The sequence below is a fragment of the Candidatus Omnitrophota bacterium genome (assembly GCA_028712255.1).
Classification (GTDB): Bacteria; Omnitrophota; Gorgyraeia; order Gygaellales; family Profunditerraquicolaceae; genus UBA6249.
Map to the genome: position 1 here is coordinate 1 of JAQTQJ010000001.1, position 57,671 is coordinate 57,671.

Consider the following 57,671-nt stretch of genomic DNA (forward strand, 5'->3'; position numbering starts at 1 on the left):
TCAGCATCTTAATAATATAGATTTATCCGGTATCGAGTTTATTAAATGCCAGGTTACCGGGCCTTTTACCTTTTGTTTTGGCATAACCGATTCAGACGGTAAGGCTATTTTTCATGATGAGGTATTAAAACAGGCAATGATTAAGGGGTTGGGTATGAAGGCTCTTTGGCAATTGGATTTATTCAAGAGGTTCGGAAAAAAAATGATTATGTTCTTTGATGAGCCATTTTTGACTGGAGTAGGCTCGGCATACACGCCAATTGACCGCAAGGATGTAATTGAAGTTTTCTCTGAACTTACTGATGGTCTAAAAGATAAGAATTGTTTTGTGGGAGTACATTGTTGCGGCAATACGGATTGGTCTATGCTTACGGATTGCCCGGGAATAGAGATAATCAATTTTGATGCTTTTGAATTCCAGGAGAGGTTTGTGCTCTATTCGAATGATCTAAAGGCTTTTTTAAAAAGAGGGGGGATTATCTGTTGGGGGGTTGCTCCTACTCAGGGGTATGACGGCAGTCAAACTCCTGATATTCTGGCTCAAAAGATAAAAACTGGCTTAGGCATATTGGTTAAGAAGGGAATTGACCGTGATCTTCTGCTGAAAAGACTACTTATTAGCCCGGCATGCGGTTTAGGAACCTTGGATACGCGCAAGGCTGAAGAGATTTTGAGCCTGCTTAATCAAACCAGCGCGTTTATCCGTAAAAACCTCTAAAACACGGGGACGGTTCTGTTTTTAACAGAACCGTCCCCTGATTTTAAGCCAACTAAATAAACCATTTGACAAAGTCAATCTTAAGCTATATAATTAAAAAACTTTTGTTTGGCTTTTTTTAGGAGCATTATGAAAGAAATCAGAATTCATGCCCGCGCAGGCCAGGGCGCAATCACTACAGCAGCATTATTGGGGTTTAGCTACTTTAACGAGGGTAAATACCCGTATGCTTTTCCAAACTTCGGAGCAGCCAGAATGGGCGCTCCGATGAACGCCTTTGTGCGCGTAGATACCGATCCGGTACGTTTGCGCAGCCAGATCTATGAACCTGACTATGTAATTATCGTTGATCCTACCCTTATGCGTGGGTTTAACTGTTTTTCCGGGCTAAAAGATGATGGGATAGCTATTATAAATGGTAAAGAAGACCTGGTATTGTCTAAGTTAAAAGCCAAACAGAAAGCTTTTATCGTTCCTGCTAATGATATTGCTTTAAAAAATATCGGGCGTCCCCTGGGCAATACCGCTTTGATCGGTGCATTTGCAGCTGCTACCGGAGAATTGAAATTAGATAATCTTATTGCGGTAGTTAAAAATCGCTTTAGCGGCAAGGCTCAAGAAGGCAATGTTGCGGCAGTTAAAGAAGGTTTTGAATTTGTTAAGAATAAATTAAAAGGATAAAATGTTCGGGCCATTAAACGTAAATCCATTAAAAAGTAAAGGCGCTAAGACCGGTACCTGGAGGACTTTAGTTCGTCCGCATTTTTTACATAAGAACTGTATTTCCTGTAAGTTGTGTTTACAGATTTGCCCTGAAGGCTGTATTTACGGAAAAGAAAAGAACACCTATTCCGTAGATTACAATTTTTGCAAGGGCTGCGGCTTATGCGCGGATATCTGCCCGAAAAAAGACATTGAGATGGTTGGCGAAGAATCAAAAGAAGAGGATAAATGAAAGAATTTATAGAAGGATCACACGCAATAGCAGAAATTATTAAGGCAACTAAGCCTGGTGTAATTTCTGCCTATCCGATAACTCCCCAGACGCATATTGTTGAAGATTTGGCGCAGATGGTGGCAAATAAAGAGCTTGATTCTCAGTTTGTTAATGTAGAGAGTGAGCATTCTGCAGCCTCTGTGGTTTTAGGGGGTTCAGCCACCGGTGTGCGCGTTTATACGGCGACTAGCTCCCAAGGTTTATTTTATATGCAGGAGGTGGTTTTTAATATCGCCGGAATGCGCCTACCTGTGGTTATGACTTGCGCTAACCGCGCAATAAGTGCACCCATTAATATCTGGAATGACCAGCAGGATTCTATATCGTTGCGCGATTCCGGATGGTTTCAGATTTATGCCGAAGATAACCAGGAGGCAGTCGATTTCCATCTTATTGCTTATCGGCTGGCTGAAGATAAGAGAGTAATGCTTCCGGTAATGGTCTGCATGGACGGATTTATTCTTACTCACGGCATGGAAACAGTGGATATGCCGCAACAGGATAAAGTAAATAAGTTTTTACCAGCGTATAAACCTTTATATAAATTAGATACGGCCAACCCCGTCTCTATGGGGCTTTTAGCTGATCCGGATTATTATATGGAAGCGCGTTTTGCTATCCAGGAAACAATGAGAGAGTCAATCGGATATTTATCCGAGATAAGTGGCGAGTTTAATGCTGTTTTTGGACGAGATTATAAAGATTTGCTGGTTGAGGAATATCAGACTAAGGATGCCGAAAAAGTGATTGTGGCTATGGGTTCGGTTTGCGGCACGATCAAGGAAGTAGTTGATGAGCAGCGGGCAAAAGGCAAAAAAGTCGGGCTCCTACGTATTATCACCTACCGGCCTTTTCCTTATGCAAGAGTTTATGAAGCTTTAAAGGATGTGGCAAAAGTTGCGGTTTTAGATAAGGCCGTTTCTTTGGGGGCTTATGCACCGATTGCCGTTGAGATAAAAGCGGCATTTTATGGCAAGAAAAAGGGTCCGAAAGTGGTTAGTAGCTTTGTTGCAGGTTTAGGCGGGAGAGATATAACATTGGAATCTGTTCATGAAGTATTTAGAAGGCTCAATGCCAAGGAAGTTAATTCTGATTTTATAGATTTAAAACCAGAGTTACTCAAGGAAGAATATGGAGAATAGCCCTTTATTTAGATCAGGACATACCGCTTGCGCCGGATGCGGCCAGGCAATTGCTGCGCGCCTTGTCATTGAAGCCGCCGGAGCTAATACCATTGTCGTCAATAACACCGGCTGCCTAGAAGTTTTTACGACTAAATATCCGGATACTGCTTGGGGAGTGCCGTGGATCCATTCATTATTTGAAAATTCCGCGGCCGTTGCCTCAGGTGTCGAAGCAGCGCTGATATATTTAGGAAAAAAGAATGCCACTAATGTTATTGCCCAGGGCGGAGATGGTTCGACCGGCGATATTGGCCTTCAGGCATTAAGCGGCATGCTTGAGCGTGGCCATGATATTTTGTACGTTTGCTATGATAATGAAGCATATATGAATACCGGAGTACAACGTAGCGGGCTTACTCCTTTTAATACCAATACTACCACGAGTCCCGCAGGCGCGCAGTCCTCGGGAAATATTCGGCCCAAAAAACCGGTACCTGAGATTTGTGCTGCGCATGGGATTCCTTATGTAGCTTGCGCTTCTGTGGGTTTTCCGCAGGATTTATCGCGTAAAGTAAAAAAAGCATTCTCTATAAAAGGCCCAAAATATATTCAGATACATGCGTCTTGCCCCTTAGGTTGGCGTCATGAAGCAAATCAGATGCTGCCAGTGGCAAAATTAGCAGTAGAAACAGGGCTTTATCCTTTATTTGAATATGAATTTGGAGTATTAGCCGGCCGTAAACAAATTACTCCTAAACCGGTTGAAGAATATTTAAAGACCCAAGGCAGATTTAAACATCTCCTCAATAATCCTGAAGAGGTTAAAAAAATTCAGGAGATTGCGGATAATAATATAAAGAAGTACAATCTGAAGTTAGAATCTTAATAGGGGGAGGTAGACATGGGAAAGCAAGCAAGAGCGATTGTCGATGTAAGCTTAAAAGACCTGGTTAAAGATTTAAATAAAGCATATTGCGATGAGTGGTTGGCATTTTATCTTTATTGGTATATGGCCCAGATTGTTTCCGGGCGCGCCTATGAAGATATACAGGAGATGCTCCAGAAATTAGCCAAGGATGAATTAGAGCACGCCGGTGAATTGGCGGATTTAATCACAAAGTTAGGGGATGTTCCGCCAGCTAATCCGATGGATTTAGAAAAAGGAGCCAATTCCCCATATTTAATGCCTCCGAAAAATACTGCGGATATTAATCGTATTATCCGTATTGTGACTGAGGCAGAAGCTGGGGCAATCGAGGTTTATAATAAAATTGCCAAGAAGACACTTGGTAAAGATAATGTTACCTATCAGCTGGTTACTCATATATTGAGTGAAGAAGTTGATCATGAAGAGATGTTTGAAAATCTTTTGGAGAGATAGATACACCCGGCCGCTAATAAGCGCCTGACCCTTAATGGAATTGGGCCAGCGTTCGCCTGTGGCGAAGAATTGCGCCGGTGTTGTGTTCGTACACAAGGAGAGTTAACATGTCAAAGGTTACGGTTGATGCTTCCACATGTGTAGGGTGCGGTTTATGTGAACAATCATGCCCGGATGTTTTTGAGGTGCAGGGCGATGGGATTGCTCATGTTAAGGCGCAAACTTGCGCGACCTGTAATTTACAGGAAGTGGCTGATTCTTGTCCGGTTAATGCAATTAAAGTAAGTTAAAAATAAAGGGACCGTTTCTATTTTTTTATCAATTGTATCGTTAAAATAGAAACGGTCCCTTTATTTATTGAGCTTTTTTGACTAACCCTTCAGTGAAATTAACAAAAATCTCATTTTTCTTTTCGGATAATAACTTCTGGCCAAATTCCGCCTTTTCTTTAGCGAATTTAGCCTCATCGATTGGCTTAATTGAACCTAGCTTGATAATATAATAGCCTTTTTCATTAGAGAGGATACTGCTTATTTCTTTATCCTTTAGTTTTTTTGCGGCATCCCAAAAAATCCCCGCAGCAGCTAAGTTTTCAATCTGGCCGCTTGATTTAAAGAAGGCAGTTTTTATGGTTTTTAGGCCACAGGCGGCAGCTGCTTGTTTAAAATCTAACTTCTTTAATTTTTCTTCGCACTGCTTTATTTTATTATCTGCCATTTTTTTGGATTCTTCTTTAATCAGGGCCTCTTTAACCTTATCTTTGACTTCAGCTAATTCTGGAATACGTGTTGGTATATCTTTAGTGGGAGGCGTCTTAAACATTGCTTTATTCTTAGTAAAGTAATCGGAGATTTCTTGCTCAGTAGGTTTGATTTTTGCAGAAAAATCTGAAAATAAGCTCCTGATATACTCAATATTTAGTTCCTGGTTTACTTTTAAGTACTCCTGTTGAATTAATTCGTCACTTAATTTTATGCTTGCAGTGACCTGATCGTAAAGTTTAGCCAGGATTAAATCTTGGCGCATCTGTTCTTCGTAAATACGCGGTTGGAGCCTGAAGACATAGCGTAAGGTTTCGATGTAGGTTTTATTACTAAAACCGTTTTTATCCTGAAAAAAGGGCATTCCCTGGATCGTGCTGACAAGTTCTTTATCACTTACTATGATTTTACGTACTTTTGCTTCATGTAAAAGTACAAGTCTTTGCCAAGCCTGTGCTTCTAAGTTTAAGTATTTTTCAATATCAGGTAGATTATCTCCAAATCGCACTAGGGCTGCAGTCTTTACAGCAGACAGCGATTCTTTAAGTTCAAGATTTGAAACATTGCGGCCATAGATTTTTCCGACAACGGCAGTTTCTTCTTTATTGCGAAATGCGCCCCCAAAGCCCCAAAGAGAAAAGGCAGGGATAATAATTATAGCCAGGCCAATCCAGACTTTCTTTGCAGTTTTCTTATTACGTAAAATCCTTAACATTTTTGTCCTCCGGTTATTTATTAATTATAAAGCAAAATAAGCCGATTGCAACATTAGTTTTTAAACAAAGGGGACGTTTCCCTTCTTTATTGGAGGGAAACGTCCCCTTTGTTTTGCTCCTTTTTTATTTGCTAAAAAGGTTACTATTTGGTATAATTATTCTCTCAAACAACAAAGGAGAACCTCATAATGATTGAACGCTACAGCTTAGCGCAGATGAAGGGTATCTGGCAGGAGGAGTTTAAGTTTAAGACTATGCTTGCCATTGAGATACTTGTTTTGGAGGCCTACTCCACGAAGAAAATTGTTCCTACCCAAGCAGTAAAACGCATTAAACAAAAAGCCAGATTTAATTTATCAGAAATCAAAAAAATCGAAGCCAAGACTCAACATGATGTTGTGGCATTTGTTTCTAATGTAGCCCAATATATAGGCAAGGATGCTCAGTATTTACATATGGGCCTGACCTCTTCTGATATTTTAGATACTACGTTAGGCGTGCAGTTAAAAAGCGCATCCGATATATTAATTGAAGACTTGGAAAAGTTGCTTAAAGTTTTAGGGAAAAAGGCTAGAAATTATAAAGATACGGCTTGTGTTGGCCGTACACATGGAGTGCATGCGGAACCGACCACATTTGGTTTAAAACTTGCGCTTTGGTTTGATGAAACAAAACGTAATTTAGCCAGGTTAAAATTAGCCGGGGAGGGAATTTCTTTAGGGAAACTTTCCGGAGCCGTCGGTACATATTCTAATATCGAGCCCTATGTTGAAACTTATGTTTGTAAAAAGCTTGGGCTTAAACCGGTAAATATCGCCACACAGGTAATACAACGGGATGTATACGCACAATATATGGCAACGCTTGCGGTAATCGGCGCATCATTGGAAAAATTTGCTACAGAAATAAGGCATCTACAGAAAACAGAAGTTTTAGAAGTTGAAGAGCCATTTGGCCGCGGGCAGAAGGGCTCAAGCGCTATGCCGCATAAGCGCAATCCGGTAATTTGCGAGCGTATCTGTGGCTTGGCCCGCCTGTTGCGTGCAAATGCTCAGGTGGCGTTAGAGAATGTGGCGCTGTGGCATGAGCGTGATATCAGCCATTCTTCGGTTGAGCGTGTAATCTTTCCTGATTCTACTTTGGCATTAGATTATATGTTGAATAAATTTATTGAAGTAGTAAGCGGTATGAAGGTTTATCCGGATAATATGTTGGCTAACCTTGCTAAAACCCGCGGACTGATTTTTTCCCAGCGGGTTCTAATTGCATTAATGAATAAAGGATTGGAAAGAACCAAGGCTTATGATTTAGTGCAGAGGGCAGCTATGCAAACCTGGCAAGGCGGCGGTAATTTTAAGGATAATCTTTTGTCTTTACCTGAAGCAGCCGAATATTTAAGCGCTAAAGAACTCGATAAGATATTTGATTTAGATTTTTACTTGCGCAACGTAAATAAAATTTTCTCAAGGGTCGGATTATAATTTAACCCTGCCTTTTTAAACCTCGTTAATAGATATGCAGTATAAAATCGAAGTAGTGGATAAGCCCGGTATTTTTGACGCTGTCGGCCAGGGTGTAGCCAGGGATATTCTTGATCTTGGGATTGCTAGCGTAAAAGAAGTAAAGTTTATCCAGGCTTATATCCTAGAGGGTAATCTTGCAGAAGGCCAAATCATAAGTATTTGTCAGGAGCTTTTAACAGATAAGGTAGCGCAGGATTATAAAATTTTATCTGAAGTTTCAAAAAACCTATCCAGAACCAATCAACATATAGTAGAAGTAGCCTATAATCCGGGCGTAATGGATCCGGTTGAGGCATCAGTTTTAAAAGGTATCAAAGACTTAGGGATTACTTCTGTTGATTCGGTAAAGACCGCCAAAAAATATATCATCTTTGGTAAGCTTTCCTCTAGTCAGTTAAAAACTATTTCAGAAAAACTTCTTTATAATAAACTTATTCAGCATGTAGTTAGCCCCAGTATATCTGAAGGGGATACTAAGTATTTACCCGGATATCAGTTTAATCTTATTAAGGTGGATTTGTTAGGAATAAAAGATACTAAGCTCTTAGAGATAAGTAAAAGAGGCCAACTTTTTTTAAATTTAAACGAGATGCGTCAGATTCAGGATTATTTCCGTAAGATTAAACGCAATCCCACTGACTGTGAGTTAGAAACAATTGCCCAGACCTGGTCTGAACATTGTTATCACAAAACCTTCCGCGGCAATATTGCTTATAAAGAAAGTAAAGCTACGCCTGAACTTGGTAATCGAGCCATCAAAAGCCTGCTTAAGTCGACAATCATGAAAGTTACTCAAGAATTAAATAAGCCTTGGTGTGTTTCTGTGTTTAAGGATAACTCTGGAGTGATTAAGTTCGATAAAGAAAATAATATTTGTTTTAAGGTTGAGACGCATAACCATCCTTCGGCGCTGGAGCCCTTTGGCGGCGCCAATACCGGTATCGGCGGAGTAATCCGTGATTCTATGGGCACCGGGCTTGGAGCAAAACCGATTCTCAACAGTGATATCTTTTGTTTTGCGCCGCCGGACTTAGCGTTAAATAAGGTCCCGGTTGGTTCATTGCACCCTAAACGGGTAATGAAAGGGGTAGTTAGCGGGGTGCGTGATTATGGGAATAAAATGGGAATTCCCACAGTAAACGGGGCAATATTATTCCATGAAGATTTTGTGGGTAACCCGCTTGTTTATTGCGGCACAGTAGGGATAATTCCTAAAGATAAAACTTTTAAACAAACCAATAAGGGTGATTTGATTGTGGTTGTAGGTGGGGCAACCGGGCGCGACGGAATACACGGAGCAACTTTTTCATCAGGTGAATTGACTCATGAATCTGAAACTGTCTCAAGTGGCGCAGTGCAGATTGGCAATCCTATTGAAGAGAAAAAAGTTTTGGATACGATTTTACAGGCGCGCGATCAGAATTTATATACTGCCATTACCGATTGCGGAGCAGGAGGATTATCCAGCGCAGTAGGGGAAATGGGGTCTGAATTAGGAGCCAGGGTTAATTTAGATAAAGTTCCTTTAAAATATTCCGGCTTGTCCTACATGGAGATCTGGATCTCTGAATCGCAGGAAAGGATGGTTATTTCGGTACCACCTGAAAACATTGATAAATTAACCGCCATATTTGCTAATGAAAATGTAACTGCTACGGTAATCGGTGAATTTACCGGTAACAAAAGATTAGAACTCTATTATCAGGATAATTTAGTTTGTGATTTGGATATGCAATTTTTACATGAAGGCATACCACAGATTGCCAAAGACGCAGTTTATATTCAAAGCAAACACAAAGAGCCAAAGATTACTGGGAAGAAAAATTTTACCGGTGATTTATTAAAACTGCTGTCACATTATGATATTTGCTCTAAAGAGTGGGTGGTGCGCCAGTATGACCATGAAGTGCAGGGTGGTTCAATTATCAAACCTTTAGTCGGACTGCAAAATGATGGGCCAAGCGATGCCAGTGTAACCCGCCCGTTATTTGATTCTAATAAAGGAATTATTATTTCTAACGGCATAAATTTCCGTTTTGGTTTTATCGATCCTTATTGGATGGCAGCTAGCTGTATTGATGAAGCCTTGCGGCAGGTCATTAGTGTCGGTGGCTCGTTAAAAGAGGTAGCGATTTTGGATAATTTCTGTTGGGGTAATCCCGATAAGCCCGATCGCCTGGGTGGCTTGGTACGCGCAGCCTATGGTTGTTATGATACTGCTAAAGCATATGGGGTACCGTTTATTTCCGGCAAGGATAGTTTTTATAATGAATTCAGCGTGCATGGTAAATCTACCCCAATTCCGGGTACATTGCTGATTTCGGCAATCAGCGTAATGGATGATGTAAACAAAGCAGTGTCGATGTATGCCAAAGAAGCAGGTAATTTAATTTACATTGTCGGCAAAACCCGCGATGAATTAGGGGGTTCGCATTATTATGATTTATACAAGGCAGTGGGCAATAGCGTGCCAAAAGTTTATTATGAGGAGGCAAAAAAGTCTTTTGCAGCTTTAAGCATAGCAACCGAAAAAGGCCTGGTTAAAGCGATGCATGATTGCTCTGATGGAGGCTTAGCTGTGGCTTTGGCGGAGATGGCTTTTAGTGGTGGATTAGGGATGGAGATATTTCTATCGGAAGTACCTTTTGCTGAAACTATCCGTCATCCTGAGCCCTTGAGCGCAGCGAAAGGCGAAGGATCTCGTTTTAAGATTCTTCGCCCGCCACTGAATCAATGGCGGGCTCAAAATGACGTACTCTTATTTTCCGAATCTAATTCACGTTTTGTAGTGGAGGTAGAGAAGGCCAAGCAGAAAGAATTCGAAAAACTTCTTAAAGGTTCTTCTTTTGGCTTGGCAGGATGCCTAACTGCTAAAAATAATTTTAAAATATATGGTTTGGACGGAAAAGTTTGTGTGGATGCGGAAATACCTGAATTGAAAGAGGTTTGGAAGAAGCCGTTAAAATGGTAAAAGCTAAAGTTTGTGTTTTAAGAAGCGCCGGAACCAATTGCGATAATGAGACTGCGGCAGCCTTTTCGCTCGCCGGAGCCCAAACGCAATTATTGCACATTAATAGTTTAGTCGGCGGCGCAAGGATCCTCGATGATTTTCATATTCTGGCATTACCCGGAGGGTTTAGTTATGGCGATGATATCGCATCAGGAAAAATATTTGCCAATGAGTTAAGATTTAAGCTTGCTGATTCCCTGCGTAAGTTTATCCAGGATGGAAAATTGATTATCGGTATCTGCAATGGTTTTCAGATTTTGGTCAAAAGCGGATTATTACCGGGAGGTAAAGAATTAAAACAGGATACTAGCTTAATCATTAATGATTCCGGAAAGTTTGAAGACCGTTGGGTGTATTTGTTGCCGGCGGGTAGATGTATCTGGACAGAGGGATTAAAAAAAATTATTTATCTGCCAGTTGCCCACGGAGAAGGAAAATTTATAACCCAGGATAAGAATCTATTAAGTAGATTGAAGAAAAATAAGCAGATAGTTTTTCAGTATTGTAATGTCCAGGGTAAATTATCCGGCTATCCGGATAATCCCAATGGCTCAACAGAAAATATTGCCGGTATTTGTGATGAAACCGGTAGAATTTTAGGGTTCATGCCGCATCCGGAGAGGCACATATTTAGCAGGCAGCATCCGCGTAATTGGAATTTAAAATCTAAAATTGGCGATGGCTTACAAATTTTTAAGAATGGGGTGAAATATGCTAAAGAAAATTTATAATGATGAGCCTAAAGAGTATTGCGGTTTATTTGGCATAACCAATAATAAACAGGCGGTATGGCTTACCTATCTTGGACTTTTTGCCCAGCAGCATCGTGGACAGGAGGCTTGTGGTATTGTCGCCAATAATCAAGGCGCGCTCTCCATACATAAAGATATGGGCCTGGTTAGTGATGTATTTAGCGAACAGGTTTTGAGCCGTTTAAAAGGAAATATAGCAGTAGGGCATGTGCGCTATTCTACTACCGGCTCAAGCGTTTTAAAAAATGCCCAGCCGCTTTTAATTGATTATGCCAACGGTTCAATTTGTATTGCCCATAACGGAAATCTGGTGAATTCATTTGAACTGCGCCAAAAATTAGAGAGAAGCGGTTCTATTTTTCAAACCACAACTGATTCAGAGTTAATTATTCATCTTATGGCGCGCAGTAATAAGCGTAGTTTGGAAGATAGTTTGATTTATGCTTTAAAGAGAGTGAAGGGGGCGTATTCATTGGTAATGATGAACAGTGATTATCTGATGGGGATGCGTGATCCGCACGGTTATCGGCCATTATCTTTAGGAAAATTAGGGGGATCATGGTGTTTTGCTTCTGAAACCTGCGCCTTTGATTTAATCGGCGCAAAATTTGTGCGTGAAATTGAGCCTGGAGAAATCGTCTTTATTCATAAAGACGGCGCAATCAGATCAGTTAAGCCGAAAGAATTAGTTGCTAGTCACTGTGCGTTTTGCACATTTGAGCATGTTTATTTTTCGCGGCCTGATTCTTATGTGTTTGGCGAAGTTGTGCATACGGTGCGCAGGAAATTAGGCGCGCAATTAGCCAAAGAGCATCCGGTAGATGCTGATTTTGTCGTGCCGGTGCCGGATTCGGGGTTCTCGGCGGCATTAGGTTACTCGCAGGAATCCGGAATTCCTCTGGAAATGGGTATTATCCGCAACCATTATGTCGGCAGGACATTTATACAGCCAGCGCAGGATTCCCGTGATATGGGGGTGCGCGTAAAATTTAATATTTTAAAAGATATTTTAAAAGGTAAGCGCATTATTATTGTTGATGATTCAATTGTGCGCGGCACTACTTCTAAAATTCGTGTGCGTAATCTGCGCAAGGCCGGGGTTAAAGAAGTCCACTTGAGAATTTCCTGTCCGGCGCATCGTTTCCCGTGTTTTTACGGAATTGATTTTCACCGATCAAGTGAACTGATTGCCAATAAATATGAAACATTAGAGAAGATCAGTAAATACCTTGAGGTAGATAGTTTGGGGTATTTGAGTTTAGAAGGGATGCTGAGTTGTTTTAGGCATTCTAAAAATAACTACTGTGCTGCCTGCTGGACGGGAAAATACGCGGTACGGGCAGAAAAGAGGCACAGTAAATTTTCTTTAGAGAAACGCTGCTGCGGACAAGGGGAGCTGCAAACATGAAGATAACTTATAAAAATGCCGGAGTAGATATAAAAAGCGCAAGCAACTTTAAATCAAAACTAAAGCCTTTAGTGCGTAAATCATTCCGCAAAGAAGTATTAACGGATATTGGAGGTTTTGGTAGTTTTTTTAAATTTGATAAAAATAAATACAAGGATCCGGTTCTGGTTTCATCAAGCGATGGCGTGGGGACAAAGCTTGTAATTGCGAAATTAGCCAACAAGCATGATACCGTGGGCATTGACGCAGTGGCAATGAATGTGAATGATATCCTTTGTACCGGAGCAGAATCATTATTTTTCTTAGATTATGTTGCTTTTACTAAAGTTAAGGAAGGAGTTTTACTAGATGTAGTTAGAGGGATAAATGATGGTTGCGTTGAGGCGGGATGCTCTTTAATCGGCGGAGAGACAGCACAGATGCCCGGGATGTACCGGAAGGGTGAATATGATATTGCCGGTTTCTGTGTGGGGGTTGTAGAGCGGAATAAAATCATTAACGGTGATAATATTGAGGTCGGTGATATAGTAATTGGCATCGCTTCTAGCGGCCTGCATTCTAATGGTTATTCTTTGGTGAGAAAAGTTTTTGGGCCTCTTGAGCTTAAAAGGATGTCCGCCCAACTACTTAAGCCTACGCGAATTTATGTTAAACCCATCCTTGAGCTATTGCGTACGCATGGTAAGTCGGTACACGGAATCAGCCATATAACGGGTGGCGCATTTTACGATAAGATCAGCCGCATACTGCCAAAAAATATCAATGTGCATATTGAGAAAAATTCCTGGAGGGTACCGGAGATATTCCGCCTTATTCAAAGTAGAGGCAATATCGAAGATAAGGAGATGTATCATACTTTAAACATGGGTATTGGGTTAGTTCTAATTGTTAAACAGATTTCAGCCAGCGTGATAATGAAAAAATTATCCGAGCTAAACTTAAAATCTTGGATTATTGGCAAAGCAGTCAAAGGAAATAAATCCGTAGAAATAGTTTAATAGTAATTTCCTAGTGACAGTCACAAAAAACGTGACAGTCACTTGATCACAAAGGAGGAGAGAGATGGGTTTACTAGGAATGATAATTGTTGCTGTATTCGTAATTTTCTTAATGGGAATTAGAATTGTGCGCCCTACGCACCGCGGGTTAGTGGAAAGGTTTGGTAAGTACAATCGTTTTGCCAATCCCGGATTTAATTGGGTATTTCCGATAATTGAAGTTATCTATCAGATTAATATCACTGAGCAGATGGTTGATGCTGAGCCGCAGGAAATTATTACTAACGATAACTTAAACGCCAAAGTCGATGCTCAGGTATATTTCAAAGTCAAGGCGGATGAAGCCGATGTTAAGAATTGCCAGTATAGCGTAAATAACTATCAGTGGCAGATTGTAAATTTAGCGCGTACTACATTGAGAAATATTATCGGCACTTTGACTTTAAAATCCGCAAACAGCGAAAGAGGAAAAATTAACGCTGAATTGCATAAAACTCTTTGCGAAGAAACCGCTAGTTGGGGCTTGGAGATTGTAAGGACTGAATTAAAAGAAATTGATCCGCCTAAAGATGTTCAAGAAACAATGAATAAAGTGGTAAAGGCTGAAAACGAGAAAATCGCGGCAATCGATTACGCTACGGCCACTGAAACCGCTGCTGACGGACAGAAGAGGGCGGAGATTAAGAAAGCCGAAGGAATTAAGCAGGCGCGCATATTAGAGGCAGAAGGTGAAGCTGCAGCGATTAAGCTAGTTAACGAAGCAGCAGAGCATTATTTTGTAGGTAATGCGCAGGTGCTACGTAAGCTGGAAGCGGTTGAGAAGTCATTAGTGAATAATGCCAAAATTGTTATCCCGGCAAATACTGAGCTAGTCAACGTAATCGGCGAAATGGCCGGCTTTTTACCGATAAAGAATAAAGAAGAGAAGAAATAATCTGAATAAATTCCCCTCCCCTTGTGGGAGGGGCTAGGGGTGGGGAGATTGAAGAATTCCCCCTTCCTAACCCTCCCCACAAGGGGGAGGGAATAAAACAATGATGAATATTATCGAAGAAGTTGGGAGCCTAAATAATTTGGTAGATTATCAAGACGGCTCTGTTGTTAGTAAGGAAATTATCAGGAAGGACAAAGGGACAGTTTCGCTTTTTGCTTTTGATAAGGGGCAGGGGTTAAGCGAGCATACTGCGCCGTTTGACGCGTTAGTTTATATTTTTGATGGTCAGGCAGTAATTACTATTACTGGAAAGCAACATTCTTTAAAAGCAGGGCAGGTTATTATTATGCCTGCAAATAAACCGCATTCTTTAAAAGCTATCGAACGCTTCAAGATACTTTTAGTAATGATTAAGGCTTAATAAGAGCCTGGAAACAGTTTCCAAGCTAATCGGGAAATGGGGTAATCTGGTGAAAATTTTCAAGTTATGGGGGCCGGTAGTAGTTTGGGCGGGAGCTATTTTTTATTTCTCGAATATTCCTGACTTAAAGACAAATCTTGAGTATGATTTTTTCTTAAGAAAACTAGCGCATATTAGCGAATATTTTATTTTAACTTTTTTTCTGTATAGGGCATTTAAGGGTTCATTCAATATAGATAAACTTGGCCTTTTTATACATCCGGCTGCTTTTTCGTTGATTTATGCTATATTGGATGAGATCCATCAGTATTTTGTTGTGGGTAGATATTGTTCCTCGGTCGATGTTTTGATTGATAGCATTGGAATCATCGGCTTCTATATTTTTATTAAATTCAAGAAAGGATGCTCATGTTTGACAAAATGAAGGGTTTGTTTGAGATGCAGAAGAAGATGCAGGAGGTAAAGCGGGAATTGGATAACATGAGTTTTGATATTCAAAGCTCGGATGGTGTGGTTAAAATTACCATGAATGGCTCTCAGGAAGTAAAAGAGGTCATAATTAAAGATAATCTCGGAGAATCAGAAAAAGGGCGCCTGAATAGTTCATTAAAAGATACCTTTAACCGCGCAATCAAGCGTTCGCAGGAAGTGGCGGCACAGAAAATGAAGGATGTTACTGGTTTCAATATACCGGGGCTTACATAATGTTTATACTGTCTAATTTTATATCCGCAGCTGCCAACATCCTGGAAGTTTTGTTAACTATAATATACTGGTTAGTGATTATCCGGGCGTTGGTTAGTTGGGTAAATCCTGATCCGGGTAATGCTATTGTGCAGTTTCTTTATAAAGTAACCGAGCCGATTTTAGAACCGATAAGAAGGCGCCTGCCTTTAAATTTTAGGTTTGGAATCGACATTTCTCCCATAATTGTAATTCTTGCGATTATGTTCTTAAAATCATTTTTAATAAAATCACTTTTTGATTTAAGTATGTGGATAAGATTTAAATGATGAAGAAAGCATTCAAGAATATCTTTTGTGCCGCAGTAATGATTCTGTTTTCGACTGTATTGTTATGGGCAGGAAATTGGGAAAAGCAAGGGGATTACTATTTTCTTACCAAAGATAACCGCGATAATTTCAGCCTGCAGGGCGCAGGGCCGAATAAATTTGCCCATAAATATTTGCAATACGATGGAATAAAATTTCTTGTTGCTGGGCCTGGCGATTGGCAAGATTACGGAAGGCTTAATCTTGAATATGACAATATGTTTAGCCTACCGATACATAGTGGGATAAAGGTTGATGAGGTGCATCTTTTGGCGGGAGGTAATTATAGTAATAGTTATGAACACGATGCATCAATGCGTTTATATGGAGACAAATATTTTTATGCTGTGCTTATGATAATTTTTATTTACGAGGATGGTACTTATAAAGAACAATCTGTTCCGGTTTACTGGGATTGGTTTCACATTGGCCCTGGTACATGGCTTAAGGGTAATGCGCGAATTAAGTCTCTGGGTGAAAATCCGGTACGTAAAAATTGCAATATGTATCACATTAGTTTTATTAATCCTGCGCCTTCGGCACAGGTAAAGAATATATTGATTACAGATAGCTGGATAGGGGATCGGCCATTTTCTGATGTTTTTGCGCTGACTTTAAAGTCTTCTGATGAGATAGAAGTAGACAGTACCCCGCGTTTATAGCACCCGGCCCTTAATGGAATTGGGCCGGTGTCCCCTTGTAGGGAGATTTGCGCGGGTGTGCCCTCGTGGGCAAAGAGAGGATAAGTAAATGCGGATTTTAGTAGTAGGCTCTGGTGGCAGAGAGCATGCGTTAGTCTGGAAGATTAGCCAATCAAAATTAGTGGATAAGATTTTCTGCGCTCCCGGTAATGGCGGGATCAGCCAGCTTTCCGAATGCATTGATATAAAAGCTGAAGATGTGTTTGGTCTACTTAAATTTGCGCAAAAAGAAAAAATTGATTTGACCGTAGTCGGGCCGGAGGTAGCTTTATCATTAGGGATTGTCGATGAGTTTGAAAAAGCGCATCTGGCAATTTTTGGTCCAAATAAGTTAGCTGCGAATTTAGAAGCAAGCAAGATTTTTTCTAAGGAGCTGATGGCAAAATATAAAGTGCCCACAGCTAATTTTAAAATATTCGATAGTGCTGATGAGGCAAAAAAATATATTGAGAAGATCGGCGCGCCTTGCGTAGTTAAGGCAGATGGATTGGCCGCGGGCAAAGGCGTGGTTGTGGCTAAAACCGTTGATGAGGCAAAAGATGCCGTGACGGCGATGATGCAGGATAAGGTTTTCGGTGATGCCGGCAAAAGAATAATTATTGAAGAGTGCCTTACAGGCCAAGAAGCATCTATCCTTGTAATTACAGATTCAAAAGAGGTGGTGGCTTTGGCATCGGCACAGGACCACAAAAGAGTATTTGATAATGACCAAGGGCCTAACACCGGCGGAATGGGCGCTTATTCACCTGCGTCTATAGTTACAGCGGATCTTTTTAAAGAGATAATGAAGAAAATAATTTATCCTACCATTGATGGCTTGGCTAAAGAGGGAATAGATTACCGGGGAGTGTTGTACGCCGGAGTAATGTTGACTAAGGATGGACTAAAAACCTTAGAGTTCAACGTTCGCTTCGGGGACCCTGAAACTGAGGCAATATTACCCAGATTAAAATCAGATTTAGTAGAGGTAATGTTAGCAACTAGCCAGGGGAAACTTTCAAAAATAAGGACTTTGGAATGGGACAGCCGTGCCTGTGTTTGTGTGGTTTGTGTCAGCGCAGGTTATCCGGGTAATTATACTAAAGATAAAGAAATCAGCGGGCTTGATCAGGCTGCTAAGTTAGATGACGTAATTGTTTTCCATGCCGGAACCAAGAAAGTCGGAAATAAAATTGTAACCAGCGGCGGTAGAGTTTTAGGAGTAACCGGTTTAGGCGCCACAATTAAGGATGCCATCAATCGAACGTATGCGGCGGTAGAAAAAATAAATTTCGAAGGAATGCATTTTAGAAAAGATATAGGATCTAAAGCAGTAAAATTCTAAGTATCTGTGTCATTGCGAGTCCGCCGAAGGCGGACGAAGCAATCTAATAAAAGATTGCTTCGTCGCTGTCGCTCCTCGCAATGACACCAGATTTATAGGAGGTTCTTATGAGTAAAATAAGCATAATTATGGGCAGCCAGTCGGATCTGGAGACGGTGAATGAAACAATTAAGGTATTAAAAGAATTTAAAGTTGATTTTGAGGCTAAGATTTTATCCGCGCACAGGACGCCTAAAGAGGTGGCCCAATATGTAGAGGCAGCTCCTGATAAAGGAATAAAAGTTTTTATTGCTGCTGCCGGAATGTCTGCGGCTTTGGCCGGAGTGGTGGCTGCGCATACAATTTTACCGGTTATTGGTATACCTATTGAAACCAAAAATTTAAAAGGCCTGGATTCACTTTTATCAACCGTGCAGATGCCTCCGGGAATTCCGGTTGCCTGCATGGCTATTGGTAAGAGCGGAGCAAAGAACGCGGCACTTTTCGCGTTAGAAATACTTGGCATAAGTGATACTAAAATCCAAGCCAAGCTTCTTAATTACAAAAAGCAGATGCGCCTTAAAATTAAGCAGACTAAAATCAAATTATGAGCCTGACAAAAGTTATAAAAATCAATCCTGTTTTACTTGATGAGGCGCATATTAAAGAGGCAGCTAAAGTTATAACTAGTGGCGGATTGGTGATTATCCCTACAGAGACTGTTTATGGAGTTGCTGCTAGCGCTTCAAACAATAATGCGCTGGATAGGCTTTATGAAGTTAAGCAGCGGCCTAAGGATAAACCTTTTGCGTTACTAGTTGCGGATAATGAGATGGTAGAGGAGCTTGCCCGGGATATTCCCTTAGCCGCATATAAACTAATGCGTAAATTTTGGCCGGGGCCGTTGACAATTATATTAAATGCAGTTAAGGGAGGCAAGATTGGGTTACGTATGCCAGATAATCAGGTTGTTTTAGAGATTATTTATGAAGCCCAGGTTCCGCTGGCATGCCCTTCTGCAAATATCTCTGATCATTCTGCGCCGGTTGATTTTGCGCAGGCAATTAAAGATTTGGATGGCTTGGTGGATTTAGCCATCGATGCTGGCCAAACGAAATTAGGAGTAGAATCTACGGTAGTTGATTTAACCGTTGAGCCATTAAAGATACTGCGAAGCGGTGCGATAAAAGATGACCAGATAATGGCAGCTGTGAAATCCAAAAAAATACTTTTTGTCTGTACCGGCAATTCCTGCCGCTCGGTAATGGCCGAAGCGTATTTAAAAAAACTTTTAGCAAAACAGGGCAGGACTGATGTGGAGGTAAGTTCAGCCGGAATGATGGCGCTTGAGGGTATGGGTGCCAGTGAAGAAACACGTGAGGTACTGGCAAAAGATGGTATAGATGTCAGTGATCATCGCACCAAAAGAGTAACTAAGGAATTAGTTGATGGAGCGGATATTATTTTGGTGATGGAAAAAATACATGAAGAGAGGATTTTACAGCTTGCGCCAGAGGTTAAAAATAGGCTTTTTTTATTAAAGGAATTTGCTAGAATAAATGACAGTAACTTGAATATTGCCGACCCAATAGGAGGGTCTTTTGAGTTTTATCAGGAGATTTTCTATACCATTAAAGACGCTGTAGAAAGGATAAGTAAAATTATATGAGTAAAATATTAATTGCTTCGGATCATGCCGGGTTTACTTTAAAAGAAAAACTAAAAAATTTTCTTGAGAAAAAAGGAATCGGCGTAAAAGATTTGGGAACCTATTCCAAAGAGCGTTGCGATTATCCTGTATTTGCGTATGAGCTGGCTAAAGATGTATCCGAGGGTAAATCTACCAGAGGAATACTAATCTGTAAAAGCGGAATCGGTAATTCTATTGTTGCTAATCGTCTACCGGGTGTGCGCGCTGCGCTTTGCCATAATATTACTATAGCCAGATTAAGTCGGGAGCATAACGATAGCAATGTTTTGGTGCTGGGTTCAGCTTTTGTGAAAGCGGATTTGGCAAAGAGGATTATTTCGGCATGGCTTAATACTAAGTTTTTAGGAGGAAGACATCTTAAAAGATTAAAATTAATTAACCAGATTGATAAAAACATACGCGTAGACACCCGGCGCTAAGTGGAATTGCGCCGGTGTTGTCTAGGTAGACAAGGAGTTGTGCAAAGTGAAACATTTAAAGAAGACAGATCCGCAAGTTTACGCTGCAATCCAAAAAGAAATAAGGCGACAGAATGATAATTTGGAGATGATTGCCTCGGAGAATTTTACGTCGCTGGCGGTGTTAGAAGCGCAGGGCTCGGTGTTAACCAATAAATATGCCGAAGGATACCCGGGTAAGCGCTGGTACGGAGGATGCGAAAACGTTGATATTGTTGAAACTCTAGCAATAGAACGGGCTAAAACAATATTTGGCGCAGAGCATGTAAATGTCCAACCGCATTCCGGCTCACAAGCCAATATGGCAGTTTATTTTGCGGCGATAAATCCGGGTGACACAGTATTAGCTATGGATCTAGCTGCCGGAGGCCATCTTACTCACGGCCATCCGCATAATTTTTCCGGTAGATTTTTTAAGATGGTTGGCTACGGGGTAGATAAGAAAACTGAAGCTTTAGATTATGACGTAATTCAGGAATTAGCCAAAATCCATAAGCCAAGAATGATTTTAGCAGGCGCATCAGCATATCCCAGGACTATTGATTTTAAAAGATTCCGCCAGATCGCAGATAGCGTCGGGGCGTACCTCTTCGTGGATATGGCCCATATCGCAGGCTTAATCGCAGCCGGAATTCATCCGTCACCTGTGCCGTATGCTGAATTTGTAACTTCCACTACACATAAAACTCTACGTGGTCCGCGCGGAGGTTTTATTTTATGTAAAAAAGAGTTTGCCAAAAAAATTGACAGCCAAATTTTTCCCGGAATTCAAGGTGGGCCTCTAATGCATGTAATTGCGGCAAAAGCTGTGGCATTTGCCGAAGCCCTAACCCCTGAATTTAAACAATATCAGATTCAGTTGGTTAAAAACTGCGCGGAGCTAGCTAATGCGTTAGAAAAAAAAGGTTTTCGTATTGTTTCAGGAGGTACGGACACGCATTTGATGCTGGTAGATCTAAACGCCAAAAATACTACCGGAGCAGATGCCTCAAGGATTTTGGGTGAAGTTAATATTACGGTAAATAAAAACTTGATTCCATTTGATGAAAAAGGCCCGCTAGTTACCAGCGGTATCCGCTTAGGAACTGCGGCGGTAAGCACGCGTAAAATGAAAGAGAAAGAAATGCAGAAAATTGCCTCTTTAATCAATGATGCCTTAGAAAATCAAACAGACCTGCAAAAATTAGCGCAGATTAAAAAAGAGACCATTGCCTTAACCAAGAAATTTCCATTATATCCGGAGCTGTTATAAAGATGAAAAAGAAAACAATAATACATAAGCGTCCATCCGCCACTAAGGCGTTGGCGGAGGGCCGGCAAAACATTGATAGGGTGCGGCCGACCTGGGATGAATATTTTTTGGAGATGGCTCAGCTTGTTTCTAAAAGGTCAACCTGCTTGCGCCGCAGCGTGGGGGCAGTCTTAGTAAGAGACAAAAGAATTCTGGCTACCGGTTACAACGGAGCGCCTAGCGGCCTCAAGCACTGCATTGAAATCGGCTGCCTGCGCCAGAAATTAAATATTCCATCCGGAGAGCGCCATGAACTCTGTCGCGCGCTGCATGCGGAGCAAAACGCGCTTATCCAGTCATCATTGCACGGAATAAGTGTCAAAGGCGCCACATTATATGCCACTACCCAGCCTTGTGTTATTTGCGCCAAAATGCTAATTAACGCCGGAATAAAAGAGATTGTGATTACCCAAGGTTATCCGGATAAAATGGCGATTGGGTTATTGAACCAGGCAAAAATTAAAGTAAGGAAAATAGCAACAGCTTGATTACCAGAAATATGACAGTGTCATTGCGAGCCCGAAGGGCGAAGCAATCTTTTAAAGGATTGCTTCGTCGCTGTCGCTCCTCGCAATGACACAAATACAAAAAATATGAGATGCCCGTTTTGCGGATTTAAAGAAGATAAAGTTGTGGATTCCCGCGCTACCGGTGAAGAATCGGCGGTCAGGCGCAGGAGGCAATGCTTAAAGTGCGGTAAGCGCTTCACTACTTATGAATATATTGAAGAGAATTCTCTGCTGGTGATTAAAAAAGACGGCCGCCGTCAGGCATTTGACCGCAAAAAAATATTAGCCGGAATAATCCGCGCCTGCGAAAAAAGGCCGGTGGGTGTTGATAGGATGGAGGATGTAGTTACGCAGGTTGAGCGTGCCATCCAGAAAAAGAGCGACCGGGAGGTTTCAGCAAGCCGGATCGGTGAACTGGTAATGGAGAGGCTCAAATTAATCGATGATGTCGCTTACGTACGTTTTGCCTCAGTCTACCGCCAGTTCAAAGACGTCGGCCAGTTTATGGTGGAATTAAAAGATATTCTAGGTAAAGATAAGAAAAAGAAGTAATTAACGGTTTCGCAATAGCACCAGTGTCATTGCGAGGAGTCCGACAACGTTTCAGTGGCGGACGACGAAGCAATCTAATAAAGTCAGTATAGGAGGGACCGTCCCACAAGGGACTGTCCCTTTTTTATTTTGTTAGATTTTACCACTTCCTTCGTCTATTGTAGTAGCAAGTTAATAACCTTGACATAATATACCAAATATGGTATATTTTAAGGGAGAGAAGCATGATTAAGAAATTGAATTTTGTAGGTTCATCTCAAGAAGATATTAAGGATTTTCCGGAAGAAGTACGTTTAGACATCGGTTATGCGCTCTTTGTAGCTCAGAGAGGGGAAAAGTCGGAAGCGGCAAAGCCTTTGAGGGGGTTTGGTGGAGCCGGAGTCTTGGAAATCGTTGAGAACTTTGAGGGTAATACGTATCGGGCAGTTTATACCGTGAAATTCTCCAATGCGCTGTATGTGTTGCATTGTTTTCAAAAAAAGTCCAAACACGGTATTAAAACGCCACAACAAGATATTAATTTAATTAAACAGCGTTTACGAACAGTAGAAGAAGAGTATAATATATATTATAAATGAGGGGTATTTACTATGAGCATTAATAAAAATATTCATAAAGGAAGTGGTAATGTTTTTGCGGACATCGGGCTTGCTTTTCCCGAAAGAGTCCAAGCTCGGGCTGAGATAATGTTACTCATTGCGGGAATCATCAAAAAACGCGGCCTGACCCAAAAACAAGCATCTAAGCTTTTAGGGATTCCTCAGTCCAAAGTTTCCTGTTTAGTCAATGGTAAGCTTAGTATGTTTTCTCTGGATCATCTTTTCCAGCTATTAAATTTATTAGGTAATGACGTCGAGATCACCGTAAAACCGAAAACTAAAGCTGAAAGAATAGCCACAACACACGTTTTACAACTGGCTTAAGAATAACCTGATTCACTATGCCTCAACCCAATTACATCTCTAACGAAATGTCCGCTTGCCTCAAGAGCTACTGGGGTTACACCCAGTTTCGGCCTTGGCAGGAGGATACTATTTTGGCCATTCTCGATGAGCGGGAAACCTTGACCATCCTACCCACCGGCGGCGGCAAATCGCTATGTTTTCAGCTTCCGGCTTTGTTAAAGGATGGTATGGCAGTAGTTATCTCACCCCTAATTTCTCTAATGAAGGATCAAGTCGATGGCCTTAAAGATATGGGTATCTCCGCCGAATGCCTTAACTCCAGTCAGACCGCCAGCCAGCAGCGCGCGGTGATCGAGCGTATCCGCGACAGTCAGATTAAACTTTTGTATATTTCTCCTGAACGCCTGCAAACTGAAGAGACTATGGAGTTATTAAGATCAGCCACTTTGTCATTCTTTGTGATCGATGAAGCGCATTGCATTAGCCATTGGGGCCATGATTTTCGGGATGAATACCGCCAGCTCGGTAATATCAAAGATAATTTCCCGGGAATAAATATTCATGCTTTTACCGCTACCGCCACCAAAGAAGTCCAGGAAGATATTCTTAGCCAGCTTAGGTTCGTTAGCCCGCGGATCAACATCGCCTCAGTTGACCGTCCCAATCTGGCCTATCGGGTTATGCCTCGGCAGAGTATTATTCCTCAGCTGACTGAAGTTTTAGAGAAGCATTCTAAAGAAGCCGGGATCATTTATTGCCTGCGCCGCAAAGACGTGGATGATATTTCCCAAAAGCTAAATAAATTAGGATATAAAAATTTGCCTTACCACGCAGGGCTAACCGACGAAGAGCGTCATGCCAACCAGGAGCGTTTTATCCGCGAAGAAGTCAATATTATCGTCGCCACTGTAGCTTTTGGCATGGGCATCGACCGTTCGGATATCCGTTTTGTAATTCACGCCGCTATGCCCAAGAGTATCGAGCATTACCATCAGGAAACCGGACGCGCCGGCCGGGACGGTTTGCCTTCATACTGCTACATGTTTTACGGAGGGGGAGATTTCCGAGTCTGGGAATTTTTCTCCAAACAGTCTGCCAATCGCCAGGTCATGCTGGATAAATTAAGGATTATGTATAATTTTTGCACTCAGCCCCAATGCCGGCATAAAGTTTTCGTCAATTACTTTGGCCAGCAATATCAGCAGCCAACTTGTCAGGCCTGTGATTATTGCCTGGGCGAAGTGGATATGGTTGATGATCCGTTGCAGCTGGGCCAAACAATACTTAATTGTGTCGCCACCGTTAGATACGGCGATGACCAGGGTTTTGGCGCCGGATACCTAGCTAATGTTTTAAAAGGAAACATCACCGACCAGATCACGAGATGGGGACACGATGCTCATCCAAATTTTGGTACAATGTCTAGCCAAACGCTTAATTTTATCCGCTACCTGATCGAACAGCTTATCGGCCAGGGTTTCTTGGAACGTCAGGGCGAATATGATACTCTTGGTTTAACTGATTTTGGCCAGAAACTTCTAAGCGGAGAGGTGGCTCCGATATTAGCCAAGCCACTAGTCGCTGAGAAAAAGAAAGCCATCAGCGCCCGCCAAAAAGCCAAAAAAGCCCAAGATTTCGCCGGGGTGGATGAGGAATTATTCGAATTACTCCGCGCCAAACGATCCGAATTAGCCAGAAAACAAGGCGTCCCCGCCTACATCATCTTCGGCGACAAGTCGCTAAAGGATATGGCCACCCGCAAGCCCACCACCCGAGCAGCCTTCTCCGAGGTCTTCGGGGTCGGTGAACACAAACTAAAAACCTACGCCGATCAGTTCATAAGCGTGATCAAACAGCATATCAAATAGGGACTGTCCCCGAAGGGGACTGTCCCTATTCCGTATTCCGTCGTCATTCTGAGGGAGTCCGCCAACGTTCTGTGGCGGACGACGAAGCAATCTTTTTGGAACATTACTGCTACCCGGAAACTGTTCTAGCGTTTTCTTTTTTCGATTCCATGGTATAATAAAACACATAGAAAGATAATGATTGACTGAGTAAAATAAAATGATAGAATCAAAAATGAAAGTCAGGTGTGGTACGTTTGAAGGGGGAATCTGCCACGTTAAAATAATCCAAACCTTCGCTAAAAAGAGCGGAGGTTTTTTGTTTTTAGGCTCGTTCTATTCGTAAATTTGTAATATGGGGTTAATCATGAAAGCTTGTATAAAAGAAATCATCGTTGATAAAATAAATAAATCTGAATGGTGGCATGTGCCGCCTCAGGATTCCAGGGCATATAGTAAACGTGGTAAGTTTTTGGCATCGACTTATCAACAGGCAGAATTTTATGGAAGGCCAAGTGATACTCCTGAGAGTGTATTCATTTCTAATCCTATCTATGGTTTTTCCGAACGAGAAATTCTTATGCAATTGTTCCCGAATGGGCATAATATGCAATTGCTTGACCAATTGGAGAATGAAAAATTCTGGTATCAGGAAAGGATAGATTTAGACGCTAAGATGTTTGAGAGAGCTAAATTCCTAGGTTACGATGCCATTGTTCTTATGACTCCGTCTGGAAAAAAAGATCTTAAAAAGAATAGAAAACCACGTTCGATCGAACTTAATTTATTATGTACTCAATAATTCATGGAATATAGAATGATTACGGCGTTAAAGCAAGCTAAGCCGTTTCTAAAATGGGCAGGAGGTAAGGGGCAGCTCCTCAACCAATTTAAGACATATTTTCCTCTGGAACTAAACGGCAAGGGGATTATTAAACATTATTATGAGCCATTTCTAGGCAGCGGAGCTGTTTTTTTCTGGGTCAAACAAAATTGTAAACTGAAAGACGCTTTTATTAACGAATTTAACCCTGATATATATTTGTGTTATGCGGCAATCCAAAACAGTGTTGAGAAAGTAATTAAGTCGTTGCGAGCATTGGAGAAAAAATATTATTCTTTTGATAGTGTAGCCCAAGAAGAATTATATTATGAAATTAGGCACAAGTATAATGTTACGAGAAAGAATATAGATTTTAAGCATTCTCAGGTTAAGAATTATCTTAATCGAGCCGCATCAACTATTTTTTTAAATCGTACTTGTTTTAATGGATTATACAGGGTTAATTCCAAGGGAGATTTTAATGTTCCTTTCGGCAGGTATAAAAATCCAACCATTTGTAATGATGATAATCTTAGGGCAGTAAGTGAGCTTTTGCAGGGAGCAGTAATAACTAATGATGATTTCGGCGTAGTCGAGCGGCAAATCAAAGCATCATCTTTTGTTTACTTCGATCCCCCGTATAGGCCTTTGAATAAAACATCCAATTTTACTTCATATTCTGCCAGTGAGTTTAATGATAGTGAACAGCAACGTCTTTCTGCTGTGTTTAAAAAGTTAAATAACATTAATGGCGTAAAACTTATGCTTAGCAATTCTGACCCTAAGAATGAGGATAAGGACGATAATTTTTTTGATAAGCTATATAGTGGTTTTCGCATTGAGCGTCTAAAAGCTCGAAGAATGATAAACTGTGATGCTTCAAAACGGAGCGAGATTAACGAGATTCTGGTCATGAATTATTAAATCAAAGGTATTTGAACATTGATAAGGAGCTATGTATGAAAACTGGTGGTTTAGGCGGAGCAAAAACATTAACAGGCCTGCATTTTGAAAGAAAAGTTGATTTTCAGCAGCTTATTGGCGATATTGCAGGCTATGAAGTTAAAACAGCCCTGGGAAAATCCGGAAAGGGAGTTTTCTTTGAGGGGAAGTTGGTTGCGAGATGTTTTAGGAAATATGAATTTTATAAATTTTTAACCGAGTCTAATGTTGATTGGAAAAAAATGATTGCAAAGAGACTTTTGCCCGATGACGCATTATTGGTTATTGTCCGTGAAACCCTATTTATTATTGAGGTTAAGTATCAACAAGTTGGTGGTTCAGTTGATGAGAAATTACAGACTTGTGACTTTAAGCGTAAACAGTATTTTAAGCTGGTTTCTTCACTTGGGTTAAAAGTAGAATATGTTTATGTTTTAAATGATTGGTTCAGAAAACCGGAATATAAAGATGTATTAGATTATATACATAGCGTGAATTGTCACTATAGGTTTAATGAGCTTCCTATGGCATGGCTTGGATTACCACTCAAAAAAGCATAAATGGAAAACAAGTGCGAGCAGGATGATTTAGAGCTTCAGACTACAACAGTATGGTCATTCCCCAATCGCGGTAAATGGTTAACGCATAACGCTAAGTATCGTGGTAATTGGGCCCCTCAAATCCCCAATAATCTCATCCGGCTTTATTCTAAAGAAGGCGACACTGTTTTAGACCCAATGGTTGGCAGTGGTACTACAATGATTGAAGCAAAATCATTGGGCCGGAGAGGAATAGGTTTTGATATCCATCTCGAAGTTATCAAACTTGCTCAGGAATCATGTAAATTTGATTGTGACAAATGTTATGAGTCGGTCATTAAACACGGGGATGCCCGGGATCTAAAATCCGTAGAAGGCGAAAGCATTGATTTAATTACTACTCATCCCCCATATTTAAACATTATTAAATATGGTGATAAAGAAATCGAAGGCGATCTCTCTGCAATTTACAGTCTTTCGAAATTTTGTGATGAGATAGAAAAAGTCGCTCTGGAATGTTATCGTGTTCTCAAGTCTGGTAAATATTGTGCAATCCTCATAGGAGATACGCGTCGTAGGCGGCATTATGTTCCGCTTGCCTTTAATGTTATGAACCGTTTTCTTAAGGCTGGGTTTATTCTCAAGGAAGACATTATAAAGCTTCAGCATAATTGTTCCACAACTAAGTATTGGAACGCGCAGGAAAAAGATTTCTTACTCATTATGCATGAGCATCTATTTGTTTTTCGTAAAATAGGGAAGGAAGAACAGAGTGGCATCTTTAAGGATAGTAGTGCGATTAATTGAGAAGTATGCTGTTGGGTGAGGTTAAAAATGGTTAAAGAAAAATTACCAGATATGAGTTTTAAAAGAGAGGGGTTAATTCATCAACCTTTAAAGACGTTTAAGGTCAATGGTTCTACAATTATCGCTGTCTATCGGGGTACATTGAGTACGCTTGATATATTGATAAAATATAGACAGAAGTCAAAGGATAAGAGGATGTGGTCTCGGATTAGAACCCCGAAGCATATTCATTGGACTGTTGATATTTTGATGAAAATGCAATCTTATGGAGATTTAACTAAAGAATTCATGGATTTTTTCGTCAGTATCTGGAATAAAACCGTTCCTCTTAAAAATGAAGTTGAAAGGCAATCATTAGATCTTGAAGGAATGCTGAATATTAGTAGAGTGGAAATAGGAAAATTCCAGAAGTTAAGCGAAAAGGGAGAGTATAGCGTAAGATTTTTGATACTCTTGGCTAAATTGTTAATGTTGCAAGAAAAAACAAATAGAGCTGATGCATATATGTTTAAACGCGTTTTGGACGGTTTAAGGAAGGAAGAAGATTTATTCCATATTCTGGCTACTGCTACCTTGGGCAAAAGATAGGTAAAGGGAATTTTGGGTCCACAGAATTGCAAAATTGATAGTTTTTAAAGTGTTTCGCTAGATAAAAAATTGATGTTTTCAGAATTAAGTCTCAATAAAATAATTATGAAGAAAAGTAAAAAAATAAAACAAGAACGTTTCCATTACTCTTTGCAAATGGAGATGGCTGCTTGGGAACTTTATGGTATGAATAAGCGGCATGGAATGGCAAGCGCGTTTCAGAACTGTTCCTTCTTTAAGAAAGAGTGTAAAAATTTTATGAACAAAATTAGAAAGAGAATAAATCAGATAGTTACCACGGATGAACTCTTCCGAGAAAATTTGAATGCTGATCTTGATAGTATAGAGAGAGAATTAAAATATTGTTCTAAAAATAATAATAACGATATTGATATAATTGGTAAATTAATTAGTTTAGTTTCGCATCTTTTGGGTTGGGATCATTATGAGGGTGATTTTTATAGAACGCCGATGTTTTACCAGACAGAGGATCAGAAAGAAAAATCATTAAGAATTGTTGCTAAGCAAGGAGTCCCAAGCGAAACCGCGTTTCGCAGAAGAAATATTATTTTGCAATTACACAAAGAAGGTCTTTCATACCAACAGATTGGATTGATACTCGGTATTACTGATTCATGTGCAAAGCAGCTAGAAAAAGCAAGTCACTTAGATAAGTGGCATGAAGAAGAATTAAAAAGAAAGTCTCATTAGTAAAATAAGACTAAGTGAGGCTTCTAGGTTGTTCATTCGTTAAAAGTAATCTAAATGTCCGTCTACATATATTGCATTAGAGAAAATTATCGGTATCAATCCTCAATAACCGGACGGGAATTTGAGAATGAGTGGGTTAAGTTGGCTCTGGATGGCGCGATTATTATAAAGGGAACAAATTCCCAAGGGTATGCTTGGGATGGGTGCAGTCCTAAGTTTAAAATAAAAGATATTTATATTGGTGTTCCTGAGGCGGTGTTGAATTTTGGCACTGGGCAGAGTAAAACTTATTATGCTTCTTTAGTTCATGATGTATTCTATCAATTTAGCAAAAAGGTTAGGTTATTTATTAAGCGTAAGGAAGTTGATAGAGAGTTTTATGCTATTTTAAAAAGGGATGGTTTTAGGTTTGCGGGGTTGTATTATTTTTTTGTGCGCTTGTTTGGGTGGGTATGGTGGGGGAGGAGATAAGTATTTAAGTAGGGCGTCAATTAGATTGCTTCGTCGTCCGCCACAGGGCGTTGGCGGACTCCTCGCAATGACACAGGAGGATGGCGGACTTAGAATGACGGAAGAACAGGTGGCTCAGAATGACGGGGGGATGTATACATAATCAGTTGTGAGCTTAGAATGACTGAAGATATATAGAAATTTTCTGTTAGATTTTGCCTTTTCTTGCGTCAGTTGTAGTAAGAGGATAATAATAACGCAGGAAAAGGAGGATAGCATGGAGACGAAGATGGCGGTATTTAAAGGAAAAGGGATACGGAAAGTCATTTATAATAATGAATGGTGGTTTGTGATTGAAGATGTAGTTATTGCTCTTATTGATTCAGGTGATCCTAAGCAGTATGTTCAAAGAATGAAACAAAGAGATCCGGAACTGGCTAAAGGGTGGGTACAAATTGTACATACCCTTGAAATTCACACAGAAGGTGGAAAGCAAAAGATGAATTGCGCTAATACAGAAGGAGTTTTTCGTATTATTCAGTCAATACCATCTCCCAAAGCAGAGCCGTTTAAACGTTGGTTGGCTAAAGTTGGTTATGAGCGAGTGCAGGAAATTGAGAATCCGGAGTTGGCAACCAAACGGACAAGGATGCTCTATAAACTCAAAGGATATCCCGATAGCTGGATTGAAAAACGTATGCGCGGTATTGCTATTCGTGAAGAACTTACGGATGAATGGCAGAAACGCGGTGCGCAAGAAAAAAAGGATTACGAAATTTTAACTTCAGAAATATCAAAAGCTACCTTTGGGATTACGCCTGGCCAGTATAAGAAGATAAAACGGTTAAAACGTGAAAATCTGCGTGACCATATGGATGATTTTGAGCTTATCTTTACAATGCTTGGAGAAAGGTCAACTACCGAAATTCATCGCACTGAAGATTCGCAAGGTGTGCCGAAGCTTAAAAGCGATGCCAAGGCCGGAGGAGATATTGCCGGCAATGCCAGAAAACAATTGGAAAAAAGAATAAAAAGGCCGATTGTTTCAAGAGATAATTTTTTGGAGCAATCTAAAAGAGTCAAAAATTTGCCTTATAAATAACCAAATCAATAGCGGATTCAGAATGACTGAAGATATATAGTACGGCAATCTTTCCTTTTGCTCCCTATTTCTTAAACCTCAATAACAATAAAAAGGTTAGTTATAAAATGGCGTTTATCAGTTTACAGGAAGTTAATCTTGCGTTTAGCGGGCCGCTGATTTTTAATGGTTTAAATTTACAGCTGGAGCAGGGGGAACGTATTGCCCTGCTTGGCCGTAATGGCGCGGGAAAGACCACCTTAATGAAGGTGATGATTGGCCAGCAGCCGGTTGACGCGGGTACAGTTATCACGCAAAAAGGAATTCAGGTTGCTCATCTGCCGCAGGAGGTGCCTGTGGATATCACCGGGAATGTTTTTGATATCGTTCTTTCGGGGCTGGGCGCGCGGGCTGAACTTTTAAGCCAGCACCACCGCCTTACCCAGCGTCTGCAAACAGAGCAGACTCCGGAATTATTGAGGCAGCTTGATACTCTCCAAGATAAACTTAACCATACTGATAGTTGGGATGTGAATAATCAGGTAGAAGAGGCTATTGCCAAAATGAAACTGGATCCGGATAGCGATTTTTCCCTGTTGTCCGGAGGGCAGAAACGCCGGGCGCTTTTGGCTAGGGCTTTAGTGCTTAAACCGGAGGTTTTACTGCTGGATGAGCCGACTAACCATTTGGATATTGATTCCATGCTTTGGCTGGAAGGATTTTTGCTCAATTACCCGGGTACGGTTTTCTTTGTGACCCATGACCGGATGTTTATGACGCGTTTAGCTACTAGGATCATTGAGCTTGATCGGGGAAGGATATATAGTTGGTCATGCGACTATAAGACATTTCTTGAACGTAAACAAGCAGCTTTGGATATGGAGGAAGCCCGGGATAGCCGTTTTGATAAAAAATTAGCAGAAGAAGAGGTTTGGATTCGTAAAGGAGTTAAGGCGCGCAGGTGCCGCAATGAAGGCCGGGTTAAGGCGCTGGAGCGTTTACGTGAGGAGAAGAAGCAACAGCGTAAGGCAATCGGAGAAGTACGCATGCGCGCGCAGAAAGTTGACCCTTCGGGCCAGCGGGTGATTAAAGTCGCGCAACTTGGATTTAGTTTTGGGGAGAAATGCCTGGTTAGGGATTTTTCCACCCAAATAATGCGGGGCGATAAGATCGGCGTGATCGGGCCCAACGGCAGCGGCAAGACAACCTTGTTACGGCTTCTGTTGGGGCAGCTTGAGCCGCAAAAAGGCAAGGTAACCTTGGGAACGAATTTGCAGGTTGCTTATTATGACCAGCTGCGCGAGCAACTGGATGAGGATGCAACTGTGGCCGAAAACGTCAACGGAGAATCTGACGCCATCGTGATTAACGGTAAACCCAAACATATCATCGGATACTTGCAGGATTTTTTGTTTACTCCGGACCGGGCGCGCACTCCGGTTAAGGTGCTTTCAGGCGGGGAGCGTAACCGTCTTTTTCTGGCGCGGTTATTTTCCAAGCCTTCAAATGTTTTAGTCATGGATGAGCCGACCAATGACCTGGACATTGAAACTCTTGAGCTTTTGGAAGAATTATTGCTGGAGTATCCGGGAACCCTGCTTTTAGTAAGTCATGACCGAGTTTTTTTGAATAATGTAGTTACCTCGACTATGGTTTTGGAAGGGGATGGCCTAATTAATGAATATGCCGGAGGCTATGATGATTGGTTAAGCCAGCGAAAATTCGCCCAGCAGCCCGCGGTAAAAGCAAAACCGAAAAAAGAAATTATCCGCCCCAAAAAACCGGTAGTCCCGCGTAAACTTACTTCTAAAGAACAGCATGAACTTGATAGCCTTGCTTCGGTAATCGAGAAAATAGAGAATGAGCAAAAACAGATATATGCTCACCTAGCGGATTTTAAATTTTACGAGAAGGATCCTGCAGAGATCGCCGGAACCAAGGTCAGATTAGAATTATTATCAGATGAACTGGAAAAGGCCTACGCGCGCTGGGAGTATTTAGAGGAATTATCGGAATAAGAATAATTGCGCGGTGCATCTAGTTTTTCTTGATAACTGGCATATTCGGACTTATAATACTTAGCTAATAAGTAAGTTGGTATTGCGGGTGATTGATGGGGTAATAAGTAGTTTAAAAGATTGCTTCATCGCTTCGCTCCTCGCAATGACACCGGCTACTTTTCGCAAGGACACGGCTACCTCGTAATGACACAGTTACTTTGTAATGACACGCTTACACGGGAGTGATGATGATTGAAATGGAGTTGAATAAGATTGTGATTGATGAGAAGAGGCATGATCAGTTGATTGCCCTAAAAGAAAAGGGCGGCAGCCGGATGTTGCCGATTGTGATTGGTTTAAATGAGGCATCGGCTATAAAATTAAAAATCAGCGGGTTTAATCCTCCGCGGCCTCTGACGCATGATTTAATTTTTACTTTGCTTGGCGATCTGGGGGCAACCGTGGAGAAGGTTGTCATCGATAAAATGGAGGAGAATACCTTTTATGCCAAGATCCTCATTAAAACTGCTGACGGCCAACAAAAAAGTATCGATGCCCGGCCAAGCGACAGTATTGCACTGGCCGTGAGGAGTCATGCGCCGATTTTTGTTGAAGATGCAATTCTTCAGCAGTATGAAATGTTCAATAAAGATAAGTAATAAATGGAACCGCTCTCTTTGCCATACCTGATAAATAAAGGGGACAGTTCTATTTTTGGTTGAAAGAAAAATGAGAAAAACAGAACCGTCCCCTTTATTTCTATGCTTCAATTTAGCCTAAAAGAAAAAAATATTTTAAAGCCGATTTATAATTTTGCCAAATTAAAAAAGGTGAAATTATATTTAGTCGGCGGAGTCTTGCGTGATTTAATCTTAAAGAGAAAAAAAGAAAATCCTGATTTTGATTTTTGTTTGAAAAAGGGAGCCTTAAATTTTGGCCGGCTTTTGTCTAAGCAGCTCAGGGCTGCTTATGTAGTTTTGGATGCTGAGCATGGGGCTTGCCGCCTTGTAAAGAGGATAGATGGTAAACTTTACACCTTTGACTTTACGGATTTCCGCGCGCCAATTCTGGAAAAAGATCTTTTGCACCGGGATTTTACGATTAATGCTATGGCTCTTACGCTGAGCGATGTTTTCTCAGACAAAGATTTAAATGCATTGATTATTGATCCGTATTTTGGAAGAAGTGACCTTGAGCGTAAAATAATTAAGGTTGTTGGCCTAAGTTCATTTAAAGAGGATCCTTTAAGGATCCTACGCGCGTTTAGTTTTAGCTGCATGCTTGGGTTTAGTTTGGATAAAGAGACCTTACGCCTGGCAAAAAAAGAAAAAAGCAGGATCATCGCGGTGTCCAGCGAACGTATTCGTGATGAGTTGTTTAAGATTTTTGATAGTGTCACAACTTATGATTCTTTAGTTATTTTGGATAAGCTAAAGATTTTAGAGATACTATTCCCGGAAATAAAGCCGATGCGCCATATCGGGCAGGGGCCTTATCATCATCTGGATGTCTGGCAGCATACTTTAGAAACATTAAAGCAGTTTGAATTGATTTTAAAATTAGTTAAACATAATCCGCAGATAAATAATTATCTTGAGCAGGAGGTTTCTAGCTTTCATAAAAGATCAAGCCTTCTAAAGTTAGTTTGTATATTGCATGATGTGGGTAAGCCTGCTGCTTTACGCCGGGAAAAAGGGAAAATTATTTTTCACGGCCATGAGAGGGTAGGTTTAGGGCTGACCAGAGTAATCTGGCGCAGGCTAAAATTATCTAATGAGGAGGGCCGCTCTTTAGAGAAGATTGTGCTCTGGCATTTACGCCCCGGATATCTGGCAGATTACCAAAACCCTACTCAGCGGGCAATCTTTCGTTATTTTCGTGATACAGGTAATGAGGCATTGTCTGTGCTTTTGTTATCGTTGGCTGACCAGCGCGCCACTAAAGGCCCGCTGGCTACCGCACTTTCGCGTGTACGGCATGAAAAATTAGTTAAGTTGTTAATTCATAAGTTGCTAAAAAAACAAAGCGAGAAGAAAGTTATTCGCCTGATTAACGGCAATGATATTATGAATAAATTTAAGTTGAAGGCATCTCCATTAATAGGCACAGTTCTTGAAGCGTTGGAAGAGGCTCAGGCGCTTGGTAAGATTAAGAATAAAAAAGAGGCTTTGGAGTTAGCCGCTAAAATAATTAAGAAAGAACAATGAAGAAATTTATTATAATTACGCTAATTTTGCTTTTGATCCTTACTGGAGGCATAATCTATTTAAATAAAGTAGTGCTTCCCGTAAGAATAAAAGCACTTGTTATTTCAACGCTGAAAAAACAGACCGGAAAAGATGTAACCTTAAAATCGCTGGAGTTTAGCATATTTAAGGGGTTGATTTTGCAAGATTTGGTTATTTCCGATACGCAGAATGTAATTTTAAGCACGCGCCAGGCAAGCTGCTCCGTTTTTATCTGGCCTATCCTCAAGAAGCAAATCATTATCCCGGGAATAACCCTTAAAAGCCCATATATTTTCTTAGAGCGCAAAGCTGATGGCAGTTTTAATCTACAGGACCTTTTTCCTGCAGCCGTAGTCCCTGCAAAGAAATCTGAATTCAGTGTTTCTGTTCTTAAAATATGTGTCGTATCGGGCAATGTTGCTTTTCAAGATGATACTCTGGCTACTAAATTCAAAAAAGAGATTAAGAATATTCAGTTTAATCTGTATTTGGGCCTGCCGGCAAGCGTAAAGTTCAATTTTAAGGGTGAGATGCCGCAGAATCCTACTGTTTTTATCAGCGCCTCAGGGCAATATAAAATTTTGACCCGGGAGTTTTCCGGAAATCTTGCAGTTAAAAACTTATCATTGGCTGAGTTTGGGGCCTATTATAATAATTTAAACCAGTTGGTTTCAGGCAGTATCGATTTAGAAGCTCAGATTAGTTTTAAAGACCAGTTATTGCAGGCTAATATTAACGCCAAGGGAGAGAATTTAGTTTTGGAAAAAGACAAATTAAAAGCCAAATTGAATTCCGGGGTGCAAGCTAAAGTTGAATATAACCTGCAAACTAAGAAAACTGCTTTCGATGGTTTTTGTAATATTTGGCAGGCTGATATAACAGGAATAGATTTCTTGGGTGAAATCAAGAATCTTCGCGGCACGTTTTCTTTTAACCAGCGCTCGTTAGTTGCAGATAGTTTGAAGGCGCAGTTATTGGGTGTACCTTTTGCAATCAAGCTGGGGATTAAGGATTTTAAGACTCCGGTATTAAGCATTAATACTAATTTAGACCTTAGTATTCTGCCGCCTATTGCCAAAGAGAAATTTAATTTTAACCTGATTAATTCAGCTAGTGGCCAAGCTGCTTTAACGATTAAAGCGCATCCGGATGCATTAGGCGTTTGGGGAGTGGATGGTGAAGTTGGTATAACCGGCGCGAGTTTAAAATTAGATAAGCAAGATATTCCTGTAGAAGATATTGTTTCTGTTATTGAATTTAGCCAACAGGGGTTTAACTGGAAAGATACTAAATTTAAGTATAAGGGGCTAGATTATCAGAGTAGCGGAACATTTTCTGATTTTAAAGCGCCAAACATTAAACTGAAACTTTTTTCCCAGGATCTCTCGTTGACCTCGGATTTTAACTTATTAGGTAAGAAAGTAAAGATTACTCAGCTTAATGGTAAATATCTTGATTCGCAGTTTACAGTAACCGGCGATGTTGATAATTCGGATTCTGCCAATTTGCAGATTGACCTGAGCGGTAAGTTTAATTTGGAGTTGGGTAATTTAAGCACGATACTGGATAAACAGTACCCGGCGATAAAATCTATTCGGCCGGCCGGGCAATTGGATGCGCAATTTAAGTTAAACGGTAATCCGTCGCGCTTTAAGGATTGTTATTTACAGGCAAAACTTAAGAGCAATAATTTTTCTCTCTATGGTTTCAGTACGCAGAGTTTATCCATGGATTTTCTGTTGGATCAAAAAATAGTAAAGATACCAAATTTACGTATTGCTATTTATGATGGATCAATTGAAGGATCTGGCGCCTTAAACCTTGATACTACTGATTTTCCTTATCAACTGGAGTTAAAAGCCGATGGAATTAAATTAGAAAAACTTAAAATGGATACTGCATCCAAAAATAAAAATATATCTGGAACTTTGCTTGGAGAACTTAAACTTAACGGATTTTCAACAGATATGGGTAAGCTTAGCGGAGCCGGTAGCTTTAGTGTAAAAGAGGGAAGGCTTTGGGAATTAAATTTGTTTAAGGGTTTGGGTAAGATATTGTTCACCAAGGATTTGGGTAGCATTGAACTTTCAGAATGTGATTGTGCTTTCTTGATAAAAGATAAATTTTTCTCTACGGATAAGCTGCAAATAAAGGGTAATATTGCTAACCTAACCGGGCCGTTAAAAATTGGTTTTGATGGATCTTTGGAAGGCGCTTTAAATGTGGATATTTTAAGTGACATGGTTCCGGTGAGCGGGACATTAAAGGATCTTACTACTGCAATTATCGGCCAGTCTGGAAAATTCGCGGTGATTAAATTAAGCGGTACACTTGCCGAGCCAAAATATAGTTTTAAAACGGCGGTAAACAATATTTTAAAAGGTTTAACCGATGTGCTTTTCGGGAAACAGTAGGGGGCTGGTATGAAAGTTTATACTCAGGAGTTATTCTTTAATACGAAGAATCGCCAGGAGTTTATTAATATTACGGATCAGCTAGAGCAGGTTTTGGTTAAAAGTGGAATTAAAGAGGGTTTGTGTTTGGTAAATCCCATGCATATTACTGCCAGTGTCTTTATTAATGATGACGAAAGTGGGCTGCATAAAGATTTCTCCGCCTGGCTTGAGAAATTGGCTCCGTTTGGGAAAGATAAATATCAGCATAATCTTACCGGTGAGGATAATGCGGATGCACATTTAAAGCGTACGATTATGGGCAGAGAAGTAGTGGTGGCGGTGACCGGAGGCAAATTTCATTTTGGTCCTTGGGAGCAGATTTTTTACGGCGAGTTTGACGGTCAAAGAAAAAAGCGCGTTTTAGTTAAGATAATCGGAGAATAGTAGATATAAATTAAAGTCATTCTGAGGAGTGCGCCGTAGGCGCGCGACGAAGAATCTAAAAAGAGATCCTTCGTCCGCCTGAAGCGGACTCAGGATGACGGAAATTTAAGGGTAATTATGAAAATAAAAAATACAGAAATTAAGGTAGTAATGAGTGATATTACTGAAATAAAGGCTGATGCTATTGTTAATGCCGCTAATAATGAATTGGTGATGGGAGGGGGAGTTGCCGGGGCAATTAGGCGCAAGGGTGGTAAAATTATCGAAGATGAGGCAGTAAAAAAAGGCCCGATTAAAATTGGAGAGGCAGTTGCTACCGGCGCAGGAAAATTGCCAGCAAAATATGTAATTCACGCTGCTACGATGGGGATAGGTTTTTCCCGCCAATCAAATAAATCATCAGGCGGGATCCCGCCTGAGCTTTGTAAGAGCTGGGCGGGAAAGACGGATGAGATTAAAATTCGTGATGCTTGTAGGAGCTCATTAAACTTGGTTAGTGAATTAAAGATTGGTTCAATTGTTTTTCCGGCTTTAGGTTGTGGTACAGGAGGATTTCCATTGCTTGCTTCAGCTAAAATTATGGCTCAGGAGGTTTTAAAGCACCTGCGTCAGCAGGAGTCGCCCCTTAAAGAAGTAATTTTTTGTCTGAATAATCAGGAGGCTGTTACTATTTTTAATAAAGGCGTATTGGGCTATCTGGAATATGTAACGACTAAATTGTCCGGTGGGCCTTATGTTACCGTGGATGCGATTATTGAATTACCCGAAGGAATTGTAATTATTCAGCGTAGTAATCCGCCTTTTGGCTGGGCGCTGCCAGGAGGTTTTGTAGATTACGGCGAGAGCTTAGAAGATGCGGTAATAAGAGAGGCAAAAGAAGAGACTAATCTTGATTTGACCGAGGTTAAACAGTTTCATACCTATTCTGCTCCTAACCGTGACCCCAGATTCCATACAGCCGGAACAGTATTTATTGCCAAAGCTAAAGGAATCCCTAGAGCCGGAGATGATGCCGCAGGCTTAAAAGTTATTAAATTAAATGAAATAGAGAAGATGCAATTTGCTTTTGACCATAAAAAGATTCTTCAGGATTATCTAAATTCAAAATAAAAGGGACCGTTTCTGTTTTTCTACCTTTTAAGTTTAGAAAAACAGAAACGGTCCCTTTTATTTTATTTATCCTTCGCGCAGCTGTTTTTCGGCGTCTACGATGTCGCGGTTAATTACGCGGATGGTTTCTTTGATTTTATCTTTAAGTAGGTAGGAGGCAATCGGGGCGCTGGCAATCTCCCTTAAGACCTGCACACTCATTCTAAAATACCTCACTACTTCACCTTCATCGCAATCAGTCATCTGTAAAGTTTTATCAAAGCTTGTGCCGCGCAGCCATGCTTCCATGCAGGAGCACAGGTGAAAGTAGGGTAGTTTGCTAAAAGGGTAAATTTTATAACGGCGCTCTTTATCTTTTATTCTGTCATAAATTTCTTCACAGGATCTTTTGATCATGCGGCTGGATTTGGATACCGATAGCGGCATGCGCTGATTTTTGCGTGGATCAAAAACTATTGCCGCAGCCACTACTCCTAATCCAAATTCATCTAATTGTTCAAGCATATTCTGGTCATATAATTCTGCCAAAACCAATTCATAACCATAAATTGTTTTGGCAAATTTCCCTTTTTCTGTAAGTTTACCTTCGTGAATATAGCCTGTATCTTTGAGCAATCTTAGTTTTGCATTAAGGAGGCTTAAAGCCTGTTTTTGTTCATTTTTACGCGACTGAAAATAATGCAGAGAAAGAGGATAGATCTTAAATAAATCCTCCTGATATTTTTCGTAAAGATTAAGCAGTGTAGCATAAGATGTGTTGAGTTGGCTTTTTACCTCTTCGGGTTTGCCAAAAATTATCCTGTGTACTTCATCAAAGGTCATTCTTTGGGAATTAACCCGGGTGTAAACAAAGCCTTCTTTATCTATACCGCGCCTGCCTGCTCGCCCGGCCATCTGATAGAAATCGCGCGTTTTTAAATTACGCACATAGGTGCCGTAAAATTTACGCAAGCCGTCAAACATAACCGAGCGGCTGGGCATATTTATTCCTAAGGCAAATGTCTCGGTAGTAAAGATAACTTTAAGCAGGCGGCTGGTAAAGAGCCGTTCGATTACTTCTTTTAATGTAGGCAGCATGCCTGCGTGGTGATAGGCAATGCCGCGTTGCACTAAAGGATAAAGAATTTGCGCAGACTGTTCATTTTTTAAATCGAATCTTTCCAGCAGGTCTTCGTATAATTGGGTGATTGCGCGGGATTCTTTAGCATCTAAGAATTTAAATCCATATAACTCCTGGGCAAGCTCTTCGGCGCGCTTACGGGAAAAAACAAAATAAATTGCCGGTAGCCCATCATTGTTGCGTAGATAATCAATTAGCGTACTTAATCTATTGGGTTTGCTTGAGCGAATACGCCGAAGTTGCTCTATTTTATTGACGATTTCATTTTGGCACTGGAAGAGAAAATGCAGTGGTACGGGGCGGTTTTCTTCAATTACAACCTTTACAGTTTTATCGTGAATAGATTCGATCCATTTGGCAAACTGTTCAATATTAGGGATTGTCGCTGATAATCCTAAAAGATGCATGTGTTTAGGTAAGAAGATTAATGATTCTTCCCAGACTGTACCGCGCTCGGGATTATCAATGTAGTGAATCTCATCAAAAATAATCCAGGAATATTTATCAAGGCTACGCGGCTCATCCAGTATTTTGTTACGGAAGATTTCGGTAGTCATAATTAATATCGGAGCCTGCGGATTAATGGAAACGTCTCCGGTTAAGATTCCGATATGATCTTTAAATTGTCCTTGAAAGTCACGGAATTTTTGATTGGAGAGGGCTTTGATCGGAGCAGTGTAGATTACTCCCAGATTGTTGCAAATAGCTTCGTTAATAATGTGTTCGGCAATCGCAGTTTTGCCGGCGCCGGTAGGAGCAGAGACAATTACCGAGTGCCCGTTGTTTATGTGGTCAATTGCCTCCTGTTGAAAGCGGTCATAAATCATGGGACTTATTATAATCTAAAAAGATTGATTTATCTAATAAAAATAATATAATAAAACTATGGGGTATGAAGTTGCGTTAAAAAAGTCTTGGGAGGATTTAGCTAACCTTAAGGCGCCCAAGAATTTATCTGTAAAGTTTTTGGCGGATGAGTATAGTGTAGATAGCGTAGCCAAGAATATTCTTTCTTTATCCTGTAATGCGCCGGCCAAGGATTTTGTGAGTATTCTAATTTTACATTATCTGGCGCAAAGAATAAAAGGACTGCCTATATTAGGCGGCCAGTGGCTTACTTTTAGGGAGCTCTCTGGGGTTGAAGGCTATTACGATGCATATCATAAGCGTTCGATTGAACCGATAATTCGCAAATATGGCAAGAATCCCGATGCGATTAAAGATATTTTAGGCAGGTTACCGGGAAAAATTTCAGAAGGCGGGGATGTAAGTATTATTATTGAGGCTTTTGCAAATGTTCCGGTGCTGATTAAATTATGGAAACAAGATGCGGAGTTTGGTCCGGATGCCAATATGTATTTTGATGCAAGCATAAAGAATATTTTTTGTACCGAGGATATTGTAATGTTGGCACAAATGGTCGCCAGTCAGTTATGAGGGAAAAATGAGCAAAAAGATTGTCCTATTATTATTTCTGGTAGTTTTAGTTATAACGGGTTGTCAGGCATCGAGTGGTAAAGGTTATGATTATAGTAATATTTTGATAACTCGAGCAGTAGATGGAGATACGCTGGTATTGGAAAATAAGGAGCGGGTACGTTTAATCGGTATCGATACTCCAGAGATGCACGAATCGAATAAACTTAATCGTGATGCTGCGCGTTCAGGCCAAGATGTTGAGGCAATTAAGCAACTAGGCAGGCGTTCTTATGAATTTACTAAAAAACTTGTTGAAGGTAAACGAGCAAGATTAGAGTTTGATGTAGACAGATATGATAAATATAAAAGAATCCTGGCCTATGTTTATCTGGAAGACGGAACATTTGTAAACGCCAAGATTGTGGAGGAGGGGTATGCTTCGCTGATGACTTATCCACCGAATGTAAAATACGCGGATTTGTTTTTAAGATTAAACCGTCAAGCCAGAGAGAATAAGAGAGGATTGTGGGAGTAAGATCTAAATAAGCCTTAGCTTTAAGTGGTAAGCTATAAGCCGTAAGCTTACAACTTATAACTTACAGCTTATAATTTAAATAGAATTTAATACAGGAGGCATTCATGTTAAGGTGTTTAACTGCAGGTGAATCACATGGAAAAGGGATAGTTGCTATTTTAGAAGGATTTCCGGCTGGATTTCAGGTGGATCTTGCTGCGATAAATAAAGAATTAAAACGCAGGCAAGCAGGATTTGGCCGTGGCAAGCGTATGCAGATAGAGAGTGACTGGGCCGAGATCGTCTCTGGCTTAAAAAATAATTTTACCCTGGGTAGCCCAATTACCCTGTTAATTAAGAATAAAGATGCTAGTATTGAAAAGTTGCATAAAATTCTGGCTGCTCGTCCAGGACATGCGGATTTAGCCGGGTTATTGAAATATGGTTTTACGGATATCCGGGAAGTATTGGAACGTGCTTCGGCGCGCAGCACGGTAGCGACGGTGGCAATAGGAGCAATATGTAAGGGGCTGCTTAAGGAGTTTGGAATTGTTCTTACCAGTAATGTTTTGTCGGTGGGAGGAGAATTTACCAAAAATGGCATAGAGGCTAAAATAGCCGAGGCGATTAGTAATAAAGATACAGTCGGTGGGATTTTTGAGGTAGTTGCTAAAAATGTACCGGTTGGTCTTGGCAGCTATGTGCAGGCTGATCGCAGGCTGGATAGCCGGCTGGCCGCAGGAATTATGGCTATTCCGGGAATTAAATCCTTTGAAGTAGGGTTAGGATTAGGATATGCGGTTAGTTTTGGTTCAGAAGTGCATGATGCGATTTATTTTAATAATAAAAAAGGCTATTTTCGCTCGACTAATAATGCAGGCGGTATTGAAGGCGGGATATCTAACGGCCAGGAGATTGTTTTACGCGCCTGCATGAAGCCGATCTCTACACTCATGAAACCGCTTGATTCGGTGAATATCCAAAGTAAAAAATCTGCTAAGGCTGCGGTTGAGCGTTCAGATACATGCGTAGTTGAATCTGCCGGTATTGTGGCTGAATCTGCGACTGCCTTTGTTTTAGCTGAGGCATTCTTAGAAAAGTTCGGCTCTGATTGTTTAAGAGACATAAAAGAAAGCTATAAAAATTATTTAAAAAGAATCTGTTAGATTTTATCAACTCCTTCGTCTATTGTTGTAAGAAGGGGGTGATTAGAGGATGGAAGAGAACGCAATCAGCGTCAGCCGCATATACAAGCTGGATACCGATTCCAAGCTTAAAGCTTTTGCGGATGTAACATTTTCGGGAGTTGTGATCAAAGGTTTTAGTGTGGTAAACGGCGAAAAAGGGTTATTTGTGAGTATGCCGCGCCATCAAGGCAAAGATGGGAAATGGTATAACACAGTTTATCCTTCGACCAAAGAACTAAAGCAACAGTTAAGTGAAGTTGTCCTGGAAGCGTATAAAGGCAGCTAAAATTAGGGGACGGTTCTATTTTTCTAGAACTGTACCGAGAAAAATAGAACCGTCCCCTAGATTTAAAAATGAATATATATTTAGTGGGATTTATGGGGACGGGAAAAACTACTGTTGGCCGGCTCTTGGCTGCACAGAAGAAATGGAACTTTGTTGACCTGGATGAACTGATTGAATTGAAAGAGCAACGCAGGATTGTGGATATTTTTGCTAAAGAGGGTGAGCGGTATTTTCGTAAAATTGAGAAAAAATTATTAAAGCAAATTTCCACCCAGAAGAAATTCGTGGTGGCTTGTGGGGGTGGTGTAGTTTTAGATAAAGATAATATTAAATTGATGAAAAAAACCGGAATCCTGATTTGTCTTTGCGCTAATTGTGAAGAAATCCTGAAGAGAGTTTCATCCAGTACGCATCGGCCAATTCTAAATGTAGAGAAGCCCCGGGAGCGCATTGAGTTTTTACTAAAGATGCGTGCCCCTTATTATATGCAGGCCGATAAAATGATCGATACTTCGGGTCTTTCAGTTAAGCAGGTAGTCCAGAAAATTCTCAAGGTCACCAAGTAAGAAAACAAGGCTCGTCATCACTGGTGAACAAAGTGCCCCGCGTCATTCTGAGCCCGAAGGGCGAAGAATCTAAAAAAGCGAGATCCTTCCCCTTCGCTCCGCTCAGGGTCAGGATGACAGGAATGAGGGCTTAGGATGATAGAAAAAATGACTGAACTGGAAGCATTTGTTGGATTAAATTTAATTTCTAATATTGGCAGCGTAAGGCTGAGTAAATTATTGGAAGTTTTTGGCAAACCGCAAGAAATATTTAGCGCAAAGTATGAACATTTGGCTTCTATCTCTGGGATAGGAGGCCAAATTGCCTCTGACATTGTTGCTTTTAAAAAAGAGAATATAGAAAAAGAGCTTTCTTTTGCCAATAAGCGCGGGATTAAAATTCTTACCTTAAACGATGATAGTTATCCGAAGAATTTAAGGCAGATTCCTGGAGTGCCAATTGTACTTTATGTTTTGGGTAACATAACTGAGCAGGATGATTTGGCTTTTGGCATTGTTGGCTCACGCAGCGCTTCATTTTATGGTTTAAGTAGTGCAGGAAAATTTGCTGCTGAATTATCCGCTTACGGGATAACCATAGTTTCGGGGATGGCCCGCGGTGTGGATACCTACGCACATCGTGGAGCGCTGAAAGTGAAAGGGCGCACCATTGCGGTGATGGGTAGTGGTTTTAACAATATTTATCCTGCAGAGAACGCGGATTTAGCCAAAGAAATCAGTTTATCCGGAGCAGTAATCTCTGAATTTTCTATGGAAACAAAACCATTGGCGCAGAATTTTCCCCGCCGTAACCGGCTCATCAGCGGGTTAAGTTGCGGCGTTTTAATTACTGAGGCAGCCAGAAATAGTGGGGCATTAATTACCGCAGATTTTGCTTTGGAACAAGGCAGGGAAGTTTTTGCTTTACCGGGTAGGATTGATTCAGCCGGTTCAATTGGGGCAAATGAGTTGCTTAAGCAAGGAGCAAGATTGGTTACTTGTTGTGATGATATTCTTGAGGAATTAAATTTAGTTACTGTTAGTAAAAAAGAAGCGGTTTTGCCGCAAGAGAATCAAAAGGTTGCATGTACCGATGATGAAAACATGCTTTATGAATGTATAAGCCGGCAACCTGTGGCAATAGATGATTTAGTGGAGAAGACCTCTTTATCTAGTAGCAAGATTTTAAGTTTAATTTTAAAATTACAATTTAAAAAATTAATCAAAGAGTTGCCGGGCAAACAATTTATGAGGAATTAATGAGCAAAAATCTGGTCATTGTTGAGTCACCGACTAAAGCAAAAACTATAGGTAAGATTCTGGGAAGTAATTATACCGTGGTTTCTTCGATGGGGCATATTATCGACTTGCCTGCTAAAAAACTGGGCGTAGATGTAGAAAATAAATTTGAACCGGAATATGTGGTTATTCCTGCCAAGAAAAAATTATTAACACAATTAAGAAAAGAAGCAAAGACAAAAGAAAAAATATACATTGCTACCGACCCCGACCGGGAAGGCGAGGCAATCGGCTGGCAGATAAAAGAGAAGGTATTTAAGGGCAAGGATGTTTTACGCGTAAGTTTCCATGAGATTACTCCCGGCGCAGTTGCCCAGGCTTTTAAAAATGCGCGCGATTTTAATATTAAGATGATTGAAGCTCAGGTTGGCCGTCGGGTGCTCGACCGGCTTGTCGGGTATTTTTTAAGCCCTTTACTGTGGAAAAAGCTTGCTCGTGGTTTAAGCGCAGGTAGGGTGCAATCCGTGGGGCTAAGATTAATTGTGGAAAGGGAGCGGTTGATTCAAAAGTTTGTCGCCAGTGAATATTGGGAGATTGTTGCGGAATTATTCAAGCCTAAAATTTCCGGCCAGAGTAATTTTTCTGCCAAGCTTGAAAAAGTTGACGGAAAAAAAGCAGAGATTAAAAATGATAAAGATGCTCAAGCTATTTGCGAACAGTTAAAGGATAAAGAATTTAAAGTTTTAGAGATTAAGAAAACAGAAAAAAAGCGTTATCCTGCGGCGCCTTTTATCACCAGCACGATGCAGCAGGAGGCGTTTAATAAACTACGATTTAATGCTTCAAAGACTATGTTGGTGGCTCAGCAGCTTTATGAAGGTATTGACATCGGCGAAGATAATCCAGTAGGCTTAATTACTTATATGCGTACGGATTCTCCGAATGTTGCTAGTGTTGCAATTATTGAGGCGCGCGAACATATCGGTAGGATTTTTGGCAAAGATTTTTTACCAAAGGAGCCAAATGTTTTTAAGGCTAAGAAATCCGCTCAGGAAGCGCATGAGGCGATTCGTCCAAGCTATGTTTCCCGTTCACCGGAAAGCCTAAAAAGTTTTCTTAATCATGATCAGATACGCCTTTATGAGCTTATCTATAATCGTTTCCTGGCCAGTCAGATGAAACCGGCAGAGTTTTTGGCGACTTCTGTGGATATTATTGCGGATAAATATTTATTTGTTGCTAACGGCAGCCACTTATTGTTTGAAGGATTCCTGGCGGCTTACAACAAGATTGAGGATGAAGATAAGGAAGAGGAGGAGGAAAAAGAAAAGGCTAAAAATGTAATTCCTCCGCTTGAAGAGGGTGAAATTTTAGGGTTAGAGAAACTTACTCCTTCGCAGCATTTTACTAAACCGCCGCCGAGGTATTCAGATAGCTCTTTAATCAAGGCGCTTGAAGAGGAGGGCATCGGCCGGCCTTCGACATATGCGCCGATTATCTATACGATTATTATGCGCGATTATGTGCGCCGGATAAAAGGTTATCTTAATCCTACGGAGCTGGGGTTTAAGGTGTGTGATATGTTGGTGGAATATTTTCCTAAAATTCTTGATTTTAAGTTTACTGCGCTCATGGAAGAGAAGCTGGATGAGATTGAAGAAGGCACACTTAACCGTTTAAAAGTTTTGGAAGATTTTTACGTGCCTTTTAAAGAGAGCTTGGATTTTGCCCAGGCAAATATTGTCAAGGAAGTTATAACTACTGATCAAGTTTGCGATAAATGCGGTAAGCCTCTAATAGTAAAATGGGGTAGGCGCGGTAAATTTTTAAGTTGCTCTGGTTTTCCGGAGTGTAAGAATTCTAAGTCTATTACCTCAGGGGTTAAGTGTCCTGCAGAAAATTGCGGAGGTGAACTTATTGAGCGCCACTCCCGGCGGGGGGTTTTCTACGGCTGCTCCAATTTCCCCAAGTGTACCTTTACCTCGCGTACTTTACCAGAGGATAAAGAGGGGGATAGTTAATTTTTTCTTAGGTGTCATTGCGAGGATGCGCCGTAGGCGCAGACGAAGCAATCTTTTAAAGGATGCTAACCAAGCAGTACTACGTTTATTTTTTAACGAATTGGGATCATAAAGTTATCTATGTTGGCGTAACAGACGATTTAAAGCGCAGGATTTATGAGCATAAGAATGGATTAATTGATGGATTCACATGGAAATATCATGTGCATAAATTGGTCCATTATGAGATATGCGAAGAGATCCAGGGAGCTATTTTAAGAGAAAAACAAATCAAGGGCGGTTCTCGGCAGAAGAAAGTTGGACTGATTAACAAATTTAATCCTGAGTGGGATGATTTGTGGAGTAAGTTATAAAAAGATTGCTTCGTCCGCCTTCGGCGGACTCGCAATGACACTGGGGAAACAATAGGGAGGCTAATCCGAATTGGGTTGATTTATGGACGTCAATTATTTGAGATCCTTCAGCTTCGCCTCAGGATGACAGGAATTTGACTCAGAATGACGGGATAGGTTATGGAAAAGTACATCGAAAAATTTGTGCGGTATTTGGAGATTGAGAAGAATTATTCTGCGCATACGATTATAAATTATAAATTAGACCTCCAAGGTTTTAATAAGTTTATCGCAGGCACTGACCTTGAAAAAATAGATTACCTGATGCTTAGAAAATATTTGGCGGTCTTAAAGGAGAAAAATTTAGGATTGCGTACTGTGGGCCGGCGGCTTTCATCACTACGCAGCTTTTTTAGGTTTCTTTGCCGTGAGGGGTATATTAAAACTAATCCTATGCTTATGCTCTCTAGCCCTAAATTGGATAAACACTTGCCTTCTTTTATGACTGAGGAGGAGGTTTATAAATTAATTGAATCGGCGCATAGCAGGAATAAAGATGATTTGTTAGGTTTACGCGATCGGGCAATCTTAGAATCATTTTATTCCAGTGGCTTGCGTATCTCGGAGTTAGTGGGATTAAACTTAGAAGATATTGATTTTATCAGTGGTATTCTTAAAATAAGAGGTAAAGGCAAGAAAGAAAGAATAGTACCGATGGGTGAAACTGCACTTTTGGCTATCCGTAAATACCTGGATAAAAGAAAAAAACAAACAGACGCCATATTTTTGAATAATAACAGCCGGCGGATTACTACGCGCGGGGTGCGTTTTGTATTGGAAAAGTATTTAAAGGCAGCAGGGACTAAGCCGGGGGTTTCTGCCCATACCTTTCGTCATTCTTTCGCTACGCATCTTTTAAACCGCGGCGCAGATCTGCGTACAGTACAGGAGCTCCTGGGCCATGCGAATTTATCCACCACGCAAATTTATACGCATTTAACTACCGAAAGATTAAAAAATGTTTATGATAAGGCGCATCCGCATGCCTGAGGTAAAAGTATGTTTATAATTTATGATTTAATATTTATGATTTTTGCGTTTCTGTATTTACCGTTGTATTTATTAGGCGGAAAATTTCATCAGGGATTCGCCAGGCGTCTGGGTAGCCTGCCGGAGGATTTAAATCTGGATAGGCCGATTTGGATTCATGCGGTAAGCGTAGGTGAAGTTATCTCTATAAAAGAACTAGTTACCCAGTTAAGAAAAATATATCCGCAGAAAAAAATAGTTATTTCTACGGTAACTGCTACGGGAAATAAAATTGCAAGAGGCTTGGTTAATAAAGAGGATTTTTTAACTTATCTTCCTTTAGATTTTAGTTTTATTATAAGTAAGGTACTTAAAAGGATTAACCCCTGTGTTTTCATTATTGCTGAAACCGAAATTTGGCCGAATTTGATCAGCTGCTTGTATAAACACAAGATACCGGTAGTTACGGTTAATGGCAGGATTTCAGATAATTCTTATGGAGGGTATCGGGCGATTAAATTATTTATTCGTCCGGTTTTAAACAAGGTTAGCCAATTTTGCTTGCAATCGGATGTGGATGCTTTACGATTACAAAATTTAGGAGTCAGAAAAGAAAATATCCAAGTTACGGGGAATGTAAAATTCGATATTAATTTGGAAGCTGCCGTTGGGATTAATGCTTCAGTTTATCGGCAAAAACTTTTCTTTGACCAGGATGATAAACTATTAGTCTGCGGAAGTACGCATCCTAAAGAGGAGGAGTCTATATTTAAAGCTTATCAAGAGATTTTGGTTTCATACCCTAAATTTAAACTTCTTATTGCTCCTCGGCATCCGCAGCGCAGTAAAGATATTGGAAACTTAGCAACAGATAATGGTTTTATGCCGATTTATATTTCAAGTATTAGCGATTCATGCCCCGTTAGAAGTGGCGACCCGCGCCGCGGGACTTCTAACGGGGCGAGCCCGGCTTGTATTAATAAATCGGTATTTATTCTTGATGTTATGGGAGAATTGTTTAATTATTATGCTGCGGCGGATATTGTTTTTATGGGTGGTAGTTTGGTTAAGAGAGGCGGCCATAATATCCTTGAGCCGGCAAGCCTGAAGAAACCGGTAATTTTTGGGCCGTATATGTTTAACTTTCGGGATATCAGCGAACTGTTTTTGAAAAATAAAGCCGCTAAAATGGCGCATGATCAAAATGAATTAACTATTAAAATAAAAGAAATTCTTAGTAATCCTGTTGCAGCTAAAGAAATGGCTGAACGTGCCTATGGATTGATTATTGCCAACAGAGGTGCTACTATAAAGAATATTCAGGTTATTCAGCAAGTAACCTGGAAACTGTTTCGCAGCTAATCGGGAAATGGGGGTCTAAGTATTCATGGGAGGCAAATATGTCTGGAGATATTTATCTGACGCAAGAAGGTTATGAAAGATTAGTTACTGAGTTGGAACAATTAAAAACAGTTAAGCGCCGGCAGCTCTCTCGCGCAGTGGGGGAAGCTAGGAGTCATGGGGATATCAGTGAGAATGCTGAATATGATGCGGCTAAGGATGCACAAGCTCACAATGAGAAGCAGATTATGGAACTAGAGGATAAACTGGCGCGCGTGCGTATATTGGATAAGGATATGCCTAGTGATGAAGTTTTGATTGGTGCTACGGTAAAATTAAAGGATATGGATACTGACGAAGAACTTGAATATACTTTGGTTTCGGAGTTGGAGGCTGATTATAACCAGAATAAGATTTCCGTTACTTCTCCGGTTGGGCAGGGGTTATTGGGGCATAAGGAGAATGAAGTTGTAGAAATAAAGATTCCTGCTGGGATCTTAAAATATAAAGTAATCAAGATATCACGGTAAATTTGTAATAGTTCAGTTTTAAGGAGTAGTTGTGTCATTGCGAGGAGCGATAGCGACGAAGCAATCTAAAAAAAGATTGCTTCCCCTTCGCTTCGCTCAGGGTCGCAATGACACTCGTCTGGTACCTCCAAGAGCTGAATGATTACTTAAATTTTAAATGCAAGAGAAGATTGGCCATTTAAAAGTAGATATTTTCAAGATTAAGAATAGGGCAGGATTTGCGGCTGTGTGTTTTGAGCATCTTACTGAAGGTAAAACTCCTCAGGAAGCCTACGATCGTATGATTAAGGCTTTACGCAGGAGCAACCGTAAGCAGTAGATAATAGAATATTTTGGATAAAAAAATAAGAAATCAGGATTTAAAATTTATGCGCCTAGCGATAGATATAGCTAGGGAAGGGATAAAGAAAGGCCAAACTCCTTTTGGCGCATGTATTGTAAAAAATAATAAAGTTATTGTCTGTGACCACAATGTTGTCTGGAAAGATACGGATATCACTGCTCATGCCGAGATTATCGCGATTCGCCACGCCTGTGATTTGTTAAAAAGTATAGATTTATCTGGATGTACCATTTATTCTACATGCGAGCCCTGCCCGATGTGTTTTTCTGCCTGTCATTGGGCCAGGATTTCACGTATAGTCTTTGGATGCTCAATAAAAGATGCCAAAGATTTTGGCTTTAATGAACTGGTTGTATCTAATTTGAAGTTAAAGCAATTGACTAAGAGTAAGATTGATATTACTTCGGGTTTATTGGTAAAGGAAAATATCGCGCTTTTTGAATTTTGGCAGAAGCAGTCCGCAGGTAAAGCTTATTAGGAGGGGTTAATGTATAAAGCAGAAGTTACTCATAATTCAGATTTTGCTTTTACGGTTAAAACAGGTGAAAGTGAATTTATAATCGACGCCAAGGGTAAGGGATTGACTTCGTTAGATGCGCTTTTAGCCGGATTAGGCAGTTGTATTGGTGTGTATATTCGTAAATACTCGCAAGGGGCAAAATTAAACCTGGAGAATTTTAAGGTAAATGTTTCCGCAGAGCTTTCTGCTCAGGCTCCGTTTTCTTTTAGGGAGATTAATGTTGATATAGATTTAAAAAATTGCCAGTTAGATGAACGTAGGCAGAAGGCATTACTTGAATTTATCAAGAATTGCCCTGCGCATAACACTTTAAAAAGTAGCCCTCAAATCGAATTCAAGCTGATATGCTAGATATAAAAGTAAGACAATCCGGAAATATTGTGATTTTAGATTTGAGTGGCCGCATAGATGCAGATTCGGCGAATCTTGTGGAGGTAGTCGGCCAATGTGTGCGTGATGGGTATGTGGATATCCTTTGTAATCTTGAAGACGTTGAGTTAATAGATTATATGGGTATTTCGGTAGTAGTTATTGCCTATAAAGAAGTAGTTAATCATCAGGGGAGGATAAAATTTGTGAATGTTCCAGTGCATCTTAGAGGAGTATTTGCGATTTCCGGTACCGATAGGGTAATTGAGATTTATGCCAGTGAGGAGCAGGCTCTGAACAGTTTCAAGGAAGATAAGATTATCGAAAATATCAAGAAAATGCAGCTGCGCCGTAGGTTTAAGCGTTTACCGATTGACTTGAAAATAGAATTGAAATCTAAGAAAGATGATTCTTCTTCATGCCTAAAAGTTGATATCCTTAACTTAAGCGCAGTAGGGGCTTTCATATTTGGCTGTGGTGAATTTAAGCTTGGCGATGAAGTAGTGCTTAAGATGAAACTTGCTCCGAAACAGGAGGAACTAGAGCTTAAGGCGCGTGTTGTTTGGGTTCCGGATAAAGAAGTTCAGAGGCATGAGTATCCGGGAATCGGAGTAGAGTTCAGTAATATCTCTACAGCTAATCAGCAAAAACTAATCGAATTTATCGAGCGCAATTTTTCTTTTATGTCTTCGGATTAAAATACCTATCTTATTGCAATTCTTAAGTTTTTATCCTTGAAATCATTTGCCTCTGTATCCCTTGTGTGATATCATATTTCTTTAAAGCGAGTATATCTTAGAGCACTCCGCGCTTAAGGGTGTTGCGCAGGTTTTCCTCTGCGGGAAGGAGAATTAGCTATGGATTGGAAAGTTTTTGTTGCTACTTTTGGAGCGGTATTTTTTGCGGAATTAGCGGATAAAACTCAGTTAGTTGGGATTGGTATGGCTGCCAAAACTGGTAAGCCTTTATCTGTCTGGATGGGGTCAGTTAGCGCTTATATTCTGGTTACATTGATTTCGGTCTTTTTAGGGGCAATTATGGCAAGATTTATCAGGCCGGAGTTAATTCGTTATATCGGTGCATCTATGTTTATCCTTATCGGATTCTTAATGCTGCTTAAGGTGATTTAAGCCATGCTCTCACAAAGAGAATATCTTTACAATTTGGTTACCGGCAAGATAAAAGGGCCTGTCGCGGTATTTTTAAGGCTATTTTTATTTATGCTTTCACTTATCTATGGTTTAGCTGTGGTTAGCTTAGTGGCTTGTTATAAAAGAAGGTTTGTGCAGCTGGGCGCCAAAGTTATTAGCGTGGGTAATATCACTTTGGGTGGTACAGGTAAAACTACCTTTGTTGAATATCTATCTAATTTATTAAGTTTGCAAGGTAAAAAAGTTGCTGTATTAAGCCGGGGTTACCGCCGGGCTCAGGGCATAGGAGATGAGCCGGCAATGCTACAGAGAAAACTTCCCTTTGTCCATGTAATTGTAAATAAGAATAGAATTGAGGCTGCAGATGAGGCAATCAGGCAGTATGCAGCAGATACGCTGATATTGGATGATGGTATGCAGCAGTGGAAAATATTCAAAGATTTAGAGATTGTGACGATTGATGCCGGAGACCCTTTTGGTAACGGCCGTATGCTTCCGGCAGGATTTTTACGCGAGCCACTAACTGCTTTAAAGCGCGCGGATATTTTTGTATTGACCCAGGTTGGTTTAGCCAAAGATACCAGTATTCTTACTGATAAATTAAAGCGCATAAATTCCAAGGCTTTGATTATTGAATCAATCCATAAGCCCGATGGGTTTAACAGTGTTTCTAATCCGGGTGAATTTTTAGAGCTAGATGCGCTTAAGGAAAAAAGCGCATTGATATTTTCCGGTATCGGTAATCCCCAGGGGTTTGAAAATTGTATTGATGAACTGGGAGTTAATATTACAAAAGCTTTAAGATTCGCTGATCACCACGATTATACGCAGGCAGATATTGATGATGTTATTAAAGAGGCGCACCAATTAAATTTAGATGCCATTATTACAACGCATAAGGATGCTGTAAAGATAAAGGAGTTTCAAATCAAAGGGGCTAAGATATTAGCCTTGAACATAAAACTGAATATAACCAAAAATGAAGCAGAATTTAATCGCAGACTACTTAAGCTGTATTCTCTTTAGGGTTTTGAGTTTTTTTACCTCTTTCATACCCCTAGATTTTAGCCTTTTTTTAGGCAGGAGGCTGGGGGATCTTATTTATCTATTCGATAGGCGGCATCGGGTAATTGCCTACGCTAATATCAGAAAGACTGTTGCAGATAAACTTGATTGCGCATCTAGCGCAAGGATTACACGCAGGGCTTATCAGGCATTTGGACAGAATCTTATTGAAATTTCTTTTATCCCGCGCATAAATAAGCGGTATCTTAAAAAATATATTCAGATTGAAAATGAGGATTGTATACAGAAGGCTTTTAATAGAGGTAAAGGTGTAATTTTCCTCATTGTGCATGAGGGTAACTGGGAGTTATCCAATATTATTTGCGCGAATTTAGGTTTTCCTTTTCTTCTGTTTGTGCGTGATCAGGGTTTCCCGAAATTAAATGCCCTACTTAACTCTTACCGGCTTAAACAGGGAGCGATGATTATCCATAAAGAAGGTGGCCTGCGTCAGCTGGTTGAGGCGTTAAAGAGTAACCAGGCAATTGGGATGACCGTGGATCAGGGTGGTAAGAGCGGAGAGATTGTTAAATTTTTCGGTAAAGAAGCTTCCATGTCGGTTGGCGCGGTAAAGTTAGCAATAAAATTCGATTGTTCAATAATTCCAGTTTTTTATACACGCATTAAGGGCCCATATACCAAAGTAATTCTGGACCAAGTTTATACAGCAACTAGAACTAATAATCCTGAAAGTGATTTAAGGGAAAATTTACAAAGATTAATTAACGTTTACGAAGGGTATATCCGTAAATATCCTCATGAATACCTCTGGACTTATAAAATCTGGAAGTATGGTTTGGAAAGAGAAATCTTGATTCTTTCTGACGGAAAGACCGGGCATCTGCGCCAATCGCAAGGTTTAGCTAAATTAATTGGGCAACAGTTGGCTAACCGCGGCATAAAATATAATTTATCTATTCAGGAGGTAAAATTCCACTCAAGGCTATCTGAATTTATATTTAATTGGGCACCTGTGGTTTGCATCCGTTGCCTGTATCATGTTTTAACTAATGAGAGCTGGCAGAGTTTGGTGAGTTTTAATCCAGATATAATAATTTCTGCCGGAGGATCAATTTCCCGGGTCAATTATCTTCTGGTAAAAGAAAATTATGCCAAATCCATTGTTTTGATGCGCCCAACCAATATATCTTTAAAGAAATTTAATCTAGTAATTATACCTGAACATGATTGGCCACAAGGCCATGGTTTGGCCTCCTTTGGCCAAAGCCACAGGCCGGTTAAAAGGGAGAATGTGGTATCTACTGAAGGCGCGCTTAATTTAATCGATTCAGATTACTTAAAAGAAAAATCTATTAGCCTAGAGCAGTCTAATCTTTTAAAAGTCCGTTTGTCCACTCCATGTATTGGAGTTTTAATCGGAGGAAATACTAAGAAGTTTTCTATTGATACACATGATATAATAGAATTATCTGGTCAAGTCAAAAAAGTATCCGAAGAATTAAATGCAGATATACTTATTTCTACTTCCAGGCGTACCAGTGTTGCAGTAGAGCGGGTTTTGAAGGATGAGTTCAGCACTTATACGCGTTGTAAGCTTTTGGTTATTGCCAATGAAAGTAATAACCCTGATGTTGTTGGCGCAATACTGGGATTAAGCAATATAATTATCTGTTCGCCGGAAAGTATCTCGATGATTTCTGAAGCTGTCTGCGCAGAAAAGTACGTCGTAGTATTTAAGGGGCGCGGCCTTAGCAAAAAACATGAATGTTTTTTAAAGAACTATCAGGATAAAGGATATATATATTTAAATAAAACAAATGATTTAGCAGACGGCATTAAAGAAATATGGCTAAATAAACCCAAGATAAATATTCCTCAGGATAATTTAAAGGTAGCTGAGGCGTTGAATAAAATACTATGAAAATACTGCAAATATTACCTGAGCTTAGTGTAGGGGGAGTTGAAACTGGTACATTAGATCTCTCCAAATATTTGGTGCGCCTGGGGCATAAGTCAGTAGTTGTTTCTGCCGGCGGTTCCTTAGTTAAAGAGTTGGAAACTGCCGGCGGTAAACATTATACGCTGGCAGTAAATAAAAAATCCATTATCTCAATTTTTAAATTAATTCCGGTATTGGCAGAAATAATTAAAAAAGAAGAGATTGATATCGTGCATGCCCGCTCTAGGGTCCCTGCTTGGATTGCCTATTTTGCCTGTCGAAAGACTAAAGCGGTATTTATTACTACCTGTCACGGTTATTACAAAAAACATTTTTTTAGCTCGGTAATGGGCTGGGCAAAAAGGGTGATTGTTTTAAGTAATGTGATTGCCAGGCATATGATTGAAGATTTCTCTGTGCCGCATGAGCGCATTAGGCTTGTGCCGCGCAGTGTGGATTTGGAAAGATTCAAATATCTTGATCCTAAAGCAAAAAGGAAAGAAGATTTTAATGTCGCAATAATTGGCAGGATTACTCCTTTAAAAGGGCATCTGCATTTTATTAAGGCTATGGCGCGAATTTCTAGGTTTTTACCGCGGCTCAAGATTTGGATTGTAGGTGATGCTCCTGCATCCAAGGAGGCGTATAAAGAAGAGGTTCAGGTTTTGGTGCGACGCTTAGGGCTTTGGCATTGCACGGAATTTCTGGGTACGCAACGGGATATTCCCGGAATACTCGCCCATTTAGATTTGGTGGTTTTAGCCACAACAACTCATGAGGCTTTTGGAAGAGTGGTTGTTGAGGCGATGGCTGCCGGGGTTCCGGTAGTTGCTACTAAAGTCGGTGGTGTAGTCGATATTATTGAAGACGGCAAAAACGGCCTCTTAGTACCTCCGGCAGATTCTAAAAGCATGGCAGATGCTGTAATGCGTATTTTTAAGGATGTGGAATTAGCTGTTCAGCTGGCAGAGAATGCTTACTTAAAAGTTAAAGAGAAATATAACGTAGAATTGATGGTTAAGAATACGCTGGATGTTTATCGCGACGCAATAAGTAATTTTAAAATACTGATTATCAAATTTAGTTCTTTAGGGGATATAATTCTGACTACGGCGGCATTAAGGGCAATCCGGGAGAAATTCAATAAAGAAAATTTTAAAATAAGTTTTTTGACTTCCGAAGGATCCAAGGATATTCTTTTGAGAAGCCCTTATATTGATGAGTTATTGGTTTGCGATTTGAAAAATAAGGATAAAGGTGTAACTGGTTTATTGGGAGTTGGGAAAATTTTAAGAAATAAGAATTTTGATATCGTTATTGATTTGCAGAATAGCCGTAGAAGCCACCTGTTGGCTTATTTAAGCGGTTGTATTAATCGTTATGGTTATAGTAATAAGAAGTTTGCTTTTTTACTTAATCATACTGTTGAAAACCAGAAGTCTCCAATTGACCCGGTAACTCATCAGTTTCGAATCTTAAAGATGCTCGGGATTGACCTTTTGGATAACCGCCTGGAAATTTGGCCTTCTGGCGAAGACGTAAAAGCAGTAGATGAACTTTTGAATGCTC

Annotated in this window: 63 protein-coding genes and 1 pseudogene (1 of these 64 running past the window's edge); 62 read left to right on the top strand and 2 right to left on the bottom strand. The window is 40.4% G+C overall.

Features of this window, described 5'->3' with window-relative positions:
* The 7 genes from PHC29_00005 to PHC29_00035 all read left to right on the top strand — a co-directional run.
* Positions 1–718: hypothetical protein (locus PHC29_00005; protein ID MDD5107882.1), on the top strand; the 718-nt coding region annotated here is incomplete at its 5' end.
* A gap of 129 nt (positions 719–847) precedes the next feature.
* Positions 848–1,399 carry a 2-oxoacid:acceptor oxidoreductase family protein gene (locus PHC29_00010; GenBank protein ID MDD5107883.1) on the top strand — a complete coding sequence of 184 codons (552 nt, stop codon included), beginning with the start codon at positions 848–850 and terminating at the stop codon, positions 1,397–1,399.
* A gap of 1 nt (position 1,400) precedes the next feature.
* Complete coding sequence (locus tag PHC29_00015) at positions 1,401–1,673, top strand: 4Fe-4S binding protein (protein MDD5107884.1); 273 nt, start codon at positions 1,401–1,403, stop codon at positions 1,671–1,673.
* Positions 1,670–2,857 carry a pyruvate ferredoxin oxidoreductase gene (porA, locus tag PHC29_00020; GenBank protein MDD5107885.1) on the top strand — a complete coding sequence of 396 codons (1,188 nt, stop codon included), beginning with the start codon at positions 1,670–1,672 and terminating at the stop codon, positions 2,855–2,857. The genes PHC29_00015 and porA overlap by 4 nt, the downstream gene beginning before the upstream one ends.
* Entirely contained in the window at positions 2,847–3,725 is an 879-nt protein-coding gene (locus PHC29_00025; protein ID MDD5107886.1) for a thiamine pyrophosphate-dependent enzyme, read from the top strand. Before porA ends, PHC29_00025 begins: the two co-directional genes overlap by 11 nt.
* Before the next feature lie 15 nt (positions 3,726–3,740).
* Positions 3,741–4,220, top strand: coding sequence for a ferritin-like domain-containing protein (locus PHC29_00030; protein ID MDD5107887.1), 480 nt, complete (start codon positions 3,741–3,743; stop codon positions 4,218–4,220).
* A gap of 107 nt (positions 4,221–4,327) precedes the next feature.
* On the top strand, positions 4,328–4,510 hold the full coding sequence (locus tag PHC29_00035) for a ferredoxin (protein MDD5107888.1): 183 nt from the start codon (positions 4,328–4,330) through the stop codon (positions 4,508–4,510).
* A gap of 64 nt (positions 4,511–4,574) precedes the next feature.
* Here the strand turns inward: PHC29_00035 and PHC29_00040 are convergent, their stop codons facing one another.
* Positions 4,575–5,696: a peptidylprolyl isomerase gene (locus PHC29_00040; GenBank protein ID MDD5107889.1), complete on the bottom strand. Its 1,122-nt coding sequence runs from the start codon at positions 5,694–5,696 to the stop codon at positions 4,575–4,577.
* Between the two features lie 189 nt (positions 5,697–5,885).
* Here PHC29_00040 and purB point away from each other — a divergent pair, with 189 nt between their 5' ends.
* From purB to PHC29_00220, 36 genes and pseudogenes are all read left to right on the top strand, one after another.
* Positions 5,886–7,178: an adenylosuccinate lyase gene (gene purB / locus PHC29_00045; protein MDD5107890.1), complete on the top strand. Its 1,293-nt coding sequence runs from the start codon at positions 5,886–5,888 to the stop codon at positions 7,176–7,178.
* A 34-nt stretch (positions 7,179–7,212) separates the two neighbouring features.
* Positions 7,213–10,191, top strand: a complete 2,979-nt coding sequence (purL, locus tag PHC29_00050; GenBank protein ID MDD5107891.1) for a phosphoribosylformylglycinamidine synthase subunit PurL — start codon at positions 7,213–7,215, stop codon at positions 10,189–10,191.
* On the top strand, positions 10,185–10,961 hold the full coding sequence (gene purQ, locus PHC29_00055) for a phosphoribosylformylglycinamidine synthase I (GenBank protein MDD5107892.1): 777 nt from the start codon (positions 10,185–10,187) through the stop codon (positions 10,959–10,961). The genes purL and purQ overlap by 7 nt, the downstream gene beginning before the upstream one ends.
* Positions 10,942–12,390, top strand: coding sequence for an amidophosphoribosyltransferase (gene purF, locus PHC29_00060; GenBank protein ID MDD5107893.1), 1,449 nt, complete (start codon positions 10,942–10,944; stop codon positions 12,388–12,390). The genes purQ and purF overlap by 20 nt, the downstream gene beginning before the upstream one ends.
* A complete protein-coding gene (gene purM, locus PHC29_00065) occupies positions 12,387–13,388 on the top strand; it encodes a phosphoribosylformylglycinamidine cyclo-ligase (protein ID MDD5107894.1) in 1,002 nt (333 codons plus the stop codon). Before purF ends, purM begins: the two co-directional genes overlap by 4 nt.
* A gap of 64 nt (positions 13,389–13,452) precedes the next feature.
* Positions 13,453–14,322: an SPFH/Band 7/PHB domain protein gene (locus PHC29_00070; protein MDD5107895.1), complete on the top strand. Its 870-nt coding sequence runs from the start codon at positions 13,453–13,455 to the stop codon at positions 14,320–14,322.
* Between the two features lie 103 nt (positions 14,323–14,425).
* The gene (locus PHC29_00075) at positions 14,426–14,743 is read left to right on the top strand and encodes a cupin domain-containing protein (protein MDD5107896.1); all 318 of its coding nucleotides are present in this window, start codon (positions 14,426–14,428) and stop codon (positions 14,741–14,743) included.
* Between the two features lie 49 nt (positions 14,744–14,792).
* Positions 14,793–15,167, top strand: a complete 375-nt coding sequence (locus PHC29_00080) for a VanZ family protein (GenBank protein MDD5107897.1) — start codon at positions 14,793–14,795, stop codon at positions 15,165–15,167.
* A complete protein-coding gene (locus tag PHC29_00085) occupies positions 15,164–15,448 on the top strand; it encodes a YbaB/EbfC family nucleoid-associated protein (GenBank protein ID MDD5107898.1) in 285 nt (94 codons plus the stop codon). The genes PHC29_00080 and PHC29_00085 overlap by 4 nt, the downstream gene beginning before the upstream one ends.
* Positions 15,448–15,756 (top strand): YggT family protein, encoded by a 309-nt coding sequence (locus tag PHC29_00090; GenBank protein ID MDD5107899.1) that lies wholly within the window; start codon positions 15,448–15,450, stop codon positions 15,754–15,756. The genes PHC29_00085 and PHC29_00090 overlap by 1 nt, the downstream gene beginning before the upstream one ends.
* A complete protein-coding gene (locus PHC29_00095; protein MDD5107900.1) occupies positions 15,753–16,457 on the top strand; it encodes a hypothetical protein in 705 nt (234 codons plus the stop codon). The genes PHC29_00090 and PHC29_00095 overlap by 4 nt, the downstream gene beginning before the upstream one ends.
* Positions 16,458–16,545: 88 nt before the next feature.
* Complete coding sequence (purD, locus tag PHC29_00100) at positions 16,546–17,820, top strand: phosphoribosylamine--glycine ligase (protein MDD5107901.1); 1,275 nt, start codon at positions 16,546–16,548, stop codon at positions 17,818–17,820.
* A 107-nt stretch (positions 17,821–17,927) separates the two neighbouring features.
* Positions 17,928–18,410, top strand: a complete 483-nt coding sequence (gene purE / locus PHC29_00105) for a 5-(carboxyamino)imidazole ribonucleotide mutase (protein ID MDD5107902.1) — start codon at positions 17,928–17,930, stop codon at positions 18,408–18,410.
* Positions 18,407–19,468 (top strand): L-threonylcarbamoyladenylate synthase, encoded by a 1,062-nt coding sequence (locus PHC29_00110; protein ID MDD5107903.1) that lies wholly within the window; start codon positions 18,407–18,409, stop codon positions 19,466–19,468. The genes purE and PHC29_00110 overlap by 4 nt, the downstream gene beginning before the upstream one ends.
* Complete coding sequence (rpiB, locus tag PHC29_00115; protein MDD5107904.1) at positions 19,465–19,929, top strand: ribose 5-phosphate isomerase B; 465 nt, start codon at positions 19,465–19,467, stop codon at positions 19,927–19,929. Before PHC29_00110 ends, rpiB begins: the two co-directional genes overlap by 4 nt.
* A 37-nt stretch (positions 19,930–19,966) precedes the next feature.
* Entirely contained in the window at positions 19,967–21,220 is a 1,254-nt protein-coding gene (locus tag PHC29_00120) for a serine hydroxymethyltransferase (protein MDD5107905.1), read from the top strand.
* An 80-nt stretch (positions 21,221–21,300) separates the two neighbouring features.
* Positions 21,301–21,747 (top strand): cytidine/deoxycytidylate deaminase family protein, encoded by a 447-nt coding sequence (locus PHC29_00125; GenBank protein ID MDD5107906.1) that lies wholly within the window; start codon positions 21,301–21,303, stop codon positions 21,745–21,747.
* Positions 21,748–21,852: 105 nt separating this feature from the next.
* Entirely contained in the window at positions 21,853–22,320 is a 468-nt protein-coding gene (nrdR, locus tag PHC29_00130) for a transcriptional regulator NrdR (protein ID MDD5107907.1), read from the top strand.
* Between the two features lie 224 nt (positions 22,321–22,544).
* Complete coding sequence (locus tag PHC29_00135) at positions 22,545–22,898, top strand: type II toxin-antitoxin system RelE/ParE family toxin (GenBank protein MDD5107908.1); 354 nt, start codon at positions 22,545–22,547, stop codon at positions 22,896–22,898.
* A gap of 12 nt (positions 22,899–22,910) precedes the next feature.
* A complete protein-coding gene (locus PHC29_00140) occupies positions 22,911–23,243 on the top strand; it encodes a helix-turn-helix transcriptional regulator (protein MDD5107909.1) in 333 nt (110 codons plus the stop codon).
* 47 nt (positions 23,244–23,290) lie between these two features.
* Positions 23,291–25,093, top strand: coding sequence for a DNA helicase RecQ (gene recQ / locus PHC29_00145; GenBank protein MDD5107910.1), 1,803 nt, complete (start codon positions 23,291–23,293; stop codon positions 25,091–25,093).
* A 346-nt stretch (positions 25,094–25,439) separates the two neighbouring features.
* Complete coding sequence (locus PHC29_00150; GenBank protein MDD5107911.1) at positions 25,440–25,874, top strand: hypothetical protein; 435 nt, start codon at positions 25,440–25,442, stop codon at positions 25,872–25,874.
* Positions 25,875–25,889: 15 nt separating this feature from the next.
* Positions 25,890–26,819, top strand: a complete 930-nt coding sequence (locus PHC29_00155) for a DNA adenine methylase (GenBank protein ID MDD5107912.1) — start codon at positions 25,890–25,892, stop codon at positions 26,817–26,819.
* Positions 26,820–26,854: 35 nt separating this feature from the next.
* The gene (locus PHC29_00160) at positions 26,855–27,397 is read left to right on the top strand and encodes a hypothetical protein (GenBank protein MDD5107913.1); all 543 of its coding nucleotides are present in this window, start codon (positions 26,855–26,857) and stop codon (positions 27,395–27,397) included.
* Positions 27,398–28,183 (top strand): DNA methyltransferase, encoded by a 786-nt coding sequence (locus PHC29_00165; protein MDD5107914.1) that lies wholly within the window; start codon positions 27,398–27,400, stop codon positions 28,181–28,183.
* 27 nt (positions 28,184–28,210) lie between these two features.
* Positions 28,211–28,771 carry a hypothetical protein gene (locus PHC29_00170; protein MDD5107915.1) on the top strand — a complete coding sequence of 187 codons (561 nt, stop codon included), beginning with the start codon at positions 28,211–28,213 and terminating at the stop codon, positions 28,769–28,771.
* 72 nt (positions 28,772–28,843) lie between these two features.
* Positions 28,844–29,482, top strand: coding sequence for a hypothetical protein (locus PHC29_00175; protein ID MDD5107916.1), 639 nt, complete (start codon positions 28,844–28,846; stop codon positions 29,480–29,482).
* A gap of 54 nt (positions 29,483–29,536) precedes the next feature.
* The gene (locus PHC29_00180; GenBank protein MDD5107917.1) at positions 29,537–29,953 is read left to right on the top strand and encodes a hypothetical protein; all 417 of its coding nucleotides are present in this window, start codon (positions 29,537–29,539) and stop codon (positions 29,951–29,953) included.
* Between the two features lie 256 nt (positions 29,954–30,209).
* A complete protein-coding gene (locus PHC29_00185; protein ID MDD5107918.1) occupies positions 30,210–31,034 on the top strand; it encodes a Bro-N domain-containing protein in 825 nt (274 codons plus the stop codon).
* Positions 31,035–31,141: 107 nt separating this feature from the next.
* On the top strand, positions 31,142–33,031 hold the full coding sequence (locus PHC29_00190) for an ATP-binding cassette domain-containing protein (protein MDD5107919.1): 1,890 nt from the start codon (positions 31,142–31,144) through the stop codon (positions 33,029–33,031).
* Between the two features lie 227 nt (positions 33,032–33,258).
* Positions 33,259–33,672, top strand: a complete 414-nt coding sequence (locus tag PHC29_00195; protein MDD5107920.1) for a bifunctional nuclease family protein — start codon at positions 33,259–33,261, stop codon at positions 33,670–33,672.
* Positions 33,673–33,774: 102 nt separating this feature from the next.
* On the top strand, positions 33,775–35,220 hold the full coding sequence (locus PHC29_00200; GenBank protein MDD5107921.1) for an HD domain-containing protein: 1,446 nt from the start codon (positions 33,775–33,777) through the stop codon (positions 35,218–35,220).
* Positions 35,217–37,655, top strand: a complete 2,439-nt coding sequence (locus PHC29_00205; protein MDD5107922.1) for an AsmA family protein — start codon at positions 35,217–35,219, stop codon at positions 37,653–37,655. The genes PHC29_00200 and PHC29_00205 overlap by 4 nt, the downstream gene beginning before the upstream one ends.
* Positions 37,656–37,664: 9 nt before the next feature.
* Entirely contained in the window at positions 37,665–38,081 is a 417-nt protein-coding gene (locus PHC29_00210) for a secondary thiamine-phosphate synthase enzyme YjbQ (GenBank protein ID MDD5107923.1), read from the top strand.
* 150 nt (positions 38,082–38,231) lie between these two features.
* Positions 38,232–38,651 (top strand): annotated as a pseudogene (locus PHC29_00215) (macro domain-containing protein).
* A gap of 117 nt (positions 38,652–38,768) precedes the next feature.
* Positions 38,769–39,191 (top strand): NUDIX hydrolase, encoded by a 423-nt coding sequence (locus tag PHC29_00220; protein ID MDD5107924.1) that lies wholly within the window; start codon positions 38,769–38,771, stop codon positions 39,189–39,191.
* A 66-nt stretch (positions 39,192–39,257) separates the two neighbouring features.
* On the opposite strand, the gene PHC29_00225 is transcribed toward PHC29_00220, so the two are convergent.
* Positions 39,258–41,138, bottom strand: coding sequence for a DEAD/DEAH box helicase (locus PHC29_00225; GenBank protein MDD5107925.1), 1,881 nt, complete (start codon positions 41,136–41,138; stop codon positions 39,258–39,260).
* A gap of 58 nt (positions 41,139–41,196) precedes the next feature.
* Between PHC29_00225 and PHC29_00230 the strand changes: the two genes are divergently transcribed.
* The 19 genes from PHC29_00230 to waaF form a co-directional block, all read left to right on the top strand.
* A complete protein-coding gene (locus PHC29_00230; GenBank protein ID MDD5107926.1) occupies positions 41,197–41,748 on the top strand; it encodes a DUF3786 domain-containing protein in 552 nt (183 codons plus the stop codon).
* Positions 41,749–41,755: 7 nt separating this feature from the next.
* Entirely contained in the window at positions 41,756–42,265 is a 510-nt protein-coding gene (locus PHC29_00235) for a thermonuclease family protein (protein ID MDD5107927.1), read from the top strand.
* A 104-nt stretch (positions 42,266–42,369) separates the two neighbouring features.
* Positions 42,370–43,410, top strand: coding sequence for a chorismate synthase (locus PHC29_00240; protein MDD5107928.1), 1,041 nt, complete (start codon positions 42,370–42,372; stop codon positions 43,408–43,410).
* 49 nt (positions 43,411–43,459) lie between these two features.
* The gene (locus PHC29_00245; protein MDD5107929.1) at positions 43,460–43,717 is read left to right on the top strand and encodes a SpoVG family protein; all 258 of its coding nucleotides are present in this window, start codon (positions 43,460–43,462) and stop codon (positions 43,715–43,717) included.
* Between the two features lie 68 nt (positions 43,718–43,785).
* Positions 43,786–44,283: a shikimate kinase gene (locus tag PHC29_00250; GenBank protein MDD5107930.1), complete on the top strand. Its 498-nt coding sequence runs from the start codon at positions 43,786–43,788 to the stop codon at positions 44,281–44,283.
* A 135-nt stretch (positions 44,284–44,418) separates the two neighbouring features.
* A complete protein-coding gene (dprA, locus tag PHC29_00255; GenBank protein MDD5107931.1) occupies positions 44,419–45,522 on the top strand; it encodes a DNA-processing protein DprA in 1,104 nt (367 codons plus the stop codon).
* Complete coding sequence (topA, locus tag PHC29_00260) at positions 45,522–47,522, top strand: type I DNA topoisomerase (GenBank protein ID MDD5107932.1); 2,001 nt, start codon at positions 45,522–45,524, stop codon at positions 47,520–47,522. The genes dprA and topA overlap by 1 nt, the downstream gene beginning before the upstream one ends.
* Before the next feature lie 62 nt (positions 47,523–47,584).
* On the top strand, positions 47,585–47,875 hold the full coding sequence (locus PHC29_00265) for a GIY-YIG nuclease family protein (GenBank protein MDD5107933.1): 291 nt from the start codon (positions 47,585–47,587) through the stop codon (positions 47,873–47,875).
* A gap of 159 nt (positions 47,876–48,034) precedes the next feature.
* On the top strand, positions 48,035–48,904 hold the full coding sequence (gene xerC, locus PHC29_00270) for a tyrosine recombinase XerC (GenBank protein ID MDD5107934.1): 870 nt from the start codon (positions 48,035–48,037) through the stop codon (positions 48,902–48,904).
* A 9-nt stretch (positions 48,905–48,913) separates the two neighbouring features.
* Positions 48,914–50,245: a 3-deoxy-D-manno-octulosonic acid transferase gene (locus tag PHC29_00275; GenBank protein MDD5107935.1), complete on the top strand. Its 1,332-nt coding sequence runs from the start codon at positions 48,914–48,916 to the stop codon at positions 50,243–50,245.
* Positions 50,246–50,283: 38 nt separating this feature from the next.
* The gene (gene greA / locus PHC29_00280) at positions 50,284–50,754 is read left to right on the top strand and encodes a transcription elongation factor GreA (GenBank protein ID MDD5107936.1); all 471 of its coding nucleotides are present in this window, start codon (positions 50,284–50,286) and stop codon (positions 50,752–50,754) included.
* A gap of 157 nt (positions 50,755–50,911) precedes the next feature.
* Positions 50,912–51,073, top strand: a complete 162-nt coding sequence (locus PHC29_00285) for a hypothetical protein (protein ID MDD5107937.1) — start codon at positions 50,912–50,914, stop codon at positions 51,071–51,073.
* A 13-nt stretch (positions 51,074–51,086) separates the two neighbouring features.
* Complete coding sequence (locus PHC29_00290) at positions 51,087–51,575, top strand: nucleoside deaminase (GenBank protein ID MDD5107938.1); 489 nt, start codon at positions 51,087–51,089, stop codon at positions 51,573–51,575.
* Positions 51,576–51,584: 9 nt separating this feature from the next.
* Positions 51,585–51,968 (top strand): OsmC family protein, encoded by a 384-nt coding sequence (locus PHC29_00295; protein ID MDD5107939.1) that lies wholly within the window; start codon positions 51,585–51,587, stop codon positions 51,966–51,968.
* Positions 51,962–52,684 (top strand): anti-sigma factor antagonist, encoded by a 723-nt coding sequence (locus PHC29_00300; GenBank protein ID MDD5107940.1) that lies wholly within the window; start codon positions 51,962–51,964, stop codon positions 52,682–52,684. The genes PHC29_00295 and PHC29_00300 overlap by 7 nt, the downstream gene beginning before the upstream one ends.
* Positions 52,685–52,843: 159 nt before the next feature.
* Entirely contained in the window at positions 52,844–53,116 is a 273-nt protein-coding gene (locus PHC29_00305) for a TMEM165/GDT1 family protein (GenBank protein ID MDD5107941.1), read from the top strand.
* Between the two features lie 90 nt (positions 53,117–53,206).
* Positions 53,207–54,163, top strand: coding sequence for a tetraacyldisaccharide 4'-kinase (gene lpxK / locus PHC29_00310; GenBank protein MDD5107942.1), 957 nt, complete (start codon positions 53,207–53,209; stop codon positions 54,161–54,163).
* Positions 54,117–56,084 (top strand): ELM1/GtrOC1 family putative glycosyltransferase, encoded by a 1,968-nt coding sequence (locus PHC29_00315; protein ID MDD5107943.1) that lies wholly within the window; start codon positions 54,117–54,119, stop codon positions 56,082–56,084. Before lpxK ends, PHC29_00315 begins: the two co-directional genes overlap by 47 nt.
* A protein-coding gene (gene waaF / locus PHC29_00320) for a lipopolysaccharide heptosyltransferase II (protein MDD5107944.1) crosses the window boundary here: on the top strand, positions 56,081–57,671 show its 5' portion. Its footprint extends 503 nt past the window's final position; 1,591 of the gene's 2,094 nt are visible here — the first part of the coding sequence; it begins with the start codon at positions 56,081–56,083; its stop codon lies off the right edge, out of view. The genes PHC29_00315 and waaF overlap by 4 nt, the downstream gene beginning before the upstream one ends.

Coding starts and splice junctions, on each gene's coding strand:
- PHC29_00010 (MDD5107883.1), top strand. CDS start 848: ATGAAAGAAATCAGAATTCATGCCCGCGCAGGCCAGGGCGCAATCACT.
- PHC29_00015 (MDD5107884.1), top strand. CDS start 1,401: ATGTTCGGGCCATTAAACGTAAATCCATTAAAAAGTAAAGGCGCTAAG.
- porA (MDD5107885.1), top strand. CDS start 1,670: ATGAAAGAATTTATAGAAGGATCACACGCAATAGCAGAAATTATTAAG.
- PHC29_00025 (MDD5107886.1), top strand. CDS start 2,847: ATGGAGAATAGCCCTTTATTTAGATCAGGACATACCGCTTGCGCCGGA.
- PHC29_00030 (MDD5107887.1), top strand. CDS start 3,741: ATGGGAAAGCAAGCAAGAGCGATTGTCGATGTAAGCTTAAAAGACCTG.
- PHC29_00035 (MDD5107888.1), top strand. CDS start 4,328: ATGTCAAAGGTTACGGTTGATGCTTCCACATGTGTAGGGTGCGGTTTA.
- PHC29_00040 (MDD5107889.1), bottom strand. CDS start 5,696: ATGTTAAGGATTTTACGTAATAAGAAAACTGCAAAGAAAGTCTGGATT.
- purB (MDD5107890.1), top strand. CDS start 5,886: ATGATTGAACGCTACAGCTTAGCGCAGATGAAGGGTATCTGGCAGGAG.
- purL (MDD5107891.1), top strand. CDS start 7,213: ATGCAGTATAAAATCGAAGTAGTGGATAAGCCCGGTATTTTTGACGCT.
- purQ (MDD5107892.1), top strand. CDS start 10,185: ATGGTAAAAGCTAAAGTTTGTGTTTTAAGAAGCGCCGGAACCAATTGC.
- purF (MDD5107893.1), top strand. CDS start 10,942: ATGCTAAAGAAAATTTATAATGATGAGCCTAAAGAGTATTGCGGTTTA.
- purM (MDD5107894.1), top strand. CDS start 12,387: ATGAAGATAACTTATAAAAATGCCGGAGTAGATATAAAAAGCGCAAGC.
- PHC29_00070 (MDD5107895.1), top strand. CDS start 13,453: ATGGGTTTACTAGGAATGATAATTGTTGCTGTATTCGTAATTTTCTTA.
- PHC29_00075 (MDD5107896.1), top strand. CDS start 14,426: ATGAATATTATCGAAGAAGTTGGGAGCCTAAATAATTTGGTAGATTAT.
- PHC29_00085 (MDD5107898.1), top strand. CDS start 15,164: ATGAAGGGTTTGTTTGAGATGCAGAAGAAGATGCAGGAGGTAAAGCGG.
- PHC29_00090 (MDD5107899.1), top strand. CDS start 15,448: ATGTTTATACTGTCTAATTTTATATCCGCAGCTGCCAACATCCTGGAA.
- PHC29_00095 (MDD5107900.1), top strand. CDS start 15,753: ATGATGAAGAAAGCATTCAAGAATATCTTTTGTGCCGCAGTAATGATT.
- purD (MDD5107901.1), top strand. CDS start 16,546: ATGCGGATTTTAGTAGTAGGCTCTGGTGGCAGAGAGCATGCGTTAGTC.
- purE (MDD5107902.1), top strand. CDS start 17,928: ATGAGTAAAATAAGCATAATTATGGGCAGCCAGTCGGATCTGGAGACG.
- PHC29_00110 (MDD5107903.1), top strand. CDS start 18,407: ATGAGCCTGACAAAAGTTATAAAAATCAATCCTGTTTTACTTGATGAG.
- rpiB (MDD5107904.1), top strand. CDS start 19,465: ATGAGTAAAATATTAATTGCTTCGGATCATGCCGGGTTTACTTTAAAA.
- nrdR (MDD5107907.1), top strand. CDS start 21,853: ATGAGATGCCCGTTTTGCGGATTTAAAGAAGATAAAGTTGTGGATTCC.
- PHC29_00135 (MDD5107908.1), top strand. CDS start 22,545: ATGATTAAGAAATTGAATTTTGTAGGTTCATCTCAAGAAGATATTAAG.
- PHC29_00140 (MDD5107909.1), top strand. CDS start 22,911: ATGAGCATTAATAAAAATATTCATAAAGGAAGTGGTAATGTTTTTGCG.
- recQ (MDD5107910.1), top strand. CDS start 23,291: ATGTCCGCTTGCCTCAAGAGCTACTGGGGTTACACCCAGTTTCGGCCT.
- PHC29_00150 (MDD5107911.1), top strand. CDS start 25,440: ATGAAAGCTTGTATAAAAGAAATCATCGTTGATAAAATAAATAAATCT.
- PHC29_00155 (MDD5107912.1), top strand. CDS start 25,890: ATGATTACGGCGTTAAAGCAAGCTAAGCCGTTTCTAAAATGGGCAGGA.
- PHC29_00160 (MDD5107913.1), top strand. CDS start 26,855: ATGAAAACTGGTGGTTTAGGCGGAGCAAAAACATTAACAGGCCTGCAT.
- PHC29_00165 (MDD5107914.1), top strand. CDS start 27,398: ATGGAAAACAAGTGCGAGCAGGATGATTTAGAGCTTCAGACTACAACA.
- PHC29_00170 (MDD5107915.1), top strand. CDS start 28,211: ATGGTTAAAGAAAAATTACCAGATATGAGTTTTAAAAGAGAGGGGTTA.
- PHC29_00175 (MDD5107916.1), top strand. CDS start 28,844: ATGTTTTCAGAATTAAGTCTCAATAAAATAATTATGAAGAAAAGTAAA.
- PHC29_00180 (MDD5107917.1), top strand. CDS start 29,537: ATGTCCGTCTACATATATTGCATTAGAGAAAATTATCGGTATCAATCC.
- PHC29_00185 (MDD5107918.1), top strand. CDS start 30,210: ATGGAGACGAAGATGGCGGTATTTAAAGGAAAAGGGATACGGAAAGTC.
- PHC29_00190 (MDD5107919.1), top strand. CDS start 31,142: ATGGCGTTTATCAGTTTACAGGAAGTTAATCTTGCGTTTAGCGGGCCG.
- PHC29_00195 (MDD5107920.1), top strand. CDS start 33,259: ATGATGATTGAAATGGAGTTGAATAAGATTGTGATTGATGAGAAGAGG.
- PHC29_00200 (MDD5107921.1), top strand. CDS start 33,775: ATGCTTCAATTTAGCCTAAAAGAAAAAAATATTTTAAAGCCGATTTAT.
- PHC29_00205 (MDD5107922.1), top strand. CDS start 35,217: ATGAAGAAATTTATTATAATTACGCTAATTTTGCTTTTGATCCTTACT.
- PHC29_00210 (MDD5107923.1), top strand. CDS start 37,665: ATGAAAGTTTATACTCAGGAGTTATTCTTTAATACGAAGAATCGCCAG.
- PHC29_00225 (MDD5107925.1), bottom strand. CDS start 41,138: ATGATTTATGACCGCTTTCAACAGGAGGCAATTGACCACATAAACAAC.
- PHC29_00230 (MDD5107926.1), top strand. CDS start 41,197: ATGGGGTATGAAGTTGCGTTAAAAAAGTCTTGGGAGGATTTAGCTAAC.
- PHC29_00235 (MDD5107927.1), top strand. CDS start 41,756: ATGAGCAAAAAGATTGTCCTATTATTATTTCTGGTAGTTTTAGTTATA.
- PHC29_00240 (MDD5107928.1), top strand. CDS start 42,370: ATGTTAAGGTGTTTAACTGCAGGTGAATCACATGGAAAAGGGATAGTT.
- PHC29_00245 (MDD5107929.1), top strand. CDS start 43,460: ATGGAAGAGAACGCAATCAGCGTCAGCCGCATATACAAGCTGGATACC.
- PHC29_00250 (MDD5107930.1), top strand. CDS start 43,786: ATGAATATATATTTAGTGGGATTTATGGGGACGGGAAAAACTACTGTT.
- dprA (MDD5107931.1), top strand. CDS start 44,419: ATGATAGAAAAAATGACTGAACTGGAAGCATTTGTTGGATTAAATTTA.
- topA (MDD5107932.1), top strand. CDS start 45,522: ATGAGCAAAAATCTGGTCATTGTTGAGTCACCGACTAAAGCAAAAACT.
- PHC29_00265 (MDD5107933.1), top strand. CDS start 47,585: ATGCTAACCAAGCAGTACTACGTTTATTTTTTAACGAATTGGGATCAT.
- xerC (MDD5107934.1), top strand. CDS start 48,035: ATGGAAAAGTACATCGAAAAATTTGTGCGGTATTTGGAGATTGAGAAG.
- PHC29_00275 (MDD5107935.1), top strand. CDS start 48,914: ATGTTTATAATTTATGATTTAATATTTATGATTTTTGCGTTTCTGTAT.
- greA (MDD5107936.1), top strand. CDS start 50,284: ATGTCTGGAGATATTTATCTGACGCAAGAAGGTTATGAAAGATTAGTT.
- PHC29_00285 (MDD5107937.1), top strand. CDS start 50,912: ATGCAAGAGAAGATTGGCCATTTAAAAGTAGATATTTTCAAGATTAAG.
- PHC29_00295 (MDD5107939.1), top strand. CDS start 51,585: ATGTATAAAGCAGAAGTTACTCATAATTCAGATTTTGCTTTTACGGTT.
- PHC29_00300 (MDD5107940.1), top strand. CDS start 51,962: ATGCTAGATATAAAAGTAAGACAATCCGGAAATATTGTGATTTTAGAT.
- PHC29_00305 (MDD5107941.1), top strand. CDS start 52,844: ATGGATTGGAAAGTTTTTGTTGCTACTTTTGGAGCGGTATTTTTTGCG.
- lpxK (MDD5107942.1), top strand. CDS start 53,207: ATGCTTTCACTTATCTATGGTTTAGCTGTGGTTAGCTTAGTGGCTTGT.
- PHC29_00315 (MDD5107943.1), top strand. CDS start 54,117: ATGAAGCAGAATTTAATCGCAGACTACTTAAGCTGTATTCTCTTTAGG.